Genomic DNA, 57,671 nt, shown 5'->3' on the forward strand with positions numbered 1-57,671 from the left:
GATGGTCGCTTCCAAGTTCTCAGTGGATATTAAGGGCCAAACCAAAACCGAAACACTAGGCGCATTAGAACAATTTCTGATTCAACTGCAGCAACAGGGTAAACGCGCACTATTACTGGTGGATGAAGCGCAAAATTTACCGTTAGAGTCAATTGAAGAGCTACGCATGCTGTCTAACTTTCAAGTGAACGGCAAGCCTTTGCTACAAAGCTTCTTGCTGGGCCAAGAAGAATTACAAGATATTATTAAAGCGCCGAACATGGAACAGTTCCGGCAACGTATTGTTGCTTCCTGTCATCTTACCGCCTTAAGTGAAGAAGAATGTAAAAACTATATTGAGTACCGTTTGCACCACGCTGGCTGGAATGGCAGTAGTTTGTTTAGTGACGGTGCATTTCAAGCCATTTTTAAATTCACTGGTGGGGTGCCTAGACGTATTAATACCTTTGTTGATCGCGCTTTGTTATTTGGTTTTTTGGAGGAATTGGAGTTTCTTGATGCTGACGATATAGAAGCCCTCACTAAAGAGGTCGCGGATGAAATGTTTGTACAAAAAGATGCCCCCTTGCAAGAAGCGAACGTCGCTCCCGATATTAAAGATGTAGATTATTATAAATCCATGCTGTTAGAACTGGTTGATACTTTGGATAATACTATCAATCAAAAAATTAAATTAACCCGATATATTGATAAGTTGTTGAAAAAGAAATATAAAACCTATATTCGGTTAAAATCTGATTAAAATTAGCTGTAATCTTAAACAATTAACCAAAACGGCCGAATAAGATACAGTATGTAGACGTTTTACATTCTAAATAACAAGCAAACAATAATAAAAACCAGTGGTTGCAATATATTTAGGGGCAAACGAATGAAAGCATCATCTAGTAACGGCCAAAAATTATTTACAGCACATGGGCAAGGTAGCGCCTCACGCAGACAAGCCTATTACAAAGGCAAATATAAGCGAGAAATATTTTATATTGGTCTATCGCTACTATTGATCGTTATCGCGGCTGGACTGAGTGTTTAATTAAACACTTTACCAAAAGCTAGAAGGTATAACCCAGGCTGGCAGTGATGCGTCGGTCGGTCAATGAATTTGAAGGTAAATCAGACTTTCTATCCAGATAGCGCAGATTAATACTGCTGGTAATATTGCGACCTAACTTTTTAGATAACCCCACCCCAATTGTTTTAGTTTTATCCGGGGTCATTTCGGTTTCATATTGATACTCGGCAAAATTGCCGGAAAAATTCAAATTGGTACTGTAATTCAATTTATAACTAGCACGCAGAGATAAGCTTTGATCATCTCGCTGGCGGTTGCTTTCAAGATAATCTGTACTTCCCTTACGAGCGCCAACGGCCAACGTTAATTTTCGACGAGTCCAACTAACATCAATATTGGCACTTTTGCGTAAATAGACCTCTTCTGACAATTCTGGGATTTGCTGGGATATATTAAATCCTTGCTCACCAGGTAATAACTCATAACCGACTTCCGGTTGAAAACAATTTTCCAGCTGTGTTTCCCCTACCGAGCAGACAATTACCGCATTAACCGTATTTTGGTTTATCCGCGAAAAGGACGTAATACTTTCTTCGTAGCCGATGGAAGTCCGAATATCTCGGGTGCTATGAATCAGGTTGAAGGCATAGGAGTCACCATAAAAACGTTTGCCATAATTGGCATCAATAGAAGTGCGACTACTCAATGCCCATTTGGCGTCTAAGCCGAGATAGTTTTGTTGCTGATCATTGAGTGACTTTTCAATCCGGTTATACGTGATAGTAATATAACGATTATCAGCGACAAACCACTCTAACCCAGCGCCATAGCTAGTTTGATCATAGGCATCAGAGAACTCAACCACATTGGAACCTAACTCGTTTTTCTCGTCTTGCGCGGTCACCACAAAACGTAAATTTGATATAAATAATGGCAATGAGACCTTAGCATTCAGCATCGTAGACTTGAAATCGTCGCTCACTTCACGCTTGGTGTTGTTATAGGTTGCAGTTAAATTCCAATTAATAAAGCGAACATTCTTACCTTGGTAAAAACGAATATTAGCCCCTTCATTTTCATTATTAAGGCCAAGAAAACCTTGCCCTTCTATTGATTCTGATTCCGATTTTGCAGTCTGAATGCCCGCTGTCAAACCAAACCAAAGGGGATTAGGTAAGGAAAACGTCAACCCGCCAGAATAACGTTTCACTTTGCTAAACTGCTCTGGTGTCGACAGGGTGTTAGAGGAGATGGCATCCGCCGGATCGCGCACCTGATAATCTTGATTTGCACTCAATCTTAGAGAGAATAAATCAGCCCCAAAACGACTTTGGGTAGCCAAACCATAACTGGTATAACTGCGAGCCTTGGTAAATTCATCGCTATTGGGTAATACCCGGGTATGTTGGATATAAAACGATCCATCGGCTTTATTGCCATCAAAAACTGCAGTGAATTTTGGCATCAATGAAAGCACTTCATCTTTAGCCGCTGTTCCATCATCAAATTGACGATCATAAGCATCAATTGTCGAATCAAACGAAGGGGTAAATTGCCAATCCGCCTGCGCTGGAATAGTAGCTAAAGATAAACCAACAAGTAATGAAAGACGTTTAATTTTTAACACCTTACCCACTAGCACCTTATTCATTTCCTGCGTTGTAGTAGCCATAGGCACCGTAGCCATAACCATATCCCAATCCAGCATTACCTTTTTGAGACTTATTGACCACAAAACCTTTAGCCATATCCGGATTTAACTGCTCGACTGCCGAGGATATATCGGCCAGTTTAGTTTTACCTTCTTCAATAACAACTACAGCCTGACCCGCCAGATTAGTCATAATAGCGGTTTCATTAATACCTAATAGGGGAGGGGAATCAAATATCACCACCCGGTCGGCATAACGAGTGGCGAAATCATTAACAATTTCCAGCATTTTCTCACTGGCTAGCATTTCAGTTGAAAGATGATGAGACTTGCCGGCTGGAATAATGCGTAACTTTTCGACATTGGTGTAATACATCACTTCTGAAATATCATCCACCTCGCCCAACAAATACTCCATCAAACCATTATCATAAGTCACACCCAATGTTTTCATCACATTGGGTCTTAGCACATCGGCATCAACCAATAACACGGTTTTATCTTGTTCCAAGGCAATACTCAGCGCCAGATTGACGGCAGTGAAGGTTTTACCTTCATGAGGATTGGCACTGGATACCATTATAATGTTGCTGTTATTCAGGGTTTTGGACAATGGTCCAAACGCGTTACTTAGCACCTTACGCTTGATGGCCCTAAATTCCTCACCAATGGAATGCTTAATGGAATTAGTTGTGACAAAGTGCTTATCATCCAACTCAAGTTGCAAATAAGCTTTATGCGAAGGCGTCGACGCTGGCTCTGGCACAACACCTGACTGACTGGCGAGAGGCTCATTGTGTAACACATCGTCCTGCGCCGACAATGATGCAGCCGACTCTGGCTGATCTGGTTGAGATTCATTTTGTAAGGCTTCACTGTCTTTAGTCGCCTTGGCCTTATCAGCATCTGCTTTTTGTTTTCGTAATGCTCTTTCGATAGTACTCACACTAAACTCTCCAGCAGATGAAAGGGTAATCGACCATAGACCAATTCCATCGTGACAATACCCACATAGATAAACAATAGAACAGAACTGGACAGTGAAAAGATAATAATTCGACGTTTATTAGCACGAATCAACTTCGCTGCGTCAATGTGGGACACGGCTCCCAATACCGGTATATTAAAATGCTGGATTAACTGGCGATGACTAAATACCACCGGGTTAATCTGACTGACTAGAAAAGCAATACCCAGTCCCGAACCAAAACCCAGTATTAACACCAAGGTATAAAATATGATCCGATTCGGTCCAGAAGGCTTGGTAGGCAAACGAGGCGGATCAATAATACGAAATTGAATGTCATCAGTAGTCGCTTCAGCTTTGCGTGATAATTCGGCCGAATCTTTGCGGCTTAACAGTTCCAGATATTTAGATTTAATGATGCCATAATCACGATTGAGACCTTGAAATTCGGCTTCAATTAATGGAATCAAGTTAATCTTTTCTTCTAACTTCTTGACCTCGGCCTTATAAGTTTGCACCCGTACTTCAATTGATGCGATCTCACTTTCAATATTGGCCACATTAATCTTCATTTCCTGATAAACCGGATTCTGATTCACATTACCAAACTGACTATAAGATCCCGTACTACTAGCGGCCTGACTCATTGCCTCAATTTGTTTTTTACGATCTTCTTTTAATCGGGCTAACAATCCTTTAATTTTTATCACGTCCGGATGTTGCTCGGTATACTGAATTAACAGTTCGTCCAGACGTGCTTGCATCGATTCTATGCGGCTATCATATTGCGTACTGATACTCGGATTGGTATCAATGTCAGGTGTTGGTGAAGCTAATCCAAATACCGGCTCTTCACCGGCTAATTGTGCTTTAGCCGACGCCAACTGAGACTTCAGCTCATTTAAACGCAGTTCGGCATCTTGCAATTGAGCCTTTTGTGCCTGCAAGCGGGTATAATAGTCGCCAGTATCACCTGGCGCCTTATCCATTCGGGTACGTTTAAACTCAGCCAAACGTTGTTCAGATTCCTGCAAACGTTGCTCATACTCTTTAATTTGCCGATTAATAAATTCTTCTGCCGAGTCACTACTCTTGCGATTGGAACCTAAAGAGGTTTCAACAAATTCATTTAAGGTAATTTGAACGATTTTTTGCGATAACTCGGGGGTATAGGACGGGTAGCTAATAGTGTAAATATTATCTTCACGAGTCGTGCTTAGACCGATATTTTTCTTTAACTCATCAATCACTTCATCAAGCTCTTGTTGAGTTTTAGCGGTAATATCCAAATCCGCTTCACGGGCAATTTTTTCTAGTGTGGGGCGACTTAATAGTGTTCTTGCCACTAAATTAACTTGTTGCTCCGGATCATTATAAACGGCTAAACCTCTTAAAAGAGGTCGTAACAAGCTGTTGGTATCAACAAACACTCGGGCAGACGACTCATATTCGTCTGGCATCGATGCAACCAATCCCCAGCCAATCGGACAAATAAGCCAAGACGACATAATAATATAACGCTTCTTGATCCAAATTCCTTTTAAGAAGGTTAACACCTGATCAAGCGCTTGCTGAATTCCCATCATAATTTATTACTACTACGGCTCATTAAATTGTTAAAAAATAGCGAAAAATTATACCCTGCTCTAAATAAACTTAGAATCTAAAACCAGGCTTCCGGAATAATTAAAATATCACCGGGCAAAATATCTACATTCGCGGAAATATCACCCTCTTTAATCAGAGATTCCAAATACACTGAATATTCTTTTTGCACCCCATCAACCACCCGAATTAATTTAGCATCATCGCCATCGGCAAATTGAGTCAAGCCCCCCACCTGAATCATCAAATCCAGTAAAGTCATGTCTTCTGCATAACTCACTGAACGTGGATTGGTTGCCTCACCAATAACCCGCACTTGCTCACTAAACGGCCCGTTAAATCGGCTAAGACTCACCGTCACAATAGGATCCCGAATATATTTGGATAGTGCTTTTTCAACATCTCGGGCGAGTTGCGTTGGGGTTTTACCCGTCACCGGAATATCTTCAACCAGTGAGGTAGTAATTTTTCCATCTGGGCGAACTAAAAAAGAACCTGATACTTCAGGATTACGCCACACGAAAATATTTAAGTTATCTCCCGGCCCGATTAAATAATTGTAATCATTGACTGATGTTGTTAATGAAGCGTGAGTCGTCGCAGGAGGAAGTGAGTTTGTGGTACAGCCGCCTAACATCCACACTAATAAAAACATGCAGGCAACAGGTGTTATTTTTGTTTTCATCATGTACAGTTTCCACATCAGTCAAATTAAAAATAAATTAGCTTAGTTTTAACAGATTCAATAAGATTAGCAACCTTAATAGAGTTGAAAAAGTTAACATAAACAGAAATATCTCAACTAGTTATAACAACAAACACTAATTACTTTAGACAAACAAATTGCGAGAGCCTTAATGGGACCAGGAAAAGGAAAGCAGGTTAGACGCTCCAACATACTTGTCATATTAGAAGCCATTATCATTGCTTATGTGGCTCATTTGGCCAGTTGGGTTGTCACGCAAATAGCCGAAAACGCTGCACCAGCAGAAAATAAAATACTAGCTATCAATATTGCTCTACTGGTTATCTTAGTGCAATTGTCCGCCCTCTCTGTGGGCTTGTATGAAGCCAAACTCAGAGAATCCTTTCGGGGAATTTTACGACGTATTTTTGTCAGCGTTGCTATCAGTTATTTTGTTATGGAGTTGCTAACCAGCACGTTATTACAAAACCTCAGTATGCACGTCTACTATCTCCCAGTGACATCCGGTTTAATCATTCTGGCCTTATCTATTTTCCGTTACTTCTCAAATAAAATGGGTGCGTTAGGTCTGGGTAAAAATCGAATCATTGTGATCGGTGCCGGAGAAAGAGCGGCCATAATTGAACAGCGTATGCGTCGCGATGTAGATAGATTAGGCTTTGAACTGGCCGGTTTTATTCCCATGCCCGGGGATAATCGAGAAAACGGCATCAAGCAGGAACAGCTCATCCACGTGCCTATTGACGACGACTTCCGCACCTATTTAACGGATAATGATATTGAAGAAATTGTCATTGCCTGTGATCAGCGGCGAGGCACTTTGCCAATCGATATATTATTTGATTGCCGGGTAAGAGGTATCGAGATTGTCGATATTCTGGATTTTATGGAACGTGAATCCGGACAAATCGCCGTGAATATGATCTACCCCAGTTGGGTCATCTACTCAAATGGTTTTCACACCCATAACTATTTACGCGATGCGGTTAATTACGCGATCAATGCCTTTCTGGCATTATTTGTTCTACTGTTCACCTGGCCATTAATGCTATGTACCGTGTTAGCAATTTGGATAGAAGACGGGATCCGCGCCCCTATATTGTATCGTCAGGATAGAATCGGCATTAATGGCCAAGTATTCAGAATCATCAAATACCGCAGCATGGGGTTAGATGCTGAAAAAGATGGTGCCCAATGGGCTTCTAAAAATGATTCTCGCACCACGAAAGTTGGCAACTTTATTCGTAAATATCGAATTGATGAACTCCCACAATTACTTAATGTATTGCGCGGAGAAATGGGTTTTATTGGGCCTCGTCCTGAGCGGCCTGAATTTGTTGAAGAATTGATCCGTGAGATTCCTTATTATAATCAGCGACATAACGTGCGTCCTGGTCTGGCAGGCTGGGCACAGCTAAATTACCCTTACGGTGCCAGCGTTGAAGATTCAATGGAAAAACTCAAATTCGATTTGTATTACGTTAAACATCAAAGTCTAATGCTGGATTTACTTATCCTAATCCGCACCGTTGAAGTAGTGTTATTCGGCAAAGGACGATAATGACTAAGTTATCCCCCACTATTAATGCAATGACCGTCGATGTTGAAGATTTTTTTCAAGTCTCGGCATTTGATAAGGTCATCTCTCCCGATAACTGGCAGGATTATCAACCACGGGTTGCGGATAATACTTATCGCTTAATGGATCTTTTCGATAAACATCAAGTTAAATCCACTTTTTTTGTATTAGGTTGGGTCGCAGAACGCTTTCCTGAATTAATCAAAGATATTCATGCCCGTGGCCATGAAATTGCTAGCCATGGGTATGCACATCGACGCGCTACCGAACAAACACAACAGGTATTCCACCAAGACGTGTCACGCTCTAAAGACCATCTGGAGCAACTCATTGGCGAAGCCATATTGGGTTACCGAGCGCCTAGTTTTTCGATTAGCTATAACAACCAATGGGCGTTTGAAACCTTGGTAGAGTTAGGCTTTAAATACAGTTCCAGTACCTATCCGGTAAAACATGATTTATATGGCACACCGGACTGGCCACGTTTTGCTTATCGCCGACCAGAGAACATTACTGAAATTCCGATTCCAACCTTGAAAATTTTAGGCCGACAAATGGCTATCGGTGGGGGAGGATACTTCCGTTTATATCCCTATGGGTTGTCCCGTAGTTTGATAAAACGTTATTTAAATGCCGAAAAACAACCTTATTCTTTCTACTTTCATCCTTGGGAAATTGATCCCGAACAGCCTAGAGTGGCTGGTGCATCATGGAAGTCGAACTTTAGGCATTATATCAATTTGAATAAAACCTTTGGTAAATTGGAACAGCTATTGGTGGACTTTAACTGGTCAACCATGAAGGATGTCTACGGAGTAAGTTAGCTTGTCTCATTTGGTTGTCAAAACACTCACGGCTGAACCATCAGTCTGTACCGCCTGGGATCAATTTGTCGATCAGTGCAAAAATGGTCATTTTTTCCATTTATCTGGCTGGAAGCAGGTTATTGAACAAGCCTATGGCCATCACTGCTATTTTTTATACGCGGAATCGAAACAACAGATTGTCGGCGTATTACCTTTAGTTCATCAAAAAAGTCGTTTATTTGGTAATGCATTAGTATCTACCCCTTTTTGCGTTTACGGCGGCGTAGCCAGCGATGACCCTGAGGTAATGATTTTTTTAGAGCAACAAGCGATTGAATTGGCTGAACGCTTGGCTGTCGATTATCTGGAATTACGCTATCCCTTTGAGCGGGACAACAATCTCATTACTCGCAGTCAACATGTCACTTTTGGTTGTCACTTGGGTGAAGATAACGAAACCATTTTGGCGGCGGTAAAAAAGAAACAACGCGCGGTTATCCGTCATTCTCTAAATAGCGAATTAACCTTTGAAATTAACAATAATGTCGAGCAGTGCTATGAAATCTATTCCGAGAGTGTGCGCAATTTAGGCACTCCGGTTTTCCCCAAGCACTACTTTAGCGTGTTAAAAAACGTGTTTAACGATCAATGTGAAGTGCTCACCGTCAAACATCACAATAAAGCCGTCTCTTCGGTACTCAGTTTTTATTACAAAGGGCAAGTATTACCTTATTACGGTGGCGGAACTCCTGAAGCGCGCAATTTGAAAAGTAATGACTTTATGTACTATCAGTTGATGTGTCATGCACGGGCCGATAAAGACTGTGATTATTTTGATTTTGGCCGCAGCAAAGTGGATTCCGGTGCCTACATTTATAAAAAGCACTGGGGAATGGACGCCACGCCTTTACATTATCAATATCATTTGGTGAAAGCCGATAGCTTGCCTAACCTGAGCCCCAATAATCCTAAATACAAATTGTTTATCAATCTGTGGCAAAAACTCCCCATTGGCGTGAGTCGATTAATTGGCCCGTTTTTATCGAAATATTTAGGTTAGCCAATGTCAAAACCGTCGTTATTGTATCTTTGTCATCGCATCCCCTTTCCACCGAATAAGGGTGACAAAATTCGTTCCTTTAATATATTGCAGCAACTGGCTAAACATTATGAAGTGCATTTAGGCTGCTTTATTGATGACCCCTACGATCAACAATATGTCGAACAATTAAATACTTGGTGTAAAAGCGTATTTGCGCTGCCCGTCAACAAATATTGGTCGACGCTTAAGTCGAGTATTGCCTTATTAACCGGCAATGCCTTATCCATTCCCTATTACCACCGTTCGGCTATGCAGTTATGGGTCGATCATAGCTGTGCCCAATTCAATATTACCAAGGCGTTAATTTTTTCCTCGACCATGGCGCAATATGTGATTGATAAAGAGCAATTACATACCGTCGTCGACTTTGTTGACGTAGATTCCGATAAATGGCGACAGTATGCACAAGAGGCGAATCCAGTGAAAAAATGGGTTTACCAGCGAGAATGGCGCACCTTGCAACAATTTGAAAATACCGTGGCGAATAAAGTGGTCCATTCGCTATTTGTTTCGCCGCAAGAAGCGGAACTATTCCGTCAGCAACTACAGCCTGCCACACGAGATAAAATTGGCCATTTATTAAATGGCGTGGATACAGAATATTTTGATCCGGCTAACCCAGATATTGAACCAATCAACGAGTCTATCGATGTCGCCTTTACTGGTGCAATGGATTACTGGGCTAATGTAGATGCGGCTATATGGTTTGTTAAGTCTGTATGGCCAATTGTGCGACAACGTTATCCGCAAGCCACCTTCTTTATTGTCGGTGGGAATCCGAGCACCTCAATACAGGCCTTACATGGCAAAAACGGCATCACCGTGACGGGTCGAGTAAAAGATGTACGCCCTTACGTATTGCAGGCCAAAATCAACGTCGCTCCTCTACAAATTGCCCGTGGCATTCAAAATAAAGTCCTCGAAGCCATGGCATTAGCCAAACCCGTTATCGCAACATCAATGGCAATAGAAGGCATTGATGCACAAAATGAACACATTAGCATTTTTGACGACGCAACAAACTTTGCTGATTCGGTTTGTGCTTATATCGAAAAACGGCAAGATGCGCCGATGAGCAGAGCATGGATTATTGAAAACCTGCAATGGCATGAGACATTGAACGAGTTGCCAGTGTTACTCAATCACTAAATTAAGCTGGCATAGAAGGATTTATATCAATGCAAAACAAAAATAATATAGGAATCCTACCGTTACTTATTACGGTTTTTGTGATTTGGGCGGGCTTGTTTTATGGCAGCATTGCTTCCACCGTTGATATTTGGGAGCGTTCGGAAACCTTTACTCACGGTTTCATCATTTTTCCAATATGCGTGTACTTAATCTATCAAAACTGGAGTGCATTAGAACGAGCAACGGTTAACCCTAATTATTGGGCGATCATCCCCATTTTAGCCACCATGGTAATTTGGTTACTAGGCAACTTGGCGCAAATGCTGGTAATTGAACAAGGTGCCACTTTTTTACTTTTACCCTTATTTCTTTGGCTAACACTTGGTAATCAGGCATGTAGAATTATTTTATTTCCGCTTGTTTTTTGGATGTTTAGCGTACCTGCGGGAGAATTTCTGATCCCCGCATTACAGGACCTGACGGCAGACATAACTGTCTATGCATTGCAGTTAACTAATGTCCCGGTTTATAGAGAGGGATTATACATAGCCGTACCGGGGGGATTATTTGAAGTCGCAGTAGCCTGTTCAGGTATTCGGTATTTGATTGCGTCGTTTACCTTGGGGACTTTATTTGCCTATTTAAGCTATACCAGTCGCAAGAAACAAATTATTTTTATTCTTTTCTCATTATTTTTACCACTGCTAGCCAATGGTATTCGAGCCTATGGGATTGTCATGATCGCCCATCTATCGGAGATGAAATACGCCACCGGTGTCGATCATCTCATTTATGGCTGGTTATTTTTTGGCGTGGTCATCCTGTTAATGTTTTATATTGGTAATATTTGGCGTGATCCGTTACCTGAGAGCTACCATTCCGACACCCCCAAAACCCGATTGAGTATTCGCTCCTCTTTACCACCTTTAATCTGTTTTTTGGCAGCAACATTTTTAATGCAAAGCTATCGGGCCAGTGTGGCCAATATGCCCGAAATTACTGATTTTGATCCCCAATCTGTCGTGCAACTCAACGGGGACAATAGCGATCCTAGCTGGTTACCCCGTTTTCAGAATCCGAGTATTGAGCAGACTGGACATACGCAAAATATAGATGCTTACATCGCCTATTATGGTGCGAACCGACAAAATCATGAGTTAATTAATAGCGTTAACCTAGTCTACAACGAGAGAGCCTGGTCAAAAGTGACGCGTCACTCTGGTGAACGGTTTAACACCATTGAAATTATTAACAGCCAAGGTACTAAACGCTTATTGGCATACACCTATGTCAATCAATGGCTCGTGAGTCCGTCGACGCTGAAGATTAAATTATCACAAGCCATTCAGGCTCTATTAGGCCAACCGCAAACGGGTTATTTCATCGCTATATCACTACCGTTAAATCCACTTGGTACTAATAAGGCAGAATTAACCGACTTTGCCGAGCAGCATTTGAACGAAACGTTGAAGGATGCGTTAAGTGCATCAAACTAAATTACATATCGCGCATATCATCTATCGGTTTGATACCGGTGGGTTGGAGAATGGAGTCGTTAATTTAATTAACCATCTTAATCCAGAGCGTTATCAACACAGTATTATCACCTTAACCGGGTGCAATCCTGATTTTGCAGCGCGAATAAAAACCAGCAATGTGCAATTTTTTGATTTAGCCAAGAAAGAGGGAAATGACTGGGGCATGTTTGTGCGCCTCAATAGGCAGCTTAAGCAACTGCAACCAGACATATTGCACACCCGCAATCTCACCTCGGTTGAATGCCAACTTGTTGGTTGGTGGCGTGGAATTAAAGTACGCATTCATGGTGAACATGGTTGGGATGTGAATGATTTAGGCGGCAGCAATCCCAAATATCAGTTATTAAGAAAACTATTTCGCCCATTTATCCACCATTATGTTGCCTTATCGTCAGAAGCCAAACATTACCTGCAGCATAAGATAGGCGTACCGGCAAACAAAACTACGCTGATTTGTAATGGTGTCGATACCCAAAAATTTGCCCCACAGTCAGATAAAGCCATCGATTTACCCGAGTCATTTTATGCCACCGGCAACCTGATTTTTGCCACTGTAGGCCGATTGGCCGAAGTCAAAAATCAACCCTTTTTACTTGAAGCTTTTATCCAGTTACGTCAGCAACATCCCCAATGGCAAGACAAGTTAAAATTGCTAATCGTGGGCGATGGTATCTTGATGAATCAGCTGGTAGCGCGAATCAAACAAGCCGGTATTGAAGAGCATGTTTATTTGGCCGGTAACCGACAAGACGTCAATAAATTAATGAATACAATGGATATTTTTGTTTTACCTTCCTTAGCAGAAGGTATTTCAAATACCATACTAGAAGCCATGGCTTGCGGATTACCCGTAATTGCAACCGCAGTGGGAGGGAATCCAGATTTAATTATGCCTGAACACCAACAAAGTCATTTAGTTAGTGTCAATGATGTGCAAACATTATCCAATGCAATGGCAATCTATATCGATAATCAAGATAAACTGGCGCAGGATCGTATTGCCGTTAGAGAATATTGCGTTAACAATTTTAGTATCGACACCATGGTGAATAAATATCACCAGTTATATCAATCATTTGGGCAGTAAGGACTACAAGAATGTGTGGAATCGCCGGTATTTTTCATCTAACTGAAAATAACCAATTAGACCCTAATATCATTGCCAAAATGAATGATCGTCAACATCATCGCGGCCCGGATGCCGGTGACTATTTTTTTGATCCTGGTGTTGCATTAGCACATAGACGCCTGTCGATTATTGATCTGGAAGGCAGCCCGCAACCCATGATGAGCGCAGACCAACGCGCTTGTATTGTATTTAATGGCGAAATTTATAACTACAAAGAACTGCATCAGGAACTCTCTGCCAAGGGCTATCAATTTAATACAGATGGCGATACCGAGACCATTCTAAATGCCTGGTTGGAGTGGGGCGAAGAATGCGTACATAAACTACGTGGCATGTTTGCCTTTGCCATTTGGGACAGACAAAAACAATGTATGTTTATCGCTAGAGATCGCCTTGGTATCAAGCCTTTTTTCTATTCATTACTGCCAAATGGCGAATTTATTTTCGGCTCGGAATTAAAGGTTTTAAAACAACATCCACTATTTGATAAAACCTTGCGAAATACGGCAGTGGAAGACTATTTCACCTTTGGCTATATTCCTGAACCCCACACCATTTATCAAAACACCTATAAATTATCTCCCGGCCACTGTTTTTTATTAGAAAAAGGCAACAATCAACTGCCGGTACCCAAAGAATATTGGGATGTTCCGGTACATTTCGAGAATGATTTATCCGCAGAAGCTGTCAATCAACAGCTTGTTGAACGATTAAAAGAAGCCGTTAAAATCAGAATGGTGGCAGATGTACCACTCGGTGCCTTTTTATCTGGTGGCGTGGATTCCAGCGCTATTGTGGCGTTGATGGCGCAGCTGCAATCCGATCCCGTCAATACCTGTGCTATTGGCTTTGATGTTAAAGCTTTCAACGAAACTGAATATGCCCAACAAGTGGCAGATCAATATAAAACCAATCATCGAATGGAAGTGGTCGATCAGGACGATTTTGATTTGGTCGATAAGTTAGCCGACTTATATGATGAACCCTATGCAGACAGCTCAGCGATGCCAACTTACCGAGTATGTGAGTTGGCCCGCAAGCACGTTACCGTCGCCCTTTCAGGCGATGGAGGGGATGAGTTATTTGCCGGTTATCGCCGTTATAACCTGCATATGCATGAAGAAAAAATACGTCGCTTATTGCCGCTTGGTTTACGCAAAGCGATTTTTGGCCCATTGGGCAAACTCTATCCCAAACTGGACTGGGCACCCAAATTTTTAAGGGCTAAAACCACTTTTCAATCAATGGCATTAGATACCGTTGAAGGCTATTACAACTCCATGTCCTTATTGCGCAAGGATGAAAGAAGAAAACTGTTTTCGGATGAATATAATGCCAGCCTGGGCGACTATTCTTCTCTTGAAGTATTCAGAAAATACGGTGACAAGGCCAAACACCTCGACCCGTTAAAAATCACCCAGTACATTGATATGAAAACCTATCTGGTAGGCGACATTTTAACTAAAGTCGACCGTGCCTCAATGGCACACTCGTTGGAAGTGCGAGTGCCATTGCTCGATCATAAGTTCATTGAATGGGCGTTTAACACCCCATCCGCAAGCAATTTATCTAATGGTGTAGGTAAAAGCGCGTTTAAAAAATCATTAGAGCCGCACCTGTCCGACGATATTCTGTATCGTCAAAAAATGGGCTTTGCAGTGCCACTAGTTGCATGGTTAAGAGGCCCGTTAAAACAACGTTTGTATGATGGATTACTATCCCAGCAAATGACGGAGTCGGGTTACTTTAATATGAAACGTATCAAGCGTTTAATTGATGACCATGTCAATGGACTAAGAGATAACAGCGCATCGTTATGGGCATTGCTTATGTTTGAATCTTTTATGCGTCAGCAATTGGATTGATTGTGATGAAAATTTTACATGTACTTGATCATTCTATCCCATTACATAGCGGCTATACCTTCCGCACCCGATCAATTCTCAAGCAACAACATCAATTAGGTTGGCAAACCTGTCATGTGACCAGCCCCAAACAAGGTGCTTTTGACAGTGAGATAGAAGAAGTCGATGGCTTGGCTTTTTATCGCACTAAGGTACCGCAAGGTATATTGACTAAAGTACCTGGCGTTAATCAACTTGCTTTAGTTAACCCGTTACGAGATCGAATTCTAGAAGCCATCAAGATTGAAAAACCAGACGTTATTCACGCCCATTCACCGGCTTTAAATGGTTTAGCTGCACTTAAAGCCGCTCAACAGGCTGGCTTACCTGTGGTCTACGAAATCCGCGCTTTTTGGGAAGATGCTGCAGTCGATCACGGCACTTGCAAGGAAGGGGATATACGTTATCGGTTAACTCGTAAAATGGAAAACTTTGTAGTTAATCGTGCAGATGCCGTGACCACTATTTGCCAAGGGTTACGCAATGATTTAATCCAACGAGGAGTACCTCAGGAAAAAATCACCGTAATTCCCAATGCAGTGAATATCGAGCAATTCAACTTAATCACTGATAAAGATGCTGAATTGGCTAAGCAATTGGCGTTGCAAGATAAAGTCGTTTTGGGATTTCTGGGTTCATTCTATGGCTACGAAGGCTTGGATCTGATTGTTCAGGCTATGCCTCAAATAATCCAGACCATACCTAATGCCGTGCTGCTGTTGGTGGGCGGTGGTCCTCAAGAACAGAATATCAGGGAACAAGTTAAAACATTGGGGTTGGACAATGTTGTCATTATGCCGGGCCGGGTGCCACATAACGATGTAGGACGTTACTATAGTTTAGTCGATCTGTTAGTTTATCCGCGCAAACCAATGCGTTTGACCGAATTAGTGACCCCCCTTAAACCGCTGGAAGCGATGGCACAAGGTAAGTTGGTACTTGCCTCTGATGTGGGTGGCCATAAAGAGCTAATTAAAGACAATTCCAATGGCTGGTTATTTGAAAGTGGTAATGTTACTGAGCTAGCCAATAAAGCTATTCAAATATTGAACCAACAACAGGATTGGCCAACGATAATCGCTAATGGCCGCAAGTACGTGGAGAACGAACGTAACTGGCGTAACTCTGTAGCCAATTATCAGCAAGTGTACCCTCAGCTAGTAGGCTCAAAAAAATGAGTCATTTTTTGATCCGGTGGCTAGCTAAACAATGAAAATATTAGTCTTAACCACTCTGTATCCTAATAGCGAACAACCTAGACACGGTATTTTTATTGAAAACCGTGTTTTGAATTTTAAAGCGATGTATCCCGATACTGAGATCAGAGTAATGGCTGCAATTCCCTGGTTTCCATTTTCATTCGGTATTTTTGGTGAATATGCAAAGTACGCCCAAATTCCCGCCTCTGAGGTGCGTAATAATCTCACCATCGACCATCCTCGTTATCCCGTCATTCCTAAGATAGGAATGAGTTTGGCCCCCATGTTGATGGCAATGGCACTGTTACCCAAACTAAAAAAATTACAACGTGACGGTTTTGATTTTGATGTGATTGATTGTCATTATTTTTTCCCCGATGGTGTGGCGGCGACTTGGTTGGCTAAAAAGTTAGGCAAGCCCATTGCTATTACTGCCAGAGGCAGCGACATACACTTAATACCCCAATACACCTTACCAAGACGAATGATTAAATGGGCGCTCAGAAATTGCACCCAGGCGATTGCAGTGTGTAAAGCGTTAGCCGATGAAATGCGGCATTTGGCCCCTCATTGTAAAAGTGTTGAAGTAGCCAGAAATGGGGTTGATTTAATTAAATTTTCTCCTGAAGAAGATAGAGATAAATTACGACAAAAACTTGGCATTACTGGTTTTACTTTATTGTCTGTGGGTAATTTAATAGAACTAAAAGGCCATCATTTAATTATCGAGGCATTAACACAGTTACCAAATATTCATTTATGCATTGCCGGGCACGGGCCACTGGAAAACAGTTTAAAAAAACAGGTAAAAGAACTTAACTTAGACAATCGAGTGACTTTCTTGGGTTTATTAAATCAACAACAATTACGTGATTATTATGCCGCATCAGATGCTTTAGTACTGGCTTCAAGCAGAGAGGGTTGGGCAAATGTGTTGCTTGAATCGATGGCCTGCGGCACGCCTGTTATTGCCACTGCAATTTGGGGCACTCCCGAAGTAGTTGCCAGTAAAGAAGCCGGTTTACTAATACCCGAGCGTAATGTTGAACAAATTAGACACACCATACAGCAATTAGTTGAACATCCACCAGTGCGTTCTTCTGTTCGACAATACGCAGAACAGTTTTCTTGGCAACATACTAGTGACCTGTTATATACCTTATTTACTAACCTGGTTAACCAATCACATGTTCAACAAGCACCCCGGACACAGTCGTTATGATAGATAGCTTATATCTCGCTGCCGACATATTGTGCCTATGCTATCTATTTTATTACTCTTCCAAAAAGGAAGATAAATAATGCGTGATCTAGCTTTAGTTTTTCTACTTTTTGTAGCTATCTTTTATGCATTTAAACGTCCTTATTTAGGTGTTTGCGCATGGGTATGGATTGCACTTACTGCGCCTGCAGACTGGGCATTTGGTTTTTCAACGCAATTTCGTATGAATCTGACCATAGTTATAATTACCGCTATTGCCTATCTATTAAGAATGGAAGATAAAAAGTTCAAAGGCGGCTCAATTAGCGTTTTAATCTTCCTTTTCGGGTTTTGGACAATACTGTCATCGTATTCAAACATTACCGTTTATCCAGAACAAGTCTGGGGTCATTGGTTTGAATTTATGAAAGTATTGATGTTATTTTTATTCATTATTCTTACTATGAGAAGTCGCTTACATGTAGACACTTGTATATGGGCAATTGTGCTTTCCATTTCTACATTTGCAGCATCTGGAGCATTTAAATTTATAGTATCTGGAGGAAGTTATAGAATTGTCGGTGTGGCAGGTCAGATACAAGACCGTAATGATTTAGTTGTCGCGATCAATATGTGTATTCCGTTAATTATTTATCTGGCGCAAACCTGTAAACATAGCATGCTTAAAAAGGGGCTATGGGGGTTGCTAGCACTAAATATTATTGCGGTAGTTGGTACATATTCTCGAGCTGGCTTTGTAGGGCTACTTATTATAGGCGCTGCATTTTGGTGGAAATCCAAAAGCAAATTAAAAATTGCAGCAATTGCACTATGCATTATTCCACTATTTTATTCATTTGCTCCCACTGAATGGAAAGAAAGGCAATCTACAGTTGAAACGGCGGCCACTCAGGATGGCTCATTTATTGGACGACTTTGGGCATGGAAAATATCGACTATGATTGCAGTGGATCACCCTTTAACTGGCGGAGGTTTTAGAGCCGTTATTGATCCAGCAATTTGGTATTATTACGCACCTATGACGCCTAATTATCCTCCACTAAAGACTCCACCAATACCAGATACTCAACACTCATTAGCCGCACATAATATATACATGCAAGTACTGGGCGATCATGGCTTTGTTGGATTAGGTTTATTCTTATTGATTTTCTATAGAGCTCTGAAAATAAATAAAGATACTCAAAAAATGGCGATACAACAAAACCAGCAATGGATCGCTTATTTGTGTAGTGCATTGAGTCTATCTATTATTGGATTTTGCATTAATGGCGCTAACGTGAGCCGAGCCTACTTTGATCTGGTATATGCCGTGCTAGGTATTATTGTAGTTATGCAGGTGAATCGCTCAGCGTTATTAGCAAAAACAAAACATCGCTCAGACACAGTGGAACAAATAAAGAGCGATAATCCAGATATTAAACACTCTTAGTTATCTATTGATTTGATTAAGGTAGCGACCTTGGCCGCTCCTTGTCGCCTAGAATACCTAGTTATATCGGTAACGGTATTTGTTGGTGGTGGTTGTAGCATTGTGATAATTGCACTTTTTATTTGCTCAACATCGTCGATTTCAGCACTAACAAAAGGGCAGTTAGCCTGATTGGCAATAGTAATAGTATCGCTATTTTCACCTGCTAACATCAGCACGGGCTTGCCCGCTCTGAAATATTCAAATAATTTAGCTGGAATTTGCCAGTCACAAGTGCGATGTTGAAAAATCATCAGTACATCAACACTGAACATTTCTGCTAATGCATAACGGTAATCTTTACGTTTTTTGAACTCGACAATATCGTCTATCCCTAATTCGATAACTCTTTGCTGATATTCATCATCATTACCGGTAGCTCGGAAACGGAATGCTATCTTATTATGATCAAGCAAATTTTGCTGTTTCAAGTCCGCCAAAGCCTGAAAAAAGCACTCGGGATCTCTCTCATATCTCGGTAAAAGTCCACTGTGTAAAAAAATCTTACGAGAGTCTTTAGCTAGAACAGGTAAAGATTCAAAATCAGTTTCATCAAAACCGTTTTCAATTAAATGAAATTTATTGTGCAATTTTTGAGGGTAACGTTTTTTATATTTTTTTATAGTTCCAGGAGAGGTAAAGATAACCGCTTTAGCACGATGAATAACTTTACTTTCTATCCACCGCAACATGCGTAGCTGTAAACTATTATGCCAAGTTTCCTCTTCCCAAACCGGATCTCTTAGATCAATAAATAACGGTTTTTTGTATAGCTTTGCGAGCATATAACCAATTACCAATGCGGATGCTATCGGATATGTTGCCCAAACCGCATCGACCTTATGTCGTTTGAAAATATGACGACTTTTTATCAAGGTTGAAGGGATCCAGCTTACCCACGGATCCGGTAATGCTAACCATGAAATATATTTTCCCTTTATGGCAAGATGTCGGCGAGTATCTAATGCCCAACTACGATAAATTGGAATATTATCGTCAATTTGTTCGAGTAATATATTATTATTGCTGTCGCTAAATTCATAAGCCGTTGAATTAGCGGTTAAAATAATAGGGTTGAAATTAAATTGTGGTAAATACTTAGCAAATTTGAGTACCCGTAAATACCCACTGCTAGCAGAGATCGGTGGGAAGTGAAAAGAAATCATTAAAATAGTAATGGGTTTGCTTACATCAGGCACAGCAAGAGATACAATGTTTTGAGAAATGAATACTTTGCAGACTGCATCTTTCTGTCAATTTAGTCAATATGAAAGCATTCGATGAAATATATTTCCTGGCATATATTCATTCAGAATTGAAATTAGAGGGATTAAGGTGAAAATTGGAATTGTTACAACATGGTTTGATCGTGGTGCAGCTTTTGTTTCTCGACAATATGCTGATGTTTTAGCTAAAGAAAATGATATCTTCATTTTTGCAAGAGGCGGAGAAAAATACGACAAAACATCAGAATATTGGCAAGTTTATCCTGTATTTTGGGGTAAAATTTTCAAAGACAGTGAAACCAGAATAGATTGGTCTGAATTTAAATCTTGGATTAAAGATAATCAAATCGATCTTGTTATATTTAACGAACAAAAAGATTGGGAAATCATCGTGGATGCCAAAAAGCTAGGCATTAAAACGATAGCCTACATTGATTATTACACACAAGAAACAGTACCATTTTTTAGTCTATATGATGGATTGATCTGCAATACAAAACGACATTTCAGCGTATTCGATTGGCATCCAGGCGCATTTTTTATTCCTTGGGGCACAGATCTTAACAAGTTCGACTTTTCTAAACTTGATCAAAAATCTGAATTTAAGAGACCGGTATTTTTTCATTCAGCAGGCATGGGAGGAATAAAATTACGTAAAGGAACTGATTTATTAGTACGCGCTTTTTCTGAAATTAAAACTGATGCCGAACTCGTCATACACTCGCAAGTGCCAGTAAATTACTATAAAGAAATAAGTGAGCTTATTTTGAATAATAAAAATATTACTTTTATTGAAAAGTCTGTTTCCCCTCCAGGGCTTTATCATTTAGGTAATGTCTATGTTTACCCAACTAAACTCGAAGGTATTGGCTTAACGATTTGCGAAGCACTCGCCATGGGATTGCCTGTCATCACAACTGATTGTGCTCCGATGAATGAATTTATTACTCATGGTGAAAATGGTTTACTCGTGTCGGTTGACAAATATATTAGTCGGCCAGACGGTTATTATTGGCCAGAAAGTATATGTAACCTGGAGAGCCTGAAAGATTCCCTGCAATATATTGTAGATAACTTTTCAGAAGTGAAAACTCTATCAGCTAACGCACTTAAGAGTGCAAATCAGCATTATGATTGGGAGGCTAATTCGGCACAACTATGCGAGATAGTCAAAAATGTGATGGAGAGCCCTTCCTTTAATGATGAAAATATCTCACATAAAGCATTAGGTTACACATTTAGTGAGAGAGAAAATGTTCGTTCACTTTTCAAAGCAATAACCAGAAAATTTAGACGTAATTTTTTGATAGGTTAAACGGATGTAAGTTAGCCTAATAGCGATAAATAAAGGAAATTATGTCATCAATTAAAAAGTCACTCGTTTGGTCTTTTAGTGAACGGTATATCAGTCAAATCATTACGCTCATTAGCTCGATGGTATTAGCGAGATTATTAACACCAGAAGAAGTTGGCATATTTTCTTTATGTGCTGCGTTAACTATGATGCTAACTATTTTCCGGGATTTTGGAGTTAGTGAATATATTATCCAGGAAAAAGAGCTAACTAAAAATAAATTGACGGGTGCTTATGCATTGGCCTTTGTCATGGCCTGGTCTATTGGTTTTATCTTATTTTTAGTCAAAGACAGCATTGCCAGTTTTTACCAAGAACCTGGGGTTGCTCATATAATCGCCGTGCAAGTACTTAGCTTTTTAGTTTTGCCACTCGCGTCTCCCGGTTTTGCGCTATTAAACCGGGAAATGAGCTTTAATAAAATATTTCTTGTACAAACCCCTTCCACCCTAATTCATGCTATTACAGCCATTTCATTAGCCTATGCTGGCTATTCCTATATGAGTTTAGCTTGGGCATCATTAGCCAGTATTATTTCACAAACGATACTTGTAACTTATCTTAGACCCAAAGAATCACTATTAATGCCAAGCCTAAAACAAATGCGATATGTCTGGCGATTTGGCATGACCTTTAGCTTATCCCGCACCATTGAAGTGGTAATGAACAATGCTCATGAGCTGATCATTAGCCATCAGTTTGGCTTTGCTCAATTAGGTATTTTTAGCCGTGCAATGGGATTGGTTAATTTATTTTGGGTAAATGTAACTTCCGCTGTCACACGAGTAGCAGCTCCTTCTTTTGCGTTATCATTTCATAAGTCACGAGAAAATTTACTGGCCGATTATTGCAATGCCATTGCTTATTTTACGGCTTTAGCTTGGCCATTTTTTGCCTTTGTCGCATTAGAATCAGAGAATATTATTTATATTCTATTTGGTGACCAATGGCTAGCCGCCGCTCCTATTGCAACGATTCTAGCTTGCAGTCAATTTATATGCACTTTTTCAACACTTGCCCCCAATGTACTTGTAGCAACAGGGCATGTTAAAAAGCGCTTATGGATTAGTATGATAATTGCCCCGATACATATTATCGGAATTATCATTGCTTCATATTTTAGCGTGTACTGGATTGCTGGTATCTGGGCGTTAACCTGGTCGATTGCAATGGTTTTATATAATTATCATTTATACCAAATAACAGGGTTTACTTATAAACAACTTTTTAAATCAGCCTCTCCAAGTATGTTTATTTGTATCATGACCATAGCGCCGGTAACACTCATAAAAATATTGGAAGTTGACTCAATGAGAAATTCAATTTCCATTTTCCTATTAAATTGCATATTGTTCGCCATTGCGTGGCTAATAATGATTTATGTGACTAAGCATCCGTTTTCCAGAGATATTTCTTCTGTTATAAATAATCTAAGAAAACATAAACGGATTTAAGTTTATCTGATGAGCATAATTAAATGAGAAATAACATGACTAGTGAAACAATGAATGAACTGAAAATTGCCGTTGTTATTCCTTACTATCAAAAAAAAGCCGGGTTATTAGTAAATTGCCTCCGCTCAATATTCAATCAGACCATTGCAGCTAATGTGCAGGTCATTATCGTCGATGATAGTTCTCCATGCTCAGCTTCCAGTGAACTACAAAGCACAACTGAATTTCCAGACGATAAAATAACATTAATTGAACAGGCAAATGGTGGGGCTGGCGCTGCCAGAAATAGGGCTCTTAATGCGGTAACTACTGATACAAATTATGTCGCATTTTTAGATTCAGATGACAGTTGGAAACCGCACCATATAGAGAATGCTATAAAAGCATTAGAGCAAGGCTATGATGCCTATTTCTCTGATTGGTGGTCTTATAATTTTCCCGAATCGACCAATTTTGAACGTATTCAAACACTTGACCCCACTCAACATAAACTAGTTGCTGGCCTATCGGAAGTTTATGAATTAGGTATGACGCCGATAGAGCATATCCTTAGTGATGGCGGTGGAGTGATACAGACTTCAACCGTGGTGTATAACTTTAAAAAATACCCGAATCTGCGCTTTCGTGAAGAATTTTTTAATGGACAGGACTTTTTCTTCTGGATGGATATGGGCCAACTTGGTGCACAGTATGTATTTTCGACTCAAGTAGGTTGCGATAATGGCGAAGGTATTAATATCTACCAAGGTTCAGGTTGGGGAACCGAACATTCATTACGAAGAGTTCGTAACGAAATGTTTGTTTGGGTCTCTGCAGAAAAATTTTACCCATTGAGTACAGAGCTCTTTAAAAAGAATCGTAAAAAAATTGGTAACCTACAAGAGGCTTTCGCTCGGGATATTTTTCATCGCTTGATAAAAAGAAAACCAATCAATCGTGATTACTTTGTAGATATTCTTAAAATGAAACCCAATAGTATTTTTTATCTACTTTTTATGCCATTTCGAATTGTGGCAGAAGTACTTATAAATAAGCTTAAATAGCCTATTTTATAGGATAGCCCACCTCGTTTAACATATTCTTTAGACCCGGTAACTGAAAACCCATTTTATATGCAGAGGCCGCTCTTTTTTGGGCGTTTTCGTAATCCTTAAGTTTAAAATAAGTTAATCCCATATTGTATTCTAACTCAGCTCCTTCCATCCCCTGCTTGATTGATTCTTGATAGTATTCTAGTGCTTTAGGGTATTCCCCTTGGCGGTGTTTATGAATAGCCCAAACCATCCATAATTCAGGTTGTTTACCGCCAAAAATACTAATGGCTCTTTGGAAGTAGCAATCGGCAGTATAAGGCAATGCTTTTTGTTTTTTCGCGTAGTATTCGGACGTACTTCTTTTATTCTCAAACCTAGATGCCGTGTCAAGGGCATCGACGTTATTAGGGATTGCCCGTAACGTATAATCAAGATCTCCAGCCAGTTGAATTGATGTACGCCCTTTTTTAAGTATTTTAATATCATTAGTAAAATGATAATTGGTCACAATAGTCACACTATTTTCTTTTTTTCTACCGCCAGCGCCTAATGCATGATTTGCGGGATCAAAATAATCTATAGGACCATATTGGTCAGGACCATAAATAACTTTTCTGCATACCCCACTCTGCCCAGCTAACACAACGGAACACATGCAGCCCCACAATAAAATAGCGAATGTTAGTTTGGTGCGCATATAAAGCATATCTTTATTTCTCGCTTGCAATATACGACAAATATAATATATCCAAATTGAAATAGCGATAATGGGCTTAACTTAACCATTGCTATAAGTTTTTGATTTAGCAACAATAGTCGTGTTCATGGAAGTATTGAGTAAATATAATGAGTTCATCCGCTTTACCTATCACCCACAAACGCCTTGAAACGGGATTTTCCGAGGATTTTTACTGTCAGGTTGTGATTAGTGCACATAACAAAGTCAGTCATTTTGACAGTGATGAGTTAAATATTATCTGTAGCAGTAATATTCAAATTCATGGGCAACGCTCTAGTGCCAAGGATATAGCGCAGCGATACCAAGCACGTCGAAACATTAGTGATTTATACAGTAATCTTAATGGCGCGTTTTGGTTGTTAATTGTTGATAAAAAAAATCAAACTATATCGCTGGTTAACGACCACGTTGGTATTCAGCCCTGTTATTACACTTTGCAAAATGGCAATTTGTATATCAGTGACTCACTTAAATTAATCAAACAACAAGAGTCTGTTAGTTGCACATTGGCGCCCCAGGCCATTTATAATTATTTTTACTTTCACTGTATTCCGGCACCTGACACTATCTATAAGGAGTGTTTTAAACTCGCCCCAGCTAATGCGGTTATTTTTGACGCCAATGGTGCATTCACAACTGAGAACCTATATCGCCCCATATTTGCCAAGCATTTAGATAATCCTCAACAAGCACACATAGATTGCTTAAGCGTTATTGAACAAACGGTTAAACAACAAGTCACTTCGGATTGCGGCGCGTTCTTGAGTGGTGGTCTGGATAGTTCAACCGTTGCGGGTATGTTAGCCAAACATCAGCAACCAGCGAAAACATTCTCCATTGGTTTTGAAGTCCCCGCTTTTGATGAAACAGCGTATGCCCAAATTACCGCCGAACACTTTAATACCCAGCATGAAACGTTATATTTGAAACCAGAGATGGCCGCCAAGGAGTTTGTTAAAGTCGCGCAGTACTTTGATGAGCCTTTTGGTAATTCATCTGCCATGGCTGCCTATTTTTGTGCCACCTTCGCTAGGGAACATGGTGTTACCCATTTATTAGCCGGCGATGGGGGCGATGAATTGTTTGCTGGCAACGAACGCTACGCAAAACAAAAAGTATTTGAACATTTTCATCAAGCCCCAAAGTGGTTACAGGCCTTACCCAGATTAGCCTTTAATAACCCGTTGGCTGCGAACCTTCCCGGTTTAAAAAAAGCCACCAGCTATATTAAACAGGCAGATGTGCCATTGCCGGACAGGCTGGAAAACTACAACTTTATTAAACAGCTGGGCGCTGACAATATGTTCCCCGCTGCTTTTTTAACTGAAGTAGATCAAGAACAACCGATTGAACTTAAGCGCCAGCGCTATAAACAATGCACCAGCGATGATCCCGTCGACAGTATGTTGTATCTGGACTGGAAATTTACCTTAGCTGATAACGATTTAGTCAAAGTCACTAAAATGTGTGAACTAGCCGGGGTAACGGTGGATTTTCCGCTACTAGATCGCAAGTTGGTTGACTTTAGTTGCACTATCCCGGCTGAAATAAAATTACCCGGTGGTGAGTTACGGGATTTTTATAAAAAATCCTGTAAGAGCTTTTTGAACGAAGCCACCTTAGCCAAAAGCAAACATGGGTTTGGTTTACCTTTTGGCGTATGGATGAAAGAAAACCAGCAACTTAAAGAATTAACATTAGCGTCTTTACAAGCCTTTAAAGCCCGTAAAATTGTTAATGATTCTCTTATTGATCAGGCGCTTAAAGCCCATCAAAGTGTCCATGCCGGTTATTATGGTGAATTGATATGGATAATGGTTATTCTGGAATTATGGTTACAAGGTAACGAATAGTCATGTTGCATTGGATGCTAAAACAACTATCTCAACTTACCAGTAAGAATAAACTTAGCATTCTTATTTACCATCAGGTTTTTGCGCAAAAAGATCCCATGCGTCCTTCTGAGCCAGACGCAGCCGAATTCGATTGGCAAATGAAATTGCTAAAAGACCATTTTAATCCTTTACCACTCAGTGAAGCCATTACCTTGCTCAAGATGAATAGGCTACCGGCCAATTCGGTATGCGTTACCTTTGATGATGGTTATGTGAATAATCTGACTGTCGCCCAGCCCATATTGGCTAAATATGAGATTCCAGCCACCGTTTATGTGGCCACCGGTTTTAGCCAAGGTGGTAATATGTGGAATGATCGACTGATTGATCTAATCGGCAATAGCAGTCTATCGGAATTTAATTTATCGACATTACAATTACCCAGCGAAAACGTTACCGATATCACTAGTCGCCGAGAATTAGCCTATAAATTAATCCCATTAATTAAATATCAGGACTATCAGCAACGCATTGCCATTATTGATCAGTTATATGCCGATAATCAGGCCGATGAAGTGGCCAATAAAATGATGAACCCTGCACAGATAAAACAACTCGCAGAAACCGGGGTAGAAATTGGTGCTCATACGGTTGATCACCCCATTTTAGCTAGTCAAAGTGCTGAACAACAACACCAACAAATTAATCAAAGTAAACAGCAATTAGAACAATGGCTACAGCAGCCTGTAGTGGGTTTTGCTTACCCCAATGGCAAACCTGTTGAGGATTATCCACTGAGCGCAGTGGAAATTGTTAAACAAGCCGGGCTTGATTATGCGGTATCGACCAGTTGGGGGATATCCACACCACAAAGCGATATGTTTCAATTAAACCGCTTTACCCCATGGGATAAGTCACCACTTAAGTTCCATCTTCGGATGGTTAGAAATATGCTGCCCTAAACGTGATAAACGGAAGCACTAAAAATGCCGCAATCGCGACTTATTTAATTATTTTGCATGTTTTGCTCGTTATTTTAATCGTCAAAACAAATTTCATTCCTAGAGTAATAAATAAGCTGGGCTATGCCCAACCATCAGAAGAGCTGGGAGAATACTACTATAAGCAATTGGCGTTCCAACATCGGGTTGATAAAAATCTTCCATCTCAATCAATTATTTTTATAGGTGATAGTCATATTGCGAGCCTAGCCGTGTCTGCAATTAGTGATCACTCTGTAAATTGGGGGATTGGCAAAGACACGACTTGGGGAGTATTACAACGTATATCAACTTATGCTTCTTTAGACAAAGCAAAACTAATAGTTATTGCAATTGGATTCAATGACTTAGCTATTCGTAGCGATAATGAAATAACACAAAATTACCGCGCAATAATAACACGCGTTCCTCCACATATTCCTATTTTATTCAACACGATTTTGCCAGTAAATGAAACGGTTAAAAATAGTGTCTCATTGAATCAGCGCATAATAAACATTAATAAAGCATTACAAGATATTTGTAATCAATCAGAACGATTAGATATTTTAGACATGACAGATGTCTTAATCGGCAAACAGACCAGTTTGAGGGATCAATATTATCTTGCTGATGGGATTCATTTGAGCCAAGCAGGTAATCAACTTTGGATAAGCAACATAAAAGCCTTTATCCTACATGACAAAACAAAAAAAAGCATATAGACGTATGGACACTAAAATCACATCCCCTAGATCACAGTATATAGATCAATTAACCTGGCTACGTGGCATTGCTGCATTTTTCGTTATTGTCTCGCATTCTATTAATGCAACCAATGTTGCATATGTAAAGCACGATACAGTTGATCATTTTCTTTGCCTGACGTTATTGAATTTAGGTAGCTTTGGAGTGGTGTTATTCTTCGTACTAAGCGGTTGTACGCTATATATCAGCAATGCCAGTAAGGTCGGTCATCGGTATATTCCTCAATTTTATATCAAGCGTTTTTTCCGGATCTGGCCACCTTTTGTGATGGCACTCATCATTTATATGTTGTTTAGCCTGTTTTTCCGGATGGCATACACCTCCCCTCAAGGCTATTGGATCGAAAAGCAGTTCTTAGCAAATTATGACTTTTTTGATGTGCTCAGCTATTTAAGTTTAACCTTTAATATTACCGGTCCAGAAGGATTGTTTAATAATGCGTTTTGGAGCTTACCTGTTGAGTTTCAATATTATTTAATCTTTCCATTGATGATTGCTTTATTACGTTTAAGTGGTGTGCTGGGTGTGATATCACTATGCGGATTACTCTATTTTTTACCTAAATTAGGCTTCGTGAATTACGAAGCTCCGGCTTTTTTTAATTTAGCTTATACCTTCGGTGGGGGAGTTTTGATTGGTTATATCTATACGAAAAAAACCTTTCATTTATCGGCCCGTATTGGTGTGGTTTTATTATGCTCATTCCTTTTATTAGCATCTGCAGTAACTAACCGAGTGTTTGATTTACCTGATGTAGTGATATTGTCGAACCAGTGGAATTGGTATGGGTTAATTGGTATAGCGACTGTATTTACCTGCCTGTTTTCTAACTTAAATCTGCATGGCAAAATTAAAACGTTTTTAATGCATTACGGTAATATTTCTTATAGTACATACCTTTACCACAATGTATTTATCGGTATGGCAGTTTTATTTAGTTTACATTTTGGGGTTCATTCTGGAGGATTAAGATTAATCCTAACATTTACATTTACCTTAATTGCGACCTATTGGGCGGCCACGATATCATACAAATATATAGAGATGCCGTGTATTAAATTAGGTCGGAACATTAGTAAACACTAACTATTGAGTTTTTTAAACAGTTTAATAAATGCCAATAAAAAATTGATCGGGTACCAAGTTAAATGATTGATTGGACGAAGTTCTGAATCTAAACGTTTGTGCCATTCCATTGCTTTACCAAAAAACTCAATGTTATGAATCCCTTCTTGAGGATGCTCAGCATAATAGCGCAGCATATCGACTTTCATTTGTAGAGCAGGGGACGATTTGCTATAAGCATCATCAAAGGTGGTTTTTAGAATAATTAGAGTATGATTTTGAATAACGCATAAATCACAAGCAACAATCTGTTGGTCAATAGTGTAATACCATACGCAGGCTTGGTTTTTCTGAGCAAGTTTAGCCATCATCTCTGTATAGTATTTTCCTTGAATATTATCCGGTTCAATAGCGGTTCCTAAATCAGCTTTCCAGCTTTTAGCCTCTATTTCGGCATAAGTTTTAACACCTTGTACTACATCCTCAGGAGTATCGACTTTATAGCAATCTAATTGCTGTTCTGCTTTAGCGGCTCGATTGATGACTTTGTTATAGTTTTGCCGCAAGTTTTTGCCTAACGATTTAAAATAATCGTCAAATATCTCAGGAACAGGTCTATTCCCAGTAATAATATATTCGCTCAATTCATATTGTTGCTTGTTGGGAAGCGTCAGATTTTTACTATCGAGTTGCAAGAAATCTAATTGGATGACAACCCCTGGTAATGCTTTACACAGGGACTGTAATAGTTCGTCAGTGAAATGATTATGAGTTGTAACCATTAAACACAATGGGGCTTGTGATGGCATGATAGTTTCCCACCTTCCCCATGCTTTTTTACGTAAAAAAAGCATGCAATTGATTGCACCCTGTTCTCTCCCAATAGCCAATAATGCATCATCAGAGAAATAATATGCCAGTAACGGTTCAATAAACTCGGTATTCAAAATAGCTAAATTTTGGTTATCTTGATTTAACTCATTCCAACGCTTTTTATATTGTTTAAACTCGTTTGCAGGTAAAAAAGTCCATTCCATTTTATTGGCACTCCAAAGATGTAATTGCTTGAATGATTATATCTAATTCGGACTTTAATAATTGTTGATGGCATGGTAACTGAATCAATCTCTTACGATAGTCTTGACTAACTTCACAATCCGAGATCGCCACTTCTTCCCAACGTAATATCTGAATGCCTTTTTTTCTTAATTCAGCAAAATACTTTTCGTGTTTTAATAAGAATGGTACAACATAAGGAACACTGTGATGAACCTTATTATATAAGGGCTTTCCTATATCTGAATTAACTAAATGATTAACCAAATAAGTAAAATTCTCCTGCCTTTTTTGTATGATCTTATCGATACAACTGTGACGTAAAATAAGCTCTGTGTGACGAAATCCACTGGAAGTTAAATCTTTTTCAGAAAAATAAGTGAGTGATGGTAAATTTTTACTTTCTGCCTTTTTTAACACATTCACTTCTGGTACACGTTTACTTCCGCGATTGAATTTCTTTCTTATTTTATTAACTAAAGGGATTACTCCTACTAAAAACATTATACCTTTTATTTCTTCCAGCCAAGTGCAGTAACTCACTCGCGGAAAACTAATCTTTTTAAAATACAGCGCACCACCATCTATACTAGGTAATAGTTTGTTTATACTACAAATTTTAGCATCTGACTGAGTATTCAAAGGGTGACTAATACCTAAAAAATCAAACAATGCGTGAGCACAATCCTCAATAACCAGAATATTTTTCTGCTGAACTGTATTAATGACCTGTTGAATATTTTGAGCAAAACCAAAATACCGAATGACCACACAATGAGTAACATCATCTTTGAGAATATTTTTGAGTTGCTCAATATCAACACTAAGATCAGGCAATAATGGATAAAAGCGAATCTCATAATTTAGCCATATAAAGGGTTCGACTAAAGCAGGGCAGTGGTAAGCAGGAATAAGCACGATATTCTTTCGGTCAGTATATTGTAATTTTTGACCTGCAATTCCCATCGCACCTCTACCATTACGGGTTAGCAATATATGGGATGATTTTTTTAGCGAGGCTCGAAAATCTAACTTTCTGAATTGGAATTTAGGCGACGCCTTAATTATTACTTCAGGAAAATCGTTCGCGTTAGCTATTGTTGGTGGGAATAATACTTCCATTTATCCATAAATTTTTATTAGTATGTATTAAACTCATGCTACCAACATTGTACTTTAGGTAACAATTTTTTATTCGGTTATTTGAAATAAACACCGCTAAATTAAGGGAAGTAAGTTGCTTAATCTTGTAATTAAAATAATCAATAACCTGCAGTTAACTCAGTTACCCACATCATGTTGATATCAGGCCATTTCATCCCTTCCTCGACAGGTAATATTCTCCTCACGCAGTATGGTGAATTGTCCGACACCGCGATTTTGTGTTTACCCTCAATTACTGAAGAGTTGAACCTAGCGCGGGCTGTGGTAGCCAAACAGGCACATATTTTTGCCACACAGGGAATTGCGACAGTCAGTTTAGATTACGCAGGGACAGGTGACAGTGAAGGCGAATTTGAGCACGTGACTTGTGACGATTGGCTAGCAGATATTATTCATGCCGGTGAATGGATGATGGCTCAGGGAGTGAAGCGCATTATATTGTGGGGCGTACGATTTGGTTCTTTATTAGCGTTAACTCATCAACAATTGCTAGCGGATAAATTACCTATAGTAGCGCAATTACATTGGAAACCGGTTATGAATGGTAAACAGTTCGCCAGCCAGTTTTTAAGAATTAAACAAGCCAAAAGTATGATGACCAATGGTACGGACAAAACTAATTGGCGAGAGCTTATTCTTGCGGGAGATACTGTTGAAGTAGCGGGTTATCCGCTAACCGGCAATCTTTTAACCTCTATGGAAGCCTTAAAAGTATCTGCTGATTTTCAGCCCAATACCCCTCTTGCTTGGATTGAACTGGCCGCTAATACGCCCACGCCCGCGGTGACGCGCTATATGGATAATTGGCCATCTGATACTTGTCAATTAGAGTGCATTAATACCCCCGCTTTCTGGCAAATTCCCGAAGTATTTGATTTACCCGATTTATATCCGCTTAGCTTAGCGGCATTGAAACAGTTGGAGATGGTTTAATGGAATCGGCGATTAGTTTCAAGATTAACCAACATGCTACCTTGGGTATTTTACATCGTCCTGAATCTGCACTCCCTACAGCAGTATTGGTTGTGGTGGGAGGGCCTCAATATCGGGTAGGCAGCCATCGGCAATTTGTGCAATTGTCCCGGTTTTTAGCTAACCAAAACATTGTTAGTTTTCGCTTTGATGTAAGAGGAATGGGCGATGCCGCTGGAGCGAAACAACCATTCGAGCAACTGGATGAGGATATTAAAGCCGCAACAGATTGTTTATTAGCACAATGCCCTGAGGTATCTAAAGTCGTAATCTGGGGATTATGTGACGCTGCCTCGGCAGCCTTGTTATATGCCCATCACGATTCACGTATTAGCGGTTTGGTATTACTTAATCCATGGTTACGTAATGATCAGGCAATGGCTAAAACCATGGTAAAGTTTTACTACCTGCAACGATTACTATCTAAAGCGTTTTGGCAAAAATTATTTAGTGGCAAGGTCAATATCGGAGGTAGCCTGAAAGAAGCCAAAGGCATGGTATCGAGCAGTTTACAAAAAGATCAGCAAAACACTCAAAGCTATCAGCAAGGTATGTTAGTCGGGGCACAACTGTTTAATGGGCCGGTTTGCTTAATATTAAGCGGCAATGATTTAACTGCACGAGAATTTAGTGAACAAACCAAAGCCGAAAAAAAATGGCAATCAGTGGTTAAACAAAAATGGCAGGAACATAAACTACCTGAAGCCGATCATACTTTTTCTGCTAATACACACAAACAACAAGTTGAGTTAATCACATTAAAATTTATCACAACATACCAATAATCCAGCCTGCCTTTGTAAAAGAGTCTCTTCGATAACATGCTTTTACGATTCATTATAATATTTTTACTGTTGCGCAATATTGGTATATGCCAAGCGAATAACATCTTGCTAGATGGTATCAAAGTTGCCGATCTAACTAATGCGATGCAAAAGGCTAACAACGGCAGTGTTATTTTGCTTAGCGCTGGTCGCTTTGAGCAAGCGGGGGTTTTAAGCGCGAATAACGTTACAATTCGTGGCGTTTACGGTAAAACGATTTTGCATGGTAAAACTATCTGGGGTAAAGGTGCTTTAGTTATACGGGGAAAGCATACCCTTATTGAGAATATTGAATGTTTTGATATTCAGGTTAAAAATCAAAATGGCGCGTGCATCAGACTCGATGGCAGCGACCTGGAAATCAATAACGTTTACTTTCACGATGCCGAGCAAGGCATATTAACCGGCCCTAATCCAGGTCATGTGGTCATAAACAACAGTCGTTTTGAACGTTTAGGCAAAGCCGGTCAGGCCCACGGAATTTATATTGGCGGCGGCTCATTACTTATCAATAAGTCACGATTTTTATCATCAAAAGATGAGGGACATGAAATCAAATCCCGAGCCAGGGAAACGGTGATTATGAATTCAGTCATTGCGTCGATGGACGGGCACGATAGTCGCCTTATTGATATTCCCAACGGTGGCAGTCTAAAAATTGTCGATTCGGTTTTACAACAAGGTCAATTCACCAGTAACTGGAATTTAATTGGTTATGGGTTGGAAGGCATTAAACACCAAACCAATAGCATTACCATTCAGGGGAATATTTTTATATTAGATCGTCCGGGCGGGAGTCAGATCATGCATGTTCAAGGTAAGCCCGCGCCCTATTTATTCTCGCAAAATACTATTATTGGATCATTTCGCGATCCTATATTCGATAACAGTAATTTATTTTACTCATCTCGCCAACAAGCCGGCTTGGGCGACTTTCCACAATTACAAAAAGATTAACTACTTTTCCTTGCCAAGCCCTATCCGGTTAGCCATCGTCAACCACGGATGTGTTTGTGTCACTGCGATAAATCCAATTAAAACGTAATGAACAATAAAGAAGCGTACCATCAGTTCTTGAGCGGGGAGGTAATGCTCACGATCGGCGCTAAACAAAAATTGCATCGCAGAAAATACCTTACCATATTTTAAAATGACGCTTTCTAATCCAAGTTGCAGTAGCCAATAGCCTAAAGGTGCGGAACACAAAATGAATAGCGTACTTACCGCTTTCCCCTTTGAATTTAGCTTCCGTAACATTGTGAGTACTAACCCGCAATGTAGTAACAGGATAAAATACAGTGCGATAAATACACTATAAAACGAACGTCCTTGATACTTAAATAGTTCAATTAGATTATCGGTGGCAGCAAAGTGAATCACTACTAAATAGGTAATCGCCATAGCAATAACTAACAACAACAGCATATGTAAATGACGAACCTGAATCGCATAGCGCAGTTTTAGTACGATGCCACTGCTATAAAATAGCGCGACTGAAAATAACAAAAACAAGCCAACAAAACGGTAAAGCATTTCTATTTCCGGCAATCTGCCCCACACCGGAGAGCCAAGAATATCGTGAATACTTTCCAATGGAAAAATGACTCGAACGAGCAACCAAGCAACTAATGTATGGATTAAAATCCAAAATTCTGGTCGGATAGGCAAACGCTGTTTGATGACAGCATTATTTGCGGCGTGTCGGGCTGGCTGATGTTGTTGCAATACTATTGCCAAAGGTAAACCAAATACCCAAAAGCCGCACAATACTAATCCCACCAACCTCAGCCAGCGAAAATCACCGGCCACCAACTCCTTAATGTTATATGGCACGGCAGATAGATTAAGTAACCAAGAGAGAATTACAGCCAGTATGATGACTACCAATCCCATTACCCAACTATTGGTTAGTTTGCTTTCATGAATGGTTTTATGTACTTCAACCGCTTTGTCGTTGGTTGGTTGAGTCGCTCGGTTAGTCTGTGCATTATTTTCATGAATAACATTCGGTTTGGGGCGACTGGATAATAATTGCATCAATTTACCGCCTAGAAATAATCCCCCCCATGCCAGCAAAACATCGGTTGAATTAGCGGTTTTTTCCGGTATCAGAACTTGTCCAAATTCCAGCAATAAAAATAACCCCGCTCCCGCGGCCCACACTAGCCAACGCAGGCTTTTGTTTTGCACGTTAATAGTTACATATGCAATCCATACCCCAAACGGCATTGCAATTAGAACTTTCTGCAACAAACGGGTTAACGCATTGTATTCACTAGTGAAATAATAAGTTTTAAATGGAACAGAAAAGAAACCATCTAACTTAGCGCTTAATTCGGCTTGGTTGATTTGCCAATTAAACGGATACCAATACACTAACAGTAAAACAATCATCCATGCGGCTCCGCTTAGCCACATAATTGATTTACTCGTAGAAATACTCGTCACGTCAGGGTTAGCGGAAGTTAATTGAGGCGAGATGTATTTTTGATACAAATATAGTCCGATTGCGGCTCCAATACCTGCGGTAATCACGTCGGTAACATCCGTAGAACGGCTGTACACAAATAACTGGCAAAGTTCGATACCAGTAGCCACCAGTACGACTGTCCACCAAACTCGGCGATAAGATAGCGGTTTATATAACAAGGTGAGAATTGCCAGCGGGATCCACAACATGATATCAGTCAGGATCTCATACGCAATCAGCAGCGCACTACCTGAAAATGTGGCAAAAGGCAGTATATTAATCCGACCTTCTTTCCATTTATGGTAAAGCTCTATTGGGCTTAAATACAGGTCCAGTGGCATAACACTATAAATAAACACTCCGGCCACATACAGAAACAATAAGTTACGCCATTTATGATTTCCCCCTGATGTTTGGAACCAATTGTCTAACCAAGTGAAAAAGCGATGATAAGTAAATTTCCAAACAGTAACACCGATACCACCGCCAATAAATTCCGCCATAATATCGTTCTGTGACACTGTACGCTGTGGGAAATATAGTTGAGTAAACTCAATACATGCAGCTAATACAGCGCTAGCGATGTAGACGACTATCATCAAAAGTGCTGTTGTATGGTGGGAATAGGGGCGATTAAGGATGAAAAATGACATCCATAAATAACTAAGTGGAAAAAATAGCAAGCCATTGGCGACCCAATCAGCACGAGAATGAATATCTAACTGTAAATAGGGGATTGCCTTGAACTGTCTAACGGCTTCGCTGAAGGGAATATAGTGATATTCCAGTGGAACCAGGCTGCCATAAATAACAAAGATGCTATAAACGACAGCGCAACCAAGGATAAATTTGTAAGTACCGGATTCAACTTGCATATCACCGGATCCTGTTAGTTAAAGTAGTATTTCTGCAACGTTAGGATGGCCCAAAAAGTCTTGAGGACTGGCAGTAGGGCCATACGCACCAGATTGATAAACCACAAACCAGTCACCGATTTCCGCTTCCGGTAGCGCGATCTTATCGGCTAATGAATCCAGAGGTGTGCATAAAGGCCCTGCTACGTTGACCGCTTCACTGGCAGGTTGATTTAATTTATTGCCAATCGCCACCGGATAGTTTTTGCGGATCACCTGACCAAAATTACCTGAGTTAGATAAATGATGATGCAAACCACCCACCGTCATCAAATAGGTTTGGCCACGGGAGACTTTTTTATCGGTGATCTTGCAAGCATAAACACCGGCTTCTGCTACCAGAAAGCGACCTAATTCAATAACCAGCTCGGTGTTTTGCAGATCGATGCTAGTGGCTGCCAGCAAGGATTTAAGGTTTTCGCCAATCGGGGCTAAATCCAGACGTCGTTCACCCGGGAAATAGGGAATACCGAATCCGCCACCCAGGTTGACTGATTTGACCGGCACTGGAGTGAGTTCAATAAGTTTTTCTGCCAGACTAAATGTTTGATTATGCGCATCGATCAACGCCTCGGATTTGAGATTCTGTGAGCCACAGAAAATATGAAAACCGTGGAATTCGATAGCCTGATAATCAAGTTCCGGTAATATTTCGACCAAACGCTCTTCATCAATACCAAATTGTTTGGGGCCACCGGCCATTTTCATGCCAGAAGCTTTAAGTTCAAAAGCAGGATTGACCCGAAAGGCAATATGCGGTTTTTTACCCAATCGCTGACCCGCTTCGATTGCACGAGCAAGTTCTGTTTCGGACTCAATATTCAACGTCACCCCCGCCACTACAGCAGCTTCAATTTCGGTGATTTGCTTGGCCGGTCCGGCAAAACTGATATCCCGCGCATCGGTAGAGGTCTGCAGTGCTAATATCAATTCCTTTTGGGACGCGACATCCAGACCATCAACTAATGGACTGATAAAGTTTACTATTGCCGAATTAGGATTGGCTTTAATAGCAAAATGCAGCTTGATAGGTGCAGGAATATATTGCTTAAACTTGGCGATTTGCGCCTGGATCACATTTTTGTCATACGCATAAAAAACCGCTTTGCCAAGTAATCCGCCAATGGCATCCAGATCCATCCCACCTACCAGCAAGTGTCCATTTCGTTGTTCAAATTGATCCATGCTTTCATGGGTAGGGGTCATTTTGCTCATTGTTTATCTCAACTTAATTAAAAACTATATTTGCCATTGGACCCCGGCCCAAAAGACTACCGGGGTGACGACTTCTGCGTAACGGTGATAACCTTGGCAGCTTTAATGCTCACGTTCACTTACACCACTGTCATCCCTTCGAAGGCAGGGAACCAACTTCCGTAACCCAGAGTTACAATAACCCATGATATAAATCTTGCCATAGTGGATTTTTCTCTTCAATTAACCTTATTTTCCAAGATCGTTTCCACTTTTTAATTTGCTTTTCACGCACAATTGCTTGAGTCATATCTTCATGTATTTCAAAGTAAACTAAATGGTATATGGCGTATCGCTGCGTAAAACCCTCAACTTGATTATTTTTATGTTGCCAAACTCGTTTAATCAGATCTGATGTAACACCTGCATATAAAGTGCCGTGCCGCTGGCTAGCTAGTATATAGACAGCAGGTTGCTTCACAATCATCCTCCTTGTTGTGTAGGTTTCCACTTCATGGGAATGGCATATTTTAATTTCCCCATTTTGTCATTCCGCGTGCGCAGTTTTGGTTATCCCTCATATTCAAACTTGGTCATTCCGGTAGTGTTTTGGGCCGGAATCCATTCTTTAGATCGTCGCCCGAAGCTCGACACTCATAGCGTTATTACTTTTTCTGTGTTCTTAGGGTCTATAAAATTAACTGCCATATTTCTCTTTTGCTTGTGCGGCGAGTAATGCCCGATCCACCTTGCCATTTGGATTACGCGGCAATGCGGTATGAATCTCTATATATTTAGGGTGCATAAAATTCGGCAACGCTTTTTTAAGCGCTTTCGTTAATTCATCCTGACCAAGACTTTCAGGCTGCTTAAGTACAATAAACACGACAATGGCCTGACCCAGTTCTAAATCCGGGACTCCTGTGGCTATCGCTTCGCCCACCTGATCACTGCCTTGATAGCAGCCTTCTTCGATTTCCATCGGACTGACGCGATAACCTGACGTCTTGATCATTTCATCGCGACGCCCGACAAAATACAAAAAACCGTCCTTATCTTTCTTAACGGTATCACCGGACCACACTGCCATTTCAGTTAGTACCAAACCTTTATCCTGATCGGGTACCGGCTTAAACCGTTCTGAGGTTTTCTCGGGCGCGTTCCAGTAACCTAAGCTGACATGGGGGCCACGATGCACCAGTTCGCCCGGTTCATCAGCATCACATTCGGTGCCATCTTCACGGACTACCATCACCTCCGCATTAGGAATGGCTTTCCCCATCGATCCTACTCTTTCATCTATTAGCTCAGGGGGTAAGTAAGTACTTCTGAATGCTTCGGTTAATCCATACATTAAATAAGGTTTGGCATTAACAAAGGTGGTGCGTAATTGACTAAGCGTGACTTGCGGCATCGCGCCACCGGAGTTAGTGAGATAACGCAAACTTTGGGTCGCCGAGGCAGGCCAATTGGCTTTCATTAATTGCTGCCATAACGGAGGAACAGCAGCCAAACCGGTAACCTGATGTTTTTCGATGGTTTTAATCACATCACCGGCTAAAAAATAATCCATTAAGATACAGGTCGCACCGACCGAAAAGGCCGTGGTTAGTTGGCTTAAACCATAATCAAAACTGAGGGGTAGTAAGGCCAATATGACATCATCGGCGGTATTTTGCAGGTAACTGGCCACACTGTTGGCACCACACACCAAGTTACGATGTGATAATACGACACCTTTAGGTTTGCCAGTACTGCCTGAGGTATACAATATTGCCGCCATATCATTTTCGGTAAGCGGTTCAGAACAGGGTCCTTTGGCCAATAAGTCTTGATAAAGATGGCACTGAATCTGTGCTGGAAGTTCTGCGGGCATCTTATCCGTCAAAACAATATGTTCAAGAGAAGAGCATTGCTCAACAATATCAGCCAGGGCTTTTAGTCTATCCGAGCTGGTGACAAGCACTCTCACGTCGCAATCATTCAGAATATGCTGCACTTGGGGAGCTTTTAATACCGAATTGACGGGGACAAAAGTACCACCGGCATAACTGGTGGCAAACAGGCTTACAACATTTTCCGGAACCTTGGGTAAAAAAGCCGCCACTCGTTCTGATCGTTTTAATCCCAGCTTTGTCAGTCCAGAGGCAAATTGTTCAACCAATTCATTGAGTTGGGCATAACTTAATTGCTGCTGTTTATGGATAACGGCAGGCTTATTAGGATAACGTTGCGCTGTCGTTGAGATTAACTGGTGAAAAAACATAACCATTGATCAAACATTCCCTCTTAAAGTTACTTTTGTGTGTTCCTTATCCGTTTAAATAATGGAACAATAGCTTATATTGACGGCTTAAACACACGCTGTCCATAAAACGTACTTATAAAAGCGAATAATACAGGTAGTTGGCAAATGAATGTAGCAGCACACGTAAAAGATATACTGATCAACGTATTACAGATTTCTGATGACACCCAATTTGATGATGATACGCTGTTGCTTGGTGCCATTCCGGAATTCGATTCTATGGCCATTGTCGCGGTCATTACCACTATTGAAGAAACCTTTGGGATTGAAATCGATGATGACGAAATCAGTGCTGATGTGTTTGAAGATTTTGGCACATTAACCAGCTTTGTTGCAGAGAAAGTTTAACATCAATAAAAGCTGTCAGGGATAAGGATAAAAGACGTGAATTACAAGAAAATCCTACTGGTGTTTGGGACTCGACCAGAAGCTATAAAAATGGCTCCACTGGTACTGGAACTACAAAAACACACCGCTTTAGATATAAAGGTCTGTGTCACCGCACAACATAGGGAGATGCTTGATCAGGTATTAAACCTGTTTAATCTCACGCCTGACTACGATCTGAATTTAATGCAGCCCGGGCAGGATTTATATGATATCACCACCCGCGCGTTACTGGGCCTGCGTGATGTTTTCACCGAAGCGAAACCTGATCTGGTGTTAGTACATGGTGATACCACCACCACTTTTGCAGCATCATTATCGGCTTTTTACCAAAAAATTCCTGTGGGACATATTGAAGCAGGCCTGCGTACCGGCGATATCTACAGCCCCTGGCCGGAAGAAGTTAACCGCCGTCTAACTGGTGCTTTGACTAAATTACACTTTGCCCCAACCGCAAAAGCACAACAGAACTTGTTAACCGAGAATGTTGATGAGAATACAGTGTTTGTTACTGGCAATACCGTTATCGACGCCTTGATTCAGGTAGAAAAATTGATTGAGGAAAATCACTCTCTCAATCATGAACTATCACAAAAATTCGACTTTATTGATCCTGATAAAAAACTGATTCTGGTTACCGGCCATCGACGCGAAAGTTTTGGCGACGGTTTTGAACGGATTTGTCAGGCACTCAAAAAGTTAGCCGAAAAACCCGATGTACAAATTTGCTATCCAATGCATCTAAACCCCAATGTCAGGGAGCCGGTCGATCGCATACTCAGCGGCATATGTAACGTTCATTTAATTGAGCCACAGGATTATCTGCCTTTTGTATATTTGATGAGTAAATCCTATCTGATTTTGACCGATTCAGGTGGTGTACAAGAAGAAGCTCCCTCATTAGGTAAGCCGGTATTGGTCATGCGCGATACCACTGAACGGCCGGAAGCCGTTGAAGCAGGAACCGTTAAATTGGTCGGAACGGATTATGACTGTATCGTTAATGAAGCAACCCAATTGCTGGATAATGAAGCGGCCTATAAAGAGATGTCCTTTGCCCATAATCCTTATGGCGATGGCAAGGCTTGCGAGCGAATTGCACAAATAATTTTAAACAACTAATGAATATGGCCTCCACGTGAAAATGTTTTTTAAAAAGGATTAAAAATGGCTTTCAGTAAAGTTTCAGTTATTGGCTTAGGTTACATTGGTTTGCCCACCGCAGCGGTCATCGCGTCCCGTGGTATTGAAGTCGTCGGGGTGGATGTCTCTGAAAAAGCAGTTAATACCATTAATCAGGGTAAAGTACATATTGTTGAACCGGATTTGGATATGGTGGTTCAAGCTGCGGTAACGCTGGGTAAGTTACGTGCCACGTTGAAGGCAGAGAAAGCCGAAGCCTTTATGATTGCCGTGCCCACCCCCTTTAAAGAAGGCAAACAGCCTGACCTTAGTTTTATTAAAAGCTCCGCTGAGGCAATTGCACCGGTATTGGAAAAAGGCAATCTGGTGATTCTGGAATCAACTTCACCGGTAGGCGCTACTGAACAACTGGCGGCCTGGCTGCAAGAACTTAGACCCGATTTATCCTTCCCGCAAAGTGCCGGTGAAGATGCCGATATTCAGGTTGCTCACTGCCCTGAGCGAGTCTTGCCAGGGCGAGTGCTGGAAGAACTGGTATCCAATGATCGCATCATTGGTGGCATGACAACTAAATGCAGCGAACGGGCGACCGAACTGTATAAGACCTTTGTCCGTGGTGATTGCATTACCACCAATAGCCGCACTGCCGAAATGGCTAAATTAACTGAAAACTCGTTTCGCGATGTGAATATTGCCTTTGCCAATGAATTGTCGATTATCTGTGACAAATTAAAGGTTAATGTATGGGAGCTCACTGCGCTGGCCAATCGCCATCCACGGGTGAATATTTTAAGTCCGGGTCCAGGGGTAGGTGGTCATTGTATCGCGGTTGACCCTTGGTTCATTGTGGATTCCGCTCCCGACGAGGCGCGTATTATTCGCACCGCGCGTGAAATCAACGATGGCAAGCCATTGTATGTCATTGAACAAGTTAAAAAAGCCGCGGATCAATTTAAACGCCCGGTGATCGCCTGTTTGGGCCTCGCGTTTAAAGCGGATATAGACGATTTACGTGAAAGTCCTGCACTGGATATTACACTGCAACTTGCCAAACTGAATGTGGGCAAAATACTCGCCGTTGAACCCAATATCAAAACGCTGCCGGACAAATTATCGTCGCAAAATGTTGAACTGACATCATTGTCAGATGCGCTGGAACAAGCCAATGTATTGGTCGTACTGGTGGATCATAAACCCTTTAAAGCACTTACTGTTGCTGACATCAATACTAAAGTGGTGGTGGATACGCGAGGATTGTTTAGTCGGTTCTAATTAAACCGCTATTCAGATACTCTAAGTGCATGACGCTATAAAAACGTGGAAGGATTCAAATGCTAGTTCCGGTCATTATGTGCGGTGGCAGTGGTACCAGAATGTGGCCACTGTCCCGGGAACATTACCCTAAGCAATTTCTTAACCTGGTGGATGCTGAAACCAGCTTGTTACAAGCCACCGTTAATAGACTGTCCGAGCAATGTGCGCCTGCAATTGCCATTACCAATGAGCAACACCGCTTTTTAGTTGCTGAACAATTCCGGGCAGCAGGTTACCAAGCCGATTCGATTATTCTGGAACCGGAAGGGCGCAACACCGCTCCCGCTGTCGGTATTGCCGCATTTAAAGCCTGTCAGAATGGAGACGATCCGGTGTTACTGGTATTAGCGTCAGACCACCATATTGCTGATACTGAAATATTTAGAAAGTGCGTCAATCATGGCCAGCGTTTAGCCGAGCAAGGCAAGTTAGTGACCTTTGGCATTGTGCCCAGCACTCCAGAAACCGGTTACGGGTATATTAAACAGGGTAACGCCATTGATGAACTGACCTTCGAACTGGACAGTTTTGTCGAAAAACCGGATTTAGCTACCGCAGAATCCTATCTCGCTAGCGGCCAATATTTATGGAATAGCGGCATGTTTATGTTTAAAGCGTCGGTGTTTTTGGCGGAGCTTAAACAATTCCGCCCAGATATATACAGCGTCTGCGAACAATCTTGCCAAAATATGCAACCAGATCTGGATTTTATCCGGCTGGATCGTGACATATTCAGTTCTTGTCCTAGTGAATCCATCGATTATGCCGTAATGGAAGAAACCAGCAAAGGCGTAACATTGCGCTTTGACGCAGGTTGGTGCGATGTGGGCTCCTGGAGCGCACTGTGGGATTTACAATCCAAAGACAATGATGGCAATTATGCTCGGGGTGATGTGATAAAAAAACAAACCCATAACTGTTATATATTAGGTGACAAGCGCTTAGTGACTGCACTCGGTGTGGATAATTTAGTGATTATCGATACCGATGATGCCCTACTGGTTGCCAATCGAAATTCGGTTCAAGACATTAAACACATTGTTACTCATTTACAGCAAGCTGCACGACCAGAGTCAATTAATCACCGCAAAGTATATCGCCCTTGGGGAAGTTACGATTCGGTCGATGATGGCCCACGCTTTCAGGTAAAACGAATCACCGTTAAACCCGGGGAGCGGATATCAACACAAATGCATCATCACCGAGCGGAGCATTGGATCGTGGTTACTGGTACCGCCAAAGTCACTAAAAATGGGCAATCTGAGCTAATTTCTGAAAACCAGTCAACCTATATACCTATTGGGGTTAAACATGGTTTAGAAAACCCAGGAAAAGTCCCATTGGAAATGATTGAAGTGCAGTCCGGCCACTATTTTGGCGAAGACGATATTCAGCGTTTTGATGAAATATATTAAAAAATAACGACGGAAGTATAATGACAGAATTAACTTGCTTTAAAGCCTATGATATTCGTGGCGAACTGGGTACTGAACTTAATATCGATATCGCCAAACGTATTGGCCAGGCATTTGCCGTGCAGCTTGCGCCGAAAACAGTGGTGATTGGCGGAGATATTCGCCTGTCTACCCCGGAACTAAAATTCGCTTTAGCAGAGGGCCTGATGTCACAAGGTGTTAATGTGATAGACATTGGCTTATGTGGTACCGAAGAAATTTATTTTGCCACCACTTATTTAAACGTCGATGGCGGCATAATGATCACTGCCAGTCATAATCCTAAAAACTATAATGGATTAAAACTGGTTAAAGCCGGCTCACAGCCCATTAGTGGTGACAGCGGGTTATTTGACATTAAAACTCTGGCGGAACAGAATCAGTTTACCGATGTCGCCAACCCCGGCTCCCTAATCGAGAAAAATATCAGACAAGCCTATACCGATAAATTGTTGTCCTTTATCGATATCTCTCTGTTAAAACCTATGACTATCGTGGTCAATGCGGGCAACGGTGCAGCCGGTCATGCTATAGATGAAATTGAACAGCGCTTTATTCAGGCTGCTGTGCCGGTAAAGTTTATCAAAGTTCACCATCAACCGGATGGTCATTTCCCTAACGGTATTCCTAACCCGCTGTTACCCGAGAATCGTAGCCATACCGCCGATGCAGTAGTTGAACACAATGCTGATTTGGGTATTGCCTGGGATGGCGATTTTGATCGCTGTTTCCTGTTTGATCAAAAAGGCAATTTCATCGAAGGCTACTATATTGTTGGCCTGTTAGCTGAAGCTTTTTTGCAAAAACATCATGGTGAAAAAATTATTCATGATCCGCGCTTAACCTGGAACACCATAGACGTGTGCCAACGTAATAGCGGCATTGCGGTGCAATGCAAAACCGGCCATGCCTTTATCAAGGAAAGAATGCGCCTGGAAAACGCGATTTATGGTGGAGAGATGAGCGCTCACCATTATTTCCGCGATTTCTATTATTGCGACAGCGGTATGATCCCCTGGCTGCTGGTAATAGAATTACTCAGCCACAAGTCCGTTTCCCTCTCCAGCTTGTTAACCGAGTATGACGCGAAATTCCCGGCTTCTGGCGAAATAAATCGAACCGTTAACGATGCCCGACAAGTAATAGATAAAATCAAAGCCACTTATTCTGACTCAACTTTGGATATCGATACCACTGATGGTTTATCTATGGAATTTGATGATTGGCGCTTTAATTTACGCATGTCTAACACCGAACCTTTGCTCAGGTTAAACGTAGAAGCAAAATCGAACAGGGTATTGATGAAAAATAAAACAAATGAATTGTTGTCATTAATTGAACAATTCTCATAATGTAGCTGAGACGCTAGTAAACTAAGGATCTGTTATGAAATGTCGCAACTCACTTTTATATGTATTTATCCCTTTCGCGGCAGCAATATTAACCGCCTGCAGCCAACAAACTCCTGAACAATTGGTCAGCAAGGCCGAAAAATATATGGACGCAGGTAATAGTGAAGCAGCCATTATTGAGTTGAAGAACGCACTAACTGATAACCCGGACTTGGGGAAAGTGCGCCTAATGTTGGGCAAGGTCTATTTTCAGCACGGCGATCTGAGCTCAGCAGAAAAAGAATTAAATCGGGCAACCGATTTGGGTATTCCTGAGGATATGGTCGCTCCTTTGCTGATCAAAACTTATTATCATTCCGATCAGTTCTCAAAAGTGAACGAGTACATTCAAAAATTACAGCTGAATGATAAAGATGCCCTTAGCACCAGCGCATTGTATTCGTATATCAGCGCGTTACGCACTGATGATCAGGAAATTATCCAGAACTTGGATAAGTTGCTTGAACAAATGAATGCTCAAGACAAGCAACTGGCTATGTCATTTGCGGCTTTTGATGAGCAAAAATTTGACGAAGCACGCAGCACAATAGATGAGTTAATCCAGCAAAATTATCGACCCGAGACAACAGAATATTTATCTGCCTTACTCTTTGTGAAAGAAGATAACTTCCATGATGCGGCTTTGGCATTTAATAAAATTAACGAACTCATTCCCGTTATTAATTCCATTAACTTTCAATATATTGAAGCCATGATTAACGCCGGAGAGCTCGATAATGCAGAAGTCGAAGCAACCAGACTATTGGAACAGTATAAAAACCAGCCTCTATTAAATTTGTACCAGGCAAGAATTGATTACCAAAAAGAAAAATTTAAACCCGCCCTCGATCATGCCGAAATTGCAATTCAAAACGGTGCGGATACGTTAACCGCCCGAATGATTGCCGGAGTTAGCGCCTATAAACTTGAAAACCTCGAAAAGGCGTATCACAACCTTACCAACTTATCTAGCCGGACAAATTCCAGCAACGATGCAATTCAGAGGTTGTTGGCCCAAGTACAACTTAATCTTGGCTATAACAACAAAGCGCTGGAATCACTGAACTCAATGGGAAATCTGACAGACAGCGACGCAGAATTATTTGCACTGACGGGAATGCGACTTGCTACTCTGGGTGATATAAAAAATGCTAAAGAACTGCTCAAAAAGGCTGATCAACTCGATCAGAACAATCCAGTTATTAAGCTTCGCCAAGCTATTGTAAATATCGGTAACGATGAACGAGCCGTTATAGAAAACCTGGAAAAAGTTATAAAAGATGACGAATCCCTGGAGCAGGGCTGGATGCAGTTGGCTGCAGCTCATTTGAGAGTTGGAGATAAAAACGCTGCGTTGTCAGTTGCCAAAAATTGGGAAGAGAAAGACCCCGCAAATGGAAAGACTTTAGCCGGTTTTATCTATATGAATACTGGAGAAGCTGACAAAGCAATAGATTTGTTTAACGAAGCGTTGAAAATAGATCCTGTACATATGGGTGCTCATCAATATTTGTTACAGACTTATAGTGGATTAAAGCAGTACCAAAAAGCACTTGATAAAGCATCAGAGATCCTTTCTTTTGCACCGGATAATACCCCTGCGCTAATAGCACTAATTGATGCGGGTAAGAGTTTAGATAAGTCATCTGAAATAGATGACATCATTTCAAAACTAATAAAAGACTCAAACGATAAAAAGATTGCCTTGGCAGTTAATGCCAAAGCACAAGGTAATGCGTCAAAAGCGATAAGCATATTAACCAGTGTTGAGCTCGATTTTCTGGGTTACATGACATTAGGCGACTCACAAGTACAAGCCAAAGACTTTAATTCAGCGATGGCGACGTATAAGAATTGGGAGTCTGCCTACCCAAATGCGTTAATGCCGGTAGTCAGGCAAATAGGCTTACTTGAACTTCAGAGCGATAATGAAGGTGCACTGGCCTTGACAGAGGCGGGATTAAACAAATTCCCTAACAGGCACACCTTACTGTTACTGAAACTCCATTACCTGACTAAACTAAACCAGATTAAAGCCGCTAACGACCTGTTAGCTCAAATTAAGAAACAAGATGACAAAAGCGGTGCAGAATTACTACCTTATTATGAGGGGTCATTAGCACTCAACGAGAAAGATTTCAAAAAAGCAGAAAAGTTACTTTCCGAGCATCACAAAAAATCACCAAACTTTACTTCCGCGACAATGCTTGCAAAAGCTATGCTAGGAAATAACCAAATTGATGAAGCTGAAAAAGTATTGATAGAACAACTAAATAGCACTAAAAATCCACCCAAAAGCTTTATGTATGGAGTCGCAAACTTTTATACATTTACCAAAAACTACGAAAAAGCAGGCCAAATTTATGCTCAGTCAATTGATAAATATGGCGAAAATTTGCAAGTTCTCAACAATCTGGCTTACAACAGAATACAGAGTGGTGATATTGAAGGGGCTAGAGTGCCTGCACAAAAGGCTTTAAAACTGGCTCCAGATATGCCGCAAATATTAGATACAATGGGTTGGGTTGAGTTTAAAAGTGGCAACTTGGATCAAGCTTATCAATATCTAAGTTCAGCAGCTAAAAAAGCACCTAATATCAACGATATTGTATTACATCTTGCAGAAGTATTAATCGAACTTAAGCAATACAGTAAAGCAAGTTTAATGATGCGTGAGATGAAAGATCTAAGCTCCGTTCAGCGTAATACGCGAACTGAACTATCAAAGAAAATTCCTTAACACACTCCAGTGGCAGCATGATTTTGATAAGCATGCTGCCATGCCCGCTATACTAATCTGCTTGCTTTAACTTGATATAATGGTATCGAGCCACATGCTGTGCATGATGAGATTGATCAAAATAGGTGGAAGAGCATCACCACAGTTTAATTTACTTGTAGGGGTACTCCTATTTAGCTGTATGTGGATCCCAAACATCCCAACTCAGTATCTTTCTCTTGGCTGGAAATTATTCCAATGCCAATCTGCGAATAGATGGCTGTCGCGCCAAATCAAAATCAATTTATTAACAGCGCCAAAGTCGCGTTGACTGAACGGTTGATTAGAACATATAAGCGAATGAGAAAACCGGCAAGGCGAGCGAAGGTTTAAGGCAATAGAATATTAGTAGTAGAAGCGTTGTACGATAGCTAAATAACCCAATGCCAAATAACCTCAACTCTGTATAAGCAACGCCCTACAGCACAGCCATATTTGCCCAGCTATGCGTTATTCGCAAAGGGTTTAGAATAACTAAACCACTTGGCGAACGCCTTTATCTGAACAAATCTGCCTGTGCTGTACCTTTATCTTCTCTCGAACAATAGTTGAAATTACTATAACCCTTTAAAATATAAGAAGTATTTCAAATAAAAACGACATTTCTTATCCAGAGTTGAGGTTAAATAGCAAAAATAAAAAAACCGCCAGAACCAAAAGTTCTGACGGCCTCAATAGTACTAATATTTCTTGTTTTGCTTACTTCTGGCGTCTGCGCGAAGCACCAGCCAGGCCCAACAGGCCTAAACCCAAGATAGCAATTGAAGATGGCTCTGGAATTGAACTACCACGGAAATCCGCAGTTCCAAACAATTCTAAACCGTCAGGAGTTGCGCCTGAAGGGATAGGTTGGAAACTGGTACTAAATACCCAGTCAGCACCGTCAGTTTGTGTGTCGGTATCAAAGTTGCCCATTGCAGCACCACCAACAACATCTAGTAAACCGCCACCAAGACCGGCATCAGTACCCGCACCGTATGAGCTCAAGGTTGCATCGATACTGGTCATAATACCATGAATACCACTGAAAGTTTCATGTGCTTGCAGCGACAACCAAGGAGTGCCACCATCAACCGCAGTGCTTTTGTCCAGAGCATTATAAGCTGTAGATGAGTCAACATAGAAGTTAATCCAGCCACCAGTGAAGCCAAGACGTGCACCACCACCGTCAGGGATAACACTGGCAATTTCAAAACCGCCAAATTCAAAGGTTAGTTCACAACCACTAGGGCAGAAAGTAGACTGGTTGGTACCATTTAAACCGGTAACCAGACCAAAACCACTTAAAGTATCGACTACGTCATCAGCAGTACCGAACACACCGTCAGCACCTGCATCAAGCAGATCTTCTACTAAATTCGAATTTGAAGTGAAATCAAAGAAACTGTCTGGATCCCAGACTACACCACCAACATTAACTGGTGACGCGATTGCTGAAGCACTAAGACTTAATGCTAAAGCTGCTGCGGAAAAAATTGCCTTATTCATAATTACCTCTACCTCTACATCAACATCAACTTCTACATCAACATTAATATCTAAAATTAAAAAGACTCGTTTAGTTTATCCGTTAAACTCGTTATGAGCCTTACGAACTACCTTAGTTGAAGCAAGCATTGGGCCAACTTTTCAATTAAGTGTAACATGTTGTTTTACATGTATTTTTTAAACTTTGAATTTATATTAATCGCAACTGGCGACATTCACTGTAAAATTTACTGACACCCTAGTTCGGGTAAATGATGCGGGATCTAATTGTTCTGAACGAATTTGCAGCATGAGCATGCCCAACAATGCTCCAGGTGACTCATGTAGAAAACCTGCTTTCAATATACTCGGGTTAAAATTCGCTCCTCAAAGCACAAAGCAGCGGTTTGTGAATATGCTAGATTACCTGTATCCAACCAAAGCCCGAATGTAAATTTCATTTAGCAAGACAATCGCCTCGTCTAGCTAGCACATTTGAAAGTAAGCCCACGTAGAAACGAAAAAACCGCCAGAAGTAACTTCTGGCGGTTCTCAATCAATTATATAAAGGTTTATTGACTTATTTCTGGCGTCTGCGAGAAGCACCAGCTAAACCTAACAGACCTAAACCTAAAATCGCAATTGAAGAAGGTTCTGGGATTGATGTACCACGGAAATCAGCGGTACCAAACAACTCTAGACCATCAGGAGTTGGACCTGCAGGGATCGGTTGGAAACTGGTACTAAATACCCAATCTGCTCCATCAGTTTGTGTATCTGTATCAAAGTTAGCCATTGCGGCGCCGCCAACAACATCAAGCAGCCCACCACCTAAACCAGCATCAGTACCACCACCGTATGTACTCAATGTCGCATCAATACTGGTCATAATACCATGAATACCGCTAAGCGTTTCATGGGCAGTCAAAGATAACCATGGCGCACCACCATCAACAGCAGTACTTTTATCTCCGGGATCATAAGCAGTAGCAGAATCCACATAGAAATTAACCCAGCCACCGGTAAAACCAATCCGAGCACCACCACCATCAGGAATGAAACTGGCGACAGTAAAACCACCGAATTCATAAGTAAGCTCGCAACCGCTAGGACAAAATGCAGATTCGTTAGTACCATTGATACCGGTAACCAAACCAAAGCCATTCAATGTATCTACAACATCATCGGCAGTCATAAACACACCATCAGGACCTGGATCCAGCAAATCTTCAATCAAATTGGAATTTGATGTGAAGTCAAAGAAACTATCTGGATCCCAGACTACACCACCAACATTTACGGCTAGTGCACTTGTTGATAGGCCAAGAGCCGCTGCACCACCAATTAAAGTTTTCTTGATATTCATAATTGTATCCTTTGTATCATTTCATAACTTAAATTATGTACTGTCAGCTCTAAGCTTTTTAACAACGACAACTACACTGAAAAGCTGTACCGACAGTAATAATGCAAAAGAAAAGCCAACCCGCTTAACGAAAAGTTATCATTTTGAAAAATAAGAATAATTTGTAAAAACACTATGATATTTATCTAATAAAGAACATGGGATGTGTAAAATATATTGACACTAGTTTTTTAAGAAGGATTTCATGTTTCTGCGATCGGTCCTTGGCGGTTGACCACTGTGTTTACCAACTCTCAAAAACATCACCCCCGCACCTAATCCAGCAGTTACATGCTGCATTTCCTGCTCCACTGTATTAATGATATCCATTAAAGGCGGGCTTAGATCCGGTTTTGCTAATGAAAGTACACCTGGCGCCGCATATAGCTGTACCGACAGCTTCATTTCGGTACACTTGAGCCAAACTCGCTGTAATTGCCTACCAGTATTAACAATGCCTTTACGAGATACGTCCGAAGCAGTCAATAATAATAAGGCGGGGGATTGTTTAATTGGGTTAACGACGGATTTTTTAGCAATTTGACCACTAGCACCAAGCTTATTCAGCCAGTTCATTACTTTCCAACTACTCATCCACTCAAATCCTTTAGATTCAAATTTGCTGATACCCAACACGTCCAAATTCATACCTGAATCGACTTTTTCTCTAGTAAATGAAACTGTGTTGAATAATTCCTGATGCAGTTGATCAGACTCAAACCTAACTTTTTCAGCTTTATATATTGTTGGAATAATGTCATCTATCTTATTTTTTTGATTAAACCCCAACAACTGGCAGTCAGATTCATTGATCACCGATTGAATATCCTTAATCATTTGATCAGAAACTTCGCCCTCAAATGGAAAGCGCCTGTCAGTGCAACGCAACGGAATTTGCTGTGCCAGAGTGGATTCTTTAGTGAGGTGAACATCATTTGAACTCTCAAAACTAATTTGAGCCACAAAGTAGTGATCAGCATCATTTTCAGGAAATAACGTAACAGATGATTGTAAACCTAAAGAAATTCCTTCCAATACGACTGATTCAATTACCGCTCCCATTGCCAGGTCAGATAACACAAATGTATTGTCGGTAGCTTGACCGCTTAGCAATGGATCGAGAAAAAGCTGTAATATATTATTGCTCAGCCATTTAAATTTGAATGGTTGTGAATTATCTGCTGATGGCGCATGGATAGCAGCTTGAATCAGCCTGGTTTGCAATTCTTCATTCATATATTTGCCATGTTTTAGTAGTAAGTTAGGCTAGGTTATATTTATCAGGGTATGAGTGTGAAATCGGTTTAAATGCCAAATGCTATTTTGGCTTGATTCAACTTTGCCTGAAAATCCGGGTTTTTATGTCCATCTTTTATACAGGTAATTTCCATTTTATTTAAATAGGGATCCCAATGCATGCCTTGAGGAACGCAAACTAAATCACCTCGGCCCAATAAAATTTTAACCGCATATGATGCGGCGACACCTGCACTCATAGTGCAGCCGATAATAGTTGAAGGGCCTTTTTTGGCATTTAAGTCTAAACGGGTTGGATCAACCAAATACTGCGATTGCAAACTAGCGGGCGCTAAACCTAAATAGAAACGCAAATATTGTTCCGTTTCTGAAGCTCCTTCCATCCCAAAGTATTCTTCAAACGTCATCTGTCCAGGCATAAAGCATAAAAACGCCGTCCCCATCCCCAATGGAGCAGCGGTAATGGCAGGAATATTTTTTAATGCGCAAAGTTCAAATACCTTACGACGAGCTGCAATAGCAAAAAAATCCAAACTATCAATGTAGAGGTCGACACCTTCTAAAAAGGCTTCTGCATTTTGGTCATTAATCCCATCGGGGAATTCATTAATCTCAACTTGTGGATTAACATCCTGCAGCATTTCTTCGACAACATTTAATTTTGGCCTACCAATTGTGGACATCGTCGCGCCAATTTGCCGATTAAAATTTTCGATTCCATACTCATCAAAATCGGACAAATTAAATTTCCCCACACCCAATCGAGCCATAGTTAGTGTATGGATACCACCAACGCCACCACAGCCGGCAAGAGCAACTCGTTTAGTACCTAAAAAATGTTGTTCCTGCTGTGTAAACCAGCCAATATTGCGAGAAAATGCATCATCATAATCAAACGTTGCCATCAGTTACTCACCTTGCACCAGATAAGGATGCAGTTTAATTTGTTTAATTAGCTGTTCTTCTAATGATTGATAAAGCTCAAGCATTTCGACATTAAATTTGGACTCAAAATTTTCCCTTGGTAAACAAAACAACGCACGAATACCATGGTAATCTTTCTCTTCACCTATTTGTTCAAAAAACAATCCCACTCTTTCAAGCCTTTTTTTCAAACGCGGCTCCACCACGACAAACATGGTTTCGTGATTACACATTTTGGCAAAAGATATAACGCTTAGATAAAGCCCAATTGCAATATTTGGAAAGTTACGTCGCTCCTCCTCAGAAAAAGCCCCGTCACCCACTAACTCATTCACAATAAAAGGCTGCTTTTTTTCACCCGCCCTGCGTCTAAAGTCTTCTGGTACAGCTAATCGCGATACTTCGCCATAAGCCCCTCTATTATAGTCACAGGGCAATTTTACTTCGGGTAACAGCGAGTCTATAAAATGATTTTCGAAGGGCAATTTGCTTTCTGGTGCATTGGGAGGGGGGATAATTAGCCTGACCGTTCCCGCATAAGCACCTGTTCTCTTATGTTTAAGCAGCAATGAATAGGCATAGCGGTCATATTCATCGGTTTCAAAGCCATCCTCAGACACAGGCTCCCATCCCAATTCCTCGGCATAAACATGATGTCTTATTTGATAACCCTTCTCTTTTAAGTCTGCCGTACCAGCAAAAATAATTTCGAAGTATTGGTTAAAATTTTCAGCAAGTGACGAGGTAGTCATTTTATAACCTCAAGCTCTCAAATTGACTATAAATTATCATTTAAACAATAACATAGCATATTAATTTAGTTTCTTACCTGACATTTAAATGAATCTTCAACAATCGCTTTAATGGTCAGTTTTAATCATTACCAACATCTTCTTCGGTAAAAACTCCAATACCGTGTTATATCCGGTTTGGTATAAACCTTCTTTTTGCGCATCCGTCATCGCAAAGTCAACGGGCGAAGCATCACCGGTATTAATTACCACTGTATTATGCCAATGACCATCGTGCACATATTCGCGAGAAATAGCGGTCATAAAAGTTCTAATTAGCATTTCAATATAGCTAACTATTGGTAACCACGATACCGGTTTAACTTTTTGCACTTCCTGATCACTTTTTAAACGGAAACAAATTACCGGTGTGCCATCCCCAGCCCAGTCTTCGTACAAGGCATCTTCAGCGAGGATAGCCCCATCAACCAATAAATGGCTTTTATATGGCTTAAAACTAAAAACAAGTGGAATAGACATAGAAAATCTAACCGCTTGAGACACTCTTAATGTCGGAGAGTTGTGTTTATCAAACATCACGGGGCCACCACCATTAACATCAGTAGCCAGAATATGCAGATTGGTTTTTAATTCTTCGAAAGTAATTCCACCTAGCTTACGATCAATCCACTGCTCAAATTTATCACCCGAACATAATCCACCATTGCGGATTAGGGATAATAATGAATATCCTTTAAATTGCCTGAAATCGGTTTCCATCGCCAACATTTTAATTTCTGCTAATGGCATTCCAGCGCAGTATAAAGCAGTGATGATTGAACCACCGGAGACTCCCACGACATGATCAAACTCGATGTTTAATCGATTTAATGCATCAAGGATACCGATATGGGCAGGTAATCGAGTTCCACCACCGGAAAAGATTGGAACGAACTTAATACGGCTTGTATGAGCAGCATCCATATAGATCTGAATAAGTCCTTGATAATCGTCAACTAAACAACCAGACAAGTATGGATCATTTTTATAATTTTGCCGCTAAAACTCGTACGATAGATTATTGGGTATAAAAGTCTTTATACCAATTAACAAAGTGTTCGATACCTTTATCAATAACCGTTCTTGGCTGGTAGTTAACATCTTCGATTAAGTCACTGACATCAGCATACGTATCGGGCACATCCCCAGGTTGCATTGGGAGCAGCTCTTTTTCAGCAACGACACCCAAATGCTTTTCCAGTGTTTCAATATAACTTAATAGGTGGACCGGATTATGCGCTCCAATGTTATAAACTCGCCAAGGAGCCTTACTGGTGGAAGGATCGGGTTGTTTTCCACTCCAGTCCGGATTAGCCAAGGCAGTATGATCCAATGTTCGAATGATCCCCTCAACGATGTCGTCAATATAGGTGAAATCGCGATGGTGATTACCAAAATTGAATACCTTAATCGGTTCATCATTCAATATTGACTTGGTAAACGAAAACAGTGCCATATCTGGTCTGCCCCATGGGCCATAAACCGTGAAAAATCGTAGACCAGTTGTGGGTAATTGATATAAATGACTATAAGTATGCGCCATCAATTCATTGGCTTTCTTACTTGCCGCATACAATGACAACGGATGATCAACATTGTCGTGAGTAGAAAATGGCATCGACTCATTGGCACCGTAAACAGAGCTGGAGGAGGCGTAGACTAAATGTTTAACGTTATTATGGCGACATCCTTCCAACACATTAATAAATCCCACAATATTACTATCCATATAGGCATGGGGATTTTCTAATGAATAACGCACACCGGCCTGAGCGGCTAGATTAATTACTTTATCAAATTTTTCTACGGCAAATAATTCCGCCATTCCTTGTCGATCAGCCAAATCCAGCTTTTCAAAACGAAAGTGTGCGGCATTGCCACACTGGTTGATTTGTTCCAGCCGTGCCAGTTTAAGGTTAACATCGTAATAATCGTTCAAGTTGTCTATTCCGACAACTTGATCACCGCGCTCCAACAAATGCATGGCGGTATGAAAACCAATAAACCCAGCAACTCCTGTTACTAATACTTTCATTAAAATGAATCCTATAACCGAATATCGGTAATGGTTTTATCAAAGATATATTTCAGGTCATAAATAACCCGATTGTCTTTACATAATCCCAGCAAATCTTGATTGGATAAGGCTTTAAACTGATCATGAGCAACGGCTGCAATAATCGCATCATATTTTTGGGCTTCAGGCTTATCAATTAAGCTAAGTCCATATTCGTGCTCTACTTCGTCATTGTTAGCCCAAGGATCATAAATATCTAGATTCACGTGGTAATGTTTTAATTCTCTGGCGATATCCACCACTTTAGTATTGCGAATATCCGGACAGTTTTCTTTAAACGTCAAACCTAACAGCAGAACGTTGGCCCCATTGACCATAATCTTCTTGTTTAGCATGGTTTTGACAAGCTGCCCCACCACATATTCGCCCATGTGATCATTCAACCGACGCCCTGCTAAAATGACTTCAGGGTGATAACCCAGCTCTTCGGCTTTATGGGTCAAGTAATACGGATCAACCCCAATGCAGTGGCCGCCCACCAATCCGGGTCTAAATGGCAGGAAATTCCATTTGCTACCTGCTGCCAACAACACCTCTTCTGTATCAATACCAGCTCGATTAAAAATAATGGCAAGTTCATTAATTAGCGCAATATTAAGGTCCCGTTGCGTATTTTCGATAACCTTGGCCGCCTCCGCTACCTTAATCGACGACGCCTGATGGGTTCCTGCCGTAATAATACTGGCATAAAGCGCATTTACTTTATCGGCAATTTCTGGCGTAGAGCCGGACGTGACTTTGATAATGTTTTCCACACGATGCTGTTTATCACCCGGATTAATTCGCTCTGGGCTATAACCGGCGAAAAAGTCCTGATTAAATTTCAAGCCCGAACCTTGCTCCAAAATAGGAATACAGACTTCTTCAGTCGCACCAGGGAAAACCGTGGATTCATAAACAACC

General features: G+C 40.8%; 48 protein-coding genes (2 of these 48 running past the window's edge). 28 read left to right on the forward strand and 20 right to left on the reverse strand.

Going from position 1 to position 57,671, the window contains the following annotated elements; genetic code table 11:
• Together ACTD55_RS05795 and ACTD55_RS05800 are read left to right on the forward strand one after the other, a co-directional pair.
• Positions 1–742: the 3' portion of an XrtA/PEP-CTERM system-associated ATPase gene (locus ACTD55_RS05795; protein WP_438863365.1), read on the forward strand. The gene continues 266 nt to the left of window position 1, outside the view; only the last 742 of its 1,008 coding nucleotides appear in the window; its start codon lies beyond the left edge, outside the window; it ends in the stop codon at positions 740–742.
• A 129-nt stretch (positions 743–871) separates the two neighbouring features.
• Complete coding sequence (locus ACTD55_RS05800) at positions 872–1,033, forward strand: hypothetical protein (RefSeq protein WP_438863366.1); 162 nt, start codon at positions 872–874, stop codon at positions 1,031–1,033.
• Positions 1,034–1,052: 19 nt separating this feature from the next.
• Here ACTD55_RS05800 and ACTD55_RS05805 read toward each other — a convergent pair whose 3' ends face one another.
• The 4 genes from ACTD55_RS05805 to ACTD55_RS05820 all read right to left on the reverse strand — a co-directional run bounded on the left by ACTD55_RS05805 (position 1,053) and on the right by ACTD55_RS05820 (position 5,920).
• Positions 1,053–2,684, reverse strand: coding sequence for a TIGR03016 family PEP-CTERM system-associated outer membrane protein (locus ACTD55_RS05805; protein WP_438863367.1), 1,632 nt, complete (start codon positions 2,682–2,684; stop codon positions 1,053–1,055).
• Positions 2,656–3,609: an XrtA-associated tyrosine autokinase gene (locus ACTD55_RS05810; protein ID WP_438863368.1), complete on the reverse strand. Its 954-nt coding sequence runs from the start codon at positions 3,607–3,609 to the stop codon at positions 2,656–2,658. Before ACTD55_RS05810 ends, ACTD55_RS05805 begins: the two co-directional genes overlap by 29 nt.
• Entirely contained in the window at positions 3,606–5,216 is a 1,611-nt protein-coding gene (locus ACTD55_RS05815; protein WP_438863369.1) for an XrtA system polysaccharide chain length determinant, read from the reverse strand. The genes ACTD55_RS05810 and ACTD55_RS05815 overlap by 4 nt, the downstream gene beginning before the upstream one ends.
• A gap of 77 nt (positions 5,217–5,293) precedes the next feature.
• The gene (locus ACTD55_RS05820) at positions 5,294–5,920 is read right to left on the reverse strand and encodes an XrtA/PEP-CTERM system exopolysaccharide export protein (RefSeq protein WP_438863424.1); all 627 of its coding nucleotides are present in this window, start codon (positions 5,918–5,920) and stop codon (positions 5,294–5,296) included.
• 172 nt (positions 5,921–6,092) lie between these two features.
• On the opposite strand from ACTD55_RS05820, the gene ACTD55_RS05825 reads away from it, so the two are divergent.
• The 10 genes from ACTD55_RS05825 (at position 6,093) to ACTD55_RS05870 (ending at position 18,983) form a co-directional block, all read left to right on the forward strand.
• A complete protein-coding gene (locus ACTD55_RS05825) occupies positions 6,093–7,502 on the forward strand; it encodes a TIGR03013 family XrtA/PEP-CTERM system glycosyltransferase (RefSeq protein ID WP_438863370.1) in 1,410 nt (469 codons plus the stop codon).
• On the forward strand, positions 7,502–8,344 hold the full coding sequence (locus ACTD55_RS05830) for an XrtA system polysaccharide deacetylase (protein WP_438863371.1): 843 nt from the start codon (positions 7,502–7,504) through the stop codon (positions 8,342–8,344). The genes ACTD55_RS05825 and ACTD55_RS05830 overlap by 1 nt, the downstream gene beginning before the upstream one ends.
• A 1-nt stretch (position 8,345) precedes the next feature.
• Positions 8,346–9,386, forward strand: coding sequence for a FemAB family XrtA/PEP-CTERM system-associated protein (locus ACTD55_RS05835; protein WP_438863372.1), 1,041 nt, complete (start codon positions 8,346–8,348; stop codon positions 9,384–9,386).
• A gap of 3 nt (positions 9,387–9,389) precedes the next feature.
• Positions 9,390–10,577, forward strand: a complete 1,188-nt coding sequence (locus ACTD55_RS05840) for a TIGR03087 family PEP-CTERM/XrtA system glycosyltransferase (RefSeq protein ID WP_438863373.1) — start codon at positions 9,390–9,392, stop codon at positions 10,575–10,577.
• A gap of 29 nt (positions 10,578–10,606) precedes the next feature.
• Entirely contained in the window at positions 10,607–12,055 is a 1,449-nt protein-coding gene (gene xrtA / locus ACTD55_RS05845) for an exosortase A (RefSeq protein ID WP_438863374.1), read from the forward strand.
• The gene (locus tag ACTD55_RS05850) at positions 12,042–13,184 is read left to right on the forward strand and encodes a TIGR03088 family PEP-CTERM/XrtA system glycosyltransferase (RefSeq protein ID WP_438863375.1); all 1,143 of its coding nucleotides are present in this window, start codon (positions 12,042–12,044) and stop codon (positions 13,182–13,184) included. The genes xrtA and ACTD55_RS05850 overlap by 14 nt, the downstream gene beginning before the upstream one ends.
• An 11-nt stretch (positions 13,185–13,195) precedes the next feature.
• Complete coding sequence (locus ACTD55_RS05855; protein WP_438863376.1) at positions 13,196–15,091, forward strand: XrtA/PEP-CTERM system amidotransferase; 1,896 nt, start codon at positions 13,196–13,198, stop codon at positions 15,089–15,091.
• Between the two features lie 5 nt (positions 15,092–15,096).
• The gene (locus ACTD55_RS05860; RefSeq protein ID WP_438863377.1) at positions 15,097–16,308 is read left to right on the forward strand and encodes a TIGR04063 family PEP-CTERM/XrtA system glycosyltransferase; all 1,212 of its coding nucleotides are present in this window, start codon (positions 15,097–15,099) and stop codon (positions 16,306–16,308) included.
• Between the two features lie 31 nt (positions 16,309–16,339).
• Positions 16,340–17,551 (forward strand): glycosyltransferase family 4 protein, encoded by a 1,212-nt coding sequence (locus ACTD55_RS05865; RefSeq protein WP_438863378.1) that lies wholly within the window; start codon positions 16,340–16,342, stop codon positions 17,549–17,551.
• A 79-nt stretch (positions 17,552–17,630) separates the two neighbouring features.
• Positions 17,631–18,983: a putative O-glycosylation ligase, exosortase A system-associated gene (locus ACTD55_RS05870; RefSeq protein WP_438863379.1), complete on the forward strand. Its 1,353-nt coding sequence runs from the start codon at positions 17,631–17,633 to the stop codon at positions 18,981–18,983.
• Here the strand turns inward: ACTD55_RS05870 and ACTD55_RS05875 are convergent.
• On the reverse strand, positions 18,980–20,221 hold the full coding sequence (locus tag ACTD55_RS05875; protein ID WP_438863380.1) for a glycosyltransferase family 4 protein: 1,242 nt from the start codon (positions 20,219–20,221) through the stop codon (positions 18,980–18,982). The two genes, ACTD55_RS05870 and ACTD55_RS05875, sit on opposite strands and share 4 nt — an antisense overlap.
• A gap of 136 nt (positions 20,222–20,357) precedes the next feature.
• On the opposite strand from ACTD55_RS05875, the gene ACTD55_RS05880 reads away from it, so the two are divergent.
• Genes ACTD55_RS05880 through ACTD55_RS05890 form a run of 3 tightly spaced genes read left to right on the forward strand, consistent with a single transcriptional unit; the run spans position 20,358 to position 24,099 of the window.
• Positions 20,358–21,563: a glycosyltransferase family 4 protein gene (locus ACTD55_RS05880; RefSeq protein WP_438863381.1), complete on the forward strand. Its 1,206-nt coding sequence runs from the start codon at positions 20,358–20,360 to the stop codon at positions 21,561–21,563.
• Positions 21,564–21,604: 41 nt separating this feature from the next.
• The gene (locus ACTD55_RS05885; protein WP_438863382.1) at positions 21,605–23,056 is read left to right on the forward strand and encodes a lipopolysaccharide biosynthesis protein; all 1,452 of its coding nucleotides are present in this window, start codon (positions 21,605–21,607) and stop codon (positions 23,054–23,056) included.
• 35 nt (positions 23,057–23,091) lie between these two features.
• Positions 23,092–24,099, forward strand: coding sequence for a glycosyltransferase family 2 protein (locus ACTD55_RS05890; protein ID WP_438863383.1), 1,008 nt, complete (start codon positions 23,092–23,094; stop codon positions 24,097–24,099).
• A 1-nt stretch (position 24,100) separates the two neighbouring features.
• Here the strand turns inward: ACTD55_RS05890 and ACTD55_RS05895 are convergent, their stop codons facing one another.
• Complete coding sequence (locus ACTD55_RS05895) at positions 24,101–24,787, reverse strand: tetratricopeptide repeat protein (protein WP_438863384.1); 687 nt, start codon at positions 24,785–24,787, stop codon at positions 24,101–24,103.
• A gap of 149 nt (positions 24,788–24,936) precedes the next feature.
• On the opposite strand from ACTD55_RS05895, the gene ACTD55_RS05900 reads away from it, so the two are divergent.
• Genes ACTD55_RS05900 through ACTD55_RS05915 form a run of 4 tightly spaced genes read left to right on the forward strand, consistent with a single transcriptional unit; the run spans position 24,937 to position 29,498 of the window.
• On the forward strand, positions 24,937–26,682 hold the full coding sequence (locus ACTD55_RS05900; RefSeq protein ID WP_438863385.1) for an asparagine synthetase B family protein: 1,746 nt from the start codon (positions 24,937–24,939) through the stop codon (positions 26,680–26,682).
• Positions 26,683–26,684: 2 nt separating this feature from the next.
• Positions 26,685–27,626 (forward strand): polysaccharide deacetylase family protein, encoded by a 942-nt coding sequence (locus tag ACTD55_RS05905; RefSeq protein ID WP_438863386.1) that lies wholly within the window; start codon positions 26,685–26,687, stop codon positions 27,624–27,626.
• A gap of 2 nt (positions 27,627–27,628) precedes the next feature.
• The gene (locus tag ACTD55_RS05910) at positions 27,629–28,369 is read left to right on the forward strand and encodes a GDSL-type esterase/lipase family protein (RefSeq protein ID WP_438863387.1); all 741 of its coding nucleotides are present in this window, start codon (positions 27,629–27,631) and stop codon (positions 28,367–28,369) included.
• On the forward strand, positions 28,344–29,498 hold the full coding sequence (locus ACTD55_RS05915; protein ID WP_438863388.1) for an acyltransferase family protein: 1,155 nt from the start codon (positions 28,344–28,346) through the stop codon (positions 29,496–29,498). The genes ACTD55_RS05910 and ACTD55_RS05915 overlap by 26 nt, the downstream gene beginning before the upstream one ends.
• Here ACTD55_RS05915 and ACTD55_RS05920 read toward each other — a convergent pair.
• On the reverse strand, positions 29,495–30,514 hold the full coding sequence (locus ACTD55_RS05920; protein ID WP_438863389.1) for a GNAT family N-acetyltransferase: 1,020 nt from the start codon (positions 30,512–30,514) through the stop codon (positions 29,495–29,497). The two genes, ACTD55_RS05915 and ACTD55_RS05920, sit on opposite strands and share 4 nt — an antisense overlap.
• A 1-nt stretch (position 30,515) precedes the next feature.
• Complete coding sequence (locus ACTD55_RS05925; protein WP_438863390.1) at positions 30,516–31,655, reverse strand: DegT/DnrJ/EryC1/StrS family aminotransferase; 1,140 nt, start codon at positions 31,653–31,655, stop codon at positions 30,516–30,518.
• Positions 31,656–31,829: 174 nt separating this feature from the next.
• On the opposite strand from ACTD55_RS05925, the gene ACTD55_RS05930 reads away from it, so the two are divergent.
• Genes ACTD55_RS05930 through ACTD55_RS05940 form a run of 3 tightly spaced genes read left to right on the forward strand, consistent with a single transcriptional unit; the run spans position 31,830 to position 34,450 of the window.
• Positions 31,830–32,630, forward strand: a complete 801-nt coding sequence (locus tag ACTD55_RS05930; RefSeq protein WP_438863391.1) for a hypothetical protein — start codon at positions 31,830–31,832, stop codon at positions 32,628–32,630.
• Positions 32,630–33,454, forward strand: coding sequence for a hydrolase 1, exosortase A system-associated (locus ACTD55_RS05935; RefSeq protein WP_438863392.1), 825 nt, complete (start codon positions 32,630–32,632; stop codon positions 33,452–33,454). The genes ACTD55_RS05930 and ACTD55_RS05935 overlap by 1 nt, the downstream gene beginning before the upstream one ends.
• Positions 33,455–33,490: 36 nt before the next feature.
• Entirely contained in the window at positions 33,491–34,450 is a 960-nt protein-coding gene (locus ACTD55_RS05940) for a hypothetical protein (RefSeq protein WP_438863393.1), read from the forward strand.
• Here ACTD55_RS05940 and ACTD55_RS05945 read toward each other — a convergent pair whose 3' ends face one another.
• The 4 genes from ACTD55_RS05945 to ACTD55_RS05960 form a co-directional block, all read right to left on the reverse strand.
• Positions 34,451–36,838, reverse strand: coding sequence for a VanZ family protein (locus ACTD55_RS05945; RefSeq protein ID WP_438863394.1), 2,388 nt, complete (start codon positions 36,836–36,838; stop codon positions 34,451–34,453). It lies immediately after the preceding gene.
• Between the two features lie 18 nt (positions 36,839–36,856).
• A complete protein-coding gene (locus tag ACTD55_RS05950; RefSeq protein WP_438863395.1) occupies positions 36,857–38,092 on the reverse strand; it encodes a pyridoxal-dependent decarboxylase, exosortase A system-associated in 1,236 nt (411 codons plus the stop codon).
• A gap of 172 nt (positions 38,093–38,264) precedes the next feature.
• Positions 38,265–38,552, reverse strand: a complete 288-nt coding sequence (locus tag ACTD55_RS05955) for a GIY-YIG nuclease family protein (RefSeq protein ID WP_438863396.1) — start codon at positions 38,550–38,552, stop codon at positions 38,265–38,267.
• Positions 38,553–38,768: 216 nt separating this feature from the next.
• Positions 38,769–40,343 (reverse strand): acyl-CoA ligase (AMP-forming), exosortase A system-associated, encoded by a 1,575-nt coding sequence (locus ACTD55_RS05960; RefSeq protein WP_438863397.1) that lies wholly within the window; start codon positions 40,341–40,343, stop codon positions 38,769–38,771.
• Between the two features lie 141 nt (positions 40,344–40,484).
• Between ACTD55_RS05960 and ACTD55_RS05965 the strand changes: the two genes are divergently transcribed.
• The 6 genes from ACTD55_RS05965 to prsT are packed head-to-tail and all read left to right on the forward strand — an operon-like array spanning position 40,485 to position 48,808.
• Positions 40,485–40,727 (forward strand): acyl carrier protein, encoded by a 243-nt coding sequence (locus ACTD55_RS05965; RefSeq protein WP_438863398.1) that lies wholly within the window; start codon positions 40,485–40,487, stop codon positions 40,725–40,727.
• Between the two features lie 36 nt (positions 40,728–40,763).
• Complete coding sequence (gene wecB, locus ACTD55_RS05970; RefSeq protein WP_438863399.1) at positions 40,764–41,888, forward strand: non-hydrolyzing UDP-N-acetylglucosamine 2-epimerase; 1,125 nt, start codon at positions 40,764–40,766, stop codon at positions 41,886–41,888.
• 45 nt (positions 41,889–41,933) lie between these two features.
• On the forward strand, positions 41,934–43,181 hold the full coding sequence (gene wecC / locus ACTD55_RS05975; RefSeq protein ID WP_438863400.1) for a UDP-N-acetyl-D-mannosamine dehydrogenase: 1,248 nt from the start codon (positions 41,934–41,936) through the stop codon (positions 43,179–43,181).
• A 59-nt stretch (positions 43,182–43,240) separates the two neighbouring features.
• On the forward strand, positions 43,241–44,638 hold the full coding sequence (locus ACTD55_RS05980) for a mannose-1-phosphate guanylyltransferase/mannose-6-phosphate isomerase (protein ID WP_438863401.1): 1,398 nt from the start codon (positions 43,241–43,243) through the stop codon (positions 44,636–44,638).
• A 20-nt stretch (positions 44,639–44,658) separates the two neighbouring features.
• Positions 44,659–46,029, forward strand: a complete 1,371-nt coding sequence (locus ACTD55_RS05985) for a phosphomannomutase CpsG (RefSeq protein WP_438863402.1) — start codon at positions 44,659–44,661, stop codon at positions 46,027–46,029.
• 34 nt (positions 46,030–46,063) lie between these two features.
• On the forward strand, positions 46,064–48,808 hold the full coding sequence (prsT, locus tag ACTD55_RS05990) for an XrtA/PEP-CTERM system TPR-repeat protein PrsT (protein ID WP_438863403.1): 2,745 nt from the start codon (positions 46,064–46,066) through the stop codon (positions 48,806–48,808).
• A gap of 738 nt (positions 48,809–49,546) precedes the next feature.
• Here the strand turns inward: prsT and ACTD55_RS05995 are convergent.
• From ACTD55_RS05995 to tviB, 8 genes are all read right to left on the reverse strand, one after another.
• The gene (locus ACTD55_RS05995; protein ID WP_438863404.1) at positions 49,547–50,335 is read right to left on the reverse strand and encodes a PEP-CTERM sorting domain-containing protein; all 789 of its coding nucleotides are present in this window, start codon (positions 50,333–50,335) and stop codon (positions 49,547–49,549) included.
• 559 nt (positions 50,336–50,894) lie between these two features.
• Positions 50,895–51,680, reverse strand: a complete 786-nt coding sequence (locus ACTD55_RS06000; protein WP_438863405.1) for a PEP-CTERM sorting domain-containing protein — start codon at positions 51,678–51,680, stop codon at positions 50,895–50,897.
• Positions 51,681–51,902: 222 nt separating this feature from the next.
• Positions 51,903–52,955, reverse strand: a complete 1,053-nt coding sequence (locus tag ACTD55_RS06005; protein WP_438863406.1) for a hypothetical protein — start codon at positions 52,953–52,955, stop codon at positions 51,903–51,905.
• A 68-nt stretch (positions 52,956–53,023) separates the two neighbouring features.
• Positions 53,024–53,881 carry a ThiF family adenylyltransferase gene (locus ACTD55_RS06010; RefSeq protein ID WP_438863407.1) on the reverse strand — a complete coding sequence of 286 codons (858 nt, stop codon included), beginning with the start codon at positions 53,879–53,881 and terminating at the stop codon, positions 53,024–53,026.
• Between the two features lie 3 nt (positions 53,882–53,884).
• Positions 53,885–54,652, reverse strand: coding sequence for a PEP-CTERM/exosortase system-associated acyltransferase (locus ACTD55_RS06015; RefSeq protein ID WP_438863408.1), 768 nt, complete (start codon positions 54,650–54,652; stop codon positions 53,885–53,887).
• 108 nt (positions 54,653–54,760) lie between these two features.
• Positions 54,761–55,615, reverse strand: a complete 855-nt coding sequence (locus ACTD55_RS06020) for a patatin-like phospholipase family protein (protein WP_438863425.1) — start codon at positions 55,613–55,615, stop codon at positions 54,761–54,763.
• A 94-nt stretch (positions 55,616–55,709) separates the two neighbouring features.
• Positions 55,710–56,726, reverse strand: coding sequence for an NAD-dependent epimerase (locus ACTD55_RS06025; protein WP_438863409.1), 1,017 nt, complete (start codon positions 56,724–56,726; stop codon positions 55,710–55,712).
• Between the two features lie 11 nt (positions 56,727–56,737).
• On the reverse strand, positions 56,738–57,671 hold the 3' portion of the coding sequence (gene tviB / locus ACTD55_RS06030; RefSeq protein ID WP_438863410.1) for a Vi polysaccharide biosynthesis UDP-N-acetylglucosamine C-6 dehydrogenase TviB. 347 nt of this gene lie beyond the right edge of the window; the window shows 934 of its 1,281 coding nt (coding positions 348–1,281); the start codon falls outside the window, past its right edge — the gene reads right to left on this strand; it ends in the stop codon at positions 56,738–56,740.

It is taken from the genome of Neptunicella sp., from assembly GCF_048268085.1.
Taxonomy (GTDB): Bacteria; Pseudomonadota; Gammaproteobacteria; order Enterobacterales; family Alteromonadaceae; genus Neptunicella.

What these genes read in the sequence shown, in the direction of transcription:
- ACTD55_RS05800 (WP_438863366.1), top strand. Translation starts at nt 872, where the DNA reads ATGAAAGCATCATCTAGTAACGGCCAAAAATTATTTACAGCACATGGG.
- ACTD55_RS05805 (WP_438863367.1), bottom strand. Translation starts at nt 2,684, where the DNA reads ATGGCTACTACAACGCAGGAAATGAATAAGGTGCTAGTGGGTAAGGTG.
- ACTD55_RS05815 (WP_438863369.1), bottom strand. Translation starts at nt 5,216, where the DNA reads ATGATGGGAATTCAGCAAGCGCTTGATCAGGTGTTAACCTTCTTAAAA.
- ACTD55_RS05820 (WP_438863424.1), bottom strand. Translation starts at nt 5,920, where the DNA reads ATGAAAACAAAAATAACACCTGTTGCCTGCATGTTTTTATTAGTGTGG.
- ACTD55_RS05825 (WP_438863370.1), top strand. Translation starts at nt 6,093, where the DNA reads ATGGGACCAGGAAAAGGAAAGCAGGTTAGACGCTCCAACATACTTGTC.
- ACTD55_RS05830 (WP_438863371.1), top strand. Translation starts at nt 7,502, where the DNA reads ATGACTAAGTTATCCCCCACTATTAATGCAATGACCGTCGATGTTGAA.
- ACTD55_RS05840 (WP_438863373.1), top strand. Translation starts at nt 9,390, where the DNA reads ATGTCAAAACCGTCGTTATTGTATCTTTGTCATCGCATCCCCTTTCCA.
- xrtA (WP_438863374.1), top strand. Translation starts at nt 10,607, where the DNA reads ATGCAAAACAAAAATAATATAGGAATCCTACCGTTACTTATTACGGTT.
- ACTD55_RS05855 (WP_438863376.1), top strand. Translation starts at nt 13,196, where the DNA reads ATGTGTGGAATCGCCGGTATTTTTCATCTAACTGAAAATAACCAATTA.
- ACTD55_RS05860 (WP_438863377.1), top strand. Translation starts at nt 15,097, where the DNA reads ATGAAAATTTTACATGTACTTGATCATTCTATCCCATTACATAGCGGC.
- ACTD55_RS05865 (WP_438863378.1), top strand. Translation starts at nt 16,340, where the DNA reads ATGAAAATATTAGTCTTAACCACTCTGTATCCTAATAGCGAACAACCT.
- ACTD55_RS05870 (WP_438863379.1), top strand. Translation starts at nt 17,631, where the DNA reads ATGCGTGATCTAGCTTTAGTTTTTCTACTTTTTGTAGCTATCTTTTAT.
- ACTD55_RS05885 (WP_438863382.1), top strand. Translation starts at nt 21,605, where the DNA reads ATGTCATCAATTAAAAAGTCACTCGTTTGGTCTTTTAGTGAACGGTAT.
- ACTD55_RS05890 (WP_438863383.1), top strand. Translation starts at nt 23,092, where the DNA reads ATGACTAGTGAAACAATGAATGAACTGAAAATTGCCGTTGTTATTCCT.
- ACTD55_RS05895 (WP_438863384.1), bottom strand. Translation starts at nt 24,787, where the DNA reads ATGCGCACCAAACTAACATTCGCTATTTTATTGTGGGGCTGCATGTGT.
- ACTD55_RS05900 (WP_438863385.1), top strand. Translation starts at nt 24,937, where the DNA reads ATGAGTTCATCCGCTTTACCTATCACCCACAAACGCCTTGAAACGGGA.
- ACTD55_RS05905 (WP_438863386.1), top strand. Translation starts at nt 26,685, where the DNA reads ATGTTGCATTGGATGCTAAAACAACTATCTCAACTTACCAGTAAGAAT.
- ACTD55_RS05915 (WP_438863388.1), top strand. Translation starts at nt 28,344, where the DNA reads ATGACAAAACAAAAAAAAGCATATAGACGTATGGACACTAAAATCACA.
- ACTD55_RS05920 (WP_438863389.1), bottom strand. Translation starts at nt 30,514, where the DNA reads ATGGAATGGACTTTTTTACCTGCAAACGAGTTTAAACAATATAAAAAG.
- ACTD55_RS05925 (WP_438863390.1), bottom strand. Translation starts at nt 31,655, where the DNA reads ATGGAAGTATTATTCCCACCAACAATAGCTAACGCGAACGATTTTCCT.
- ACTD55_RS05930 (WP_438863391.1), top strand. Translation starts at nt 31,830, where the DNA reads ATGTTGATATCAGGCCATTTCATCCCTTCCTCGACAGGTAATATTCTC.
- ACTD55_RS05935 (WP_438863392.1), top strand. Translation starts at nt 32,630, where the DNA reads ATGGAATCGGCGATTAGTTTCAAGATTAACCAACATGCTACCTTGGGT.
- ACTD55_RS05940 (WP_438863393.1), top strand. Translation starts at nt 33,491, where the DNA reads ATGCTTTTACGATTCATTATAATATTTTTACTGTTGCGCAATATTGGT.
- ACTD55_RS05945 (WP_438863394.1), bottom strand. Translation starts at nt 36,838, where the DNA reads ATGCAAGTTGAATCCGGTACTTACAAATTTATCCTTGGTTGCGCTGTC.
- ACTD55_RS05950 (WP_438863395.1), bottom strand. Translation starts at nt 38,092, where the DNA reads ATGAGCAAAATGACCCCTACCCATGAAAGCATGGATCAATTTGAACAA.
- ACTD55_RS05960 (WP_438863397.1), bottom strand. Translation starts at nt 40,343, where the DNA reads ATGGTTATGTTTTTTCACCAGTTAATCTCAACGACAGCGCAACGTTAT.
- ACTD55_RS05965 (WP_438863398.1), top strand. Translation starts at nt 40,485, where the DNA reads ATGAATGTAGCAGCACACGTAAAAGATATACTGATCAACGTATTACAG.
- wecC (WP_438863400.1), top strand. Translation starts at nt 41,934, where the DNA reads ATGGCTTTCAGTAAAGTTTCAGTTATTGGCTTAGGTTACATTGGTTTG.
- ACTD55_RS05980 (WP_438863401.1), top strand. Translation starts at nt 43,241, where the DNA reads ATGCTAGTTCCGGTCATTATGTGCGGTGGCAGTGGTACCAGAATGTGG.
- ACTD55_RS05985 (WP_438863402.1), top strand. Translation starts at nt 44,659, where the DNA reads ATGACAGAATTAACTTGCTTTAAAGCCTATGATATTCGTGGCGAACTG.
- prsT (WP_438863403.1), top strand. Translation starts at nt 46,064, where the DNA reads ATGAAATGTCGCAACTCACTTTTATATGTATTTATCCCTTTCGCGGCA.
- ACTD55_RS05995 (WP_438863404.1), bottom strand. Translation starts at nt 50,335, where the DNA reads ATGAATAAGGCAATTTTTTCCGCAGCAGCTTTAGCATTAAGTCTTAGT.
- ACTD55_RS06000 (WP_438863405.1), bottom strand. Translation starts at nt 51,680, where the DNA reads ATGAATATCAAGAAAACTTTAATTGGTGGTGCAGCGGCTCTTGGCCTA.
- ACTD55_RS06005 (WP_438863406.1), bottom strand. Translation starts at nt 52,955, where the DNA reads ATGAATGAAGAATTGCAAACCAGGCTGATTCAAGCTGCTATCCATGCG.
- ACTD55_RS06010 (WP_438863407.1), bottom strand. Translation starts at nt 53,881, where the DNA reads ATGGCAACGTTTGATTATGATGATGCATTTTCTCGCAATATTGGCTGG.
- ACTD55_RS06015 (WP_438863408.1), bottom strand. Translation starts at nt 54,652, where the DNA reads ATGACTACCTCGTCACTTGCTGAAAATTTTAACCAATACTTCGAAATT.
- ACTD55_RS06020 (WP_438863425.1), bottom strand. Translation starts at nt 55,615, where the DNA reads ATGGATGCTGCTCATACAAGCCGTATTAAGTTCGTTCCAATCTTTTCC.
- ACTD55_RS06025 (WP_438863409.1), bottom strand. Translation starts at nt 56,726, where the DNA reads ATGAAAGTATTAGTAACAGGAGTTGCTGGGTTTATTGGTTTTCATACC.